Source organism: Streptomyces sp. NPDC032721 (genome assembly GCF_055579625.1).
Window position 1 is genome coordinate 1 of record NZ_JBVIMX010000033.1, and the last position, 56,625, is coordinate 56,625.

At 69.5% G+C, this 56,625-nt stretch carries 52 protein-coding genes, 1 tRNA gene and 2 pseudogenes; 23 read left to right on the top strand and 32 right to left on the bottom strand.

Annotation, left to right across the window (positions count from 1 at the left end):
• Positions 1-291: 291 nt before the first annotated feature.
• From ACZ5PB_RS40430 to ACZ5PB_RS40465, 8 genes and pseudogenes are all read right to left on the bottom strand, one after another.
• Positions 292-684, bottom strand: a complete 393-nt coding sequence (locus ACZ5PB_RS40430) for a hypothetical protein (RefSeq protein WP_468698425.1) — start codon at positions 682-684, stop codon at positions 292-294.
• Positions 685-1,276: 592 nt separating this feature from the next.
• Positions 1,277-1,428: pseudogene (locus ACZ5PB_RS40435) on the bottom strand (phospho-N-acetylmuramoyl-pentapeptide-transferase); the annotation flags it as partial.
• 37 nt (positions 1,429-1,465) lie between these two features.
• Positions 1,466-1,644, bottom strand: a pseudogene (locus ACZ5PB_RS40440) (IS110 family transposase); the annotation flags it as partial.
• A 120-nt stretch (positions 1,645-1,764) separates the two neighbouring features.
• Entirely contained in the window at positions 1,765-2,760 is a 996-nt protein-coding gene (locus tag ACZ5PB_RS40445; RefSeq protein ID WP_468698427.1) for an aldo/keto reductase, read from the bottom strand.
• A gap of 111 nt (positions 2,761-2,871) precedes the next feature.
• Entirely contained in the window at positions 2,872-4,131 is a 1,260-nt protein-coding gene (locus ACZ5PB_RS40450) for an MFS transporter (RefSeq protein ID WP_468698430.1), read from the bottom strand.
• Between the two features lie 169 nt (positions 4,132-4,300).
• The gene (locus ACZ5PB_RS40455; RefSeq protein ID WP_468698432.1) at positions 4,301-4,900 is read right to left on the bottom strand and encodes a 3-oxoacyl-ACP synthase III family protein; all 600 of its coding nucleotides are present in this window, start codon (positions 4,898-4,900) and stop codon (positions 4,301-4,303) included.
• A gap of 3 nt (positions 4,901-4,903) precedes the next feature.
• A complete protein-coding gene (locus tag ACZ5PB_RS40460; RefSeq protein ID WP_468698437.1) occupies positions 4,904-5,377 on the bottom strand; it encodes a hypothetical protein in 474 nt (157 codons plus the stop codon).
• 213 nt (positions 5,378-5,590) lie between these two features.
• Positions 5,591-5,857 carry a hypothetical protein gene (locus ACZ5PB_RS40465; RefSeq protein ID WP_468698438.1) on the bottom strand — a complete coding sequence of 89 codons (267 nt, stop codon included), beginning with the start codon at positions 5,855-5,857 and terminating at the stop codon, positions 5,591-5,593.
• An 897-nt stretch (positions 5,858-6,754) separates the two neighbouring features.
• Here ACZ5PB_RS40465 and ACZ5PB_RS40470 point away from each other — a divergent pair.
• Positions 6,755-8,440, top strand: coding sequence for an acetolactate synthase large subunit (locus ACZ5PB_RS40470; RefSeq protein ID WP_468698440.1), 1,686 nt, complete (start codon positions 6,755-6,757; stop codon positions 8,438-8,440).
• 183 nt (positions 8,441-8,623) lie between these two features.
• Here ACZ5PB_RS40470 and ACZ5PB_RS40475 read toward each other — a convergent pair whose 3' ends face one another.
• Positions 8,624-10,138, bottom strand: a complete 1,515-nt coding sequence (locus ACZ5PB_RS40475) for a glutamate synthase-related protein (RefSeq protein ID WP_468698441.1) — start codon at positions 10,136-10,138, stop codon at positions 8,624-8,626.
• Between the two features lie 63 nt (positions 10,139-10,201).
• Between ACZ5PB_RS40475 and ACZ5PB_RS40480 the strand changes: the two genes are divergently transcribed.
• A complete protein-coding gene (locus tag ACZ5PB_RS40480; protein ID WP_468698444.1) occupies positions 10,202-10,546 on the top strand; it encodes a DUF6000 family protein in 345 nt (114 codons plus the stop codon).
• A 230-nt stretch (positions 10,547-10,776) separates the two neighbouring features.
• On the opposite strand, the gene ACZ5PB_RS40485 is transcribed toward ACZ5PB_RS40480, so the two are convergent.
• From ACZ5PB_RS40485 to ACZ5PB_RS40535, 11 genes are all read right to left on the bottom strand, one after another.
• Positions 10,777-11,163 carry a hypothetical protein gene (locus ACZ5PB_RS40485; protein ID WP_468698446.1) on the bottom strand — a complete coding sequence of 129 codons (387 nt, stop codon included), beginning with the start codon at positions 11,161-11,163 and terminating at the stop codon, positions 10,777-10,779.
• A gap of 179 nt (positions 11,164-11,342) precedes the next feature.
• Complete coding sequence (locus tag ACZ5PB_RS40490; RefSeq protein WP_468698448.1) at positions 11,343-15,317, bottom strand: amino acid adenylation domain-containing protein; 3,975 nt, start codon at positions 15,315-15,317, stop codon at positions 11,343-11,345.
• A 361-nt stretch (positions 15,318-15,678) separates the two neighbouring features.
• A complete protein-coding gene (locus ACZ5PB_RS40495) occupies positions 15,679-15,819 on the bottom strand; it encodes a hypothetical protein (protein WP_468698450.1) in 141 nt (46 codons plus the stop codon).
• An 83-nt stretch (positions 15,820-15,902) separates the two neighbouring features.
• A complete protein-coding gene (locus tag ACZ5PB_RS40500; protein WP_468698451.1) occupies positions 15,903-16,361 on the bottom strand; it encodes a hypothetical protein in 459 nt (152 codons plus the stop codon).
• Between the two features lie 302 nt (positions 16,362-16,663).
• A complete protein-coding gene (locus ACZ5PB_RS40505; protein ID WP_468698452.1) occupies positions 16,664-17,371 on the bottom strand; it encodes a DUF8189 domain-containing protein in 708 nt (235 codons plus the stop codon).
• A gap of 8 nt (positions 17,372-17,379) precedes the next feature.
• The gene (locus tag ACZ5PB_RS40510; RefSeq protein ID WP_468698453.1) at positions 17,380-17,583 is read right to left on the bottom strand and encodes a hypothetical protein; all 204 of its coding nucleotides are present in this window, start codon (positions 17,581-17,583) and stop codon (positions 17,380-17,382) included.
• Positions 17,580-17,849 (bottom strand): hypothetical protein, encoded by a 270-nt coding sequence (locus ACZ5PB_RS40515; RefSeq protein WP_468698454.1) that lies wholly within the window; start codon positions 17,847-17,849, stop codon positions 17,580-17,582. The genes ACZ5PB_RS40510 and ACZ5PB_RS40515 overlap by 4 nt, the downstream gene beginning before the upstream one ends.
• 18 nt (positions 17,850-17,867) lie before the next feature.
• Positions 17,868-18,527 carry a trypsin-like serine protease gene (locus tag ACZ5PB_RS40520; RefSeq protein WP_468698456.1) on the bottom strand — a complete coding sequence of 220 codons (660 nt, stop codon included), beginning with the start codon at positions 18,525-18,527 and terminating at the stop codon, positions 17,868-17,870.
• A 321-nt stretch (positions 18,528-18,848) separates the two neighbouring features.
• Positions 18,849-19,097, bottom strand: coding sequence for a hypothetical protein (locus tag ACZ5PB_RS40525; protein WP_468698458.1), 249 nt, complete (start codon positions 19,095-19,097; stop codon positions 18,849-18,851).
• Positions 19,098-19,171: 74 nt separating this feature from the next.
• Entirely contained in the window at positions 19,172-19,390 is a 219-nt protein-coding gene (locus tag ACZ5PB_RS40530) for a hypothetical protein (protein WP_468698460.1), read from the bottom strand.
• 157 nt (positions 19,391-19,547) lie between these two features.
• On the bottom strand, positions 19,548-20,393 hold the full coding sequence (locus ACZ5PB_RS40535) for a TetR/AcrR family transcriptional regulator (RefSeq protein WP_468698461.1): 846 nt from the start codon (positions 20,391-20,393) through the stop codon (positions 19,548-19,550).
• Positions 20,394-20,443: 50 nt separating this feature from the next.
• On the opposite strand from ACZ5PB_RS40535, the gene ACZ5PB_RS40540 reads away from it, so the two are divergent.
• From ACZ5PB_RS40540 to ACZ5PB_RS40550, 3 genes are all read left to right on the top strand, one after another.
• Positions 20,444-20,833, top strand: a complete 390-nt coding sequence (locus ACZ5PB_RS40540; RefSeq protein WP_468698462.1) for a VOC family protein — start codon at positions 20,444-20,446, stop codon at positions 20,831-20,833.
• A gap of 209 nt (positions 20,834-21,042) precedes the next feature.
• Entirely contained in the window at positions 21,043-21,261 is a 219-nt protein-coding gene (locus ACZ5PB_RS40545; RefSeq protein WP_468698464.1) for a hypothetical protein, read from the top strand.
• A 554-nt stretch (positions 21,262-21,815) separates the two neighbouring features.
• Positions 21,816-22,445, top strand: a complete 630-nt coding sequence (locus ACZ5PB_RS40550; protein ID WP_468698466.1) for a class I SAM-dependent methyltransferase — start codon at positions 21,816-21,818, stop codon at positions 22,443-22,445.
• Positions 22,446-22,636: 191 nt separating this feature from the next.
• Here the strand turns inward: ACZ5PB_RS40550 and ACZ5PB_RS40555 are convergent, their stop codons facing one another.
• Complete coding sequence (locus tag ACZ5PB_RS40555) at positions 22,637-22,930, bottom strand: hypothetical protein (RefSeq protein WP_468698468.1); 294 nt, start codon at positions 22,928-22,930, stop codon at positions 22,637-22,639.
• A gap of 641 nt (positions 22,931-23,571) precedes the next feature.
• On the opposite strand from ACZ5PB_RS40555, the gene ACZ5PB_RS40560 reads away from it, so the two are divergent.
• The 4 genes from ACZ5PB_RS40560 to ACZ5PB_RS40575 all read left to right on the top strand — a co-directional run bounded on the left by ACZ5PB_RS40560 (position 23,572) and on the right by ACZ5PB_RS40575 (position 26,065).
• Entirely contained in the window at positions 23,572-23,844 is a 273-nt protein-coding gene (locus ACZ5PB_RS40560) for an alpha/beta fold hydrolase (RefSeq protein ID WP_468698470.1), read from the top strand.
• Positions 23,845-23,867: 23 nt separating this feature from the next.
• Complete coding sequence (locus ACZ5PB_RS40565; RefSeq protein ID WP_468698472.1) at positions 23,868-24,407, top strand: alpha/beta hydrolase; 540 nt, start codon at positions 23,868-23,870, stop codon at positions 24,405-24,407.
• Between the two features lie 3 nt (positions 24,408-24,410).
• On the top strand, positions 24,411-25,115 hold the full coding sequence (gene def / locus ACZ5PB_RS40570; RefSeq protein WP_468698473.1) for a peptide deformylase: 705 nt from the start codon (positions 24,411-24,413) through the stop codon (positions 25,113-25,115).
• A gap of 194 nt (positions 25,116-25,309) precedes the next feature.
• Positions 25,310-26,065 carry a phosphatase PAP2 family protein gene (locus ACZ5PB_RS40575; RefSeq protein WP_468698475.1) on the top strand — a complete coding sequence of 252 codons (756 nt, stop codon included), beginning with the start codon at positions 25,310-25,312 and terminating at the stop codon, positions 26,063-26,065.
• A gap of 19 nt (positions 26,066-26,084) precedes the next feature.
• On the opposite strand, the gene ACZ5PB_RS40580 is transcribed toward ACZ5PB_RS40575, so the two are convergent.
• Positions 26,085-26,966 carry a catalase gene (locus ACZ5PB_RS40580; RefSeq protein WP_468698477.1) on the bottom strand — a complete coding sequence of 294 codons (882 nt, stop codon included), beginning with the start codon at positions 26,964-26,966 and terminating at the stop codon, positions 26,085-26,087.
• Positions 26,967-27,059: 93 nt separating this feature from the next.
• On the opposite strand from ACZ5PB_RS40580, the gene ACZ5PB_RS40585 reads away from it, so the two are divergent.
• The 5 genes from ACZ5PB_RS40585 (at position 27,060) to ACZ5PB_RS40605 (ending at position 34,700) form a co-directional block, all read left to right on the top strand.
• Positions 27,060-29,792, top strand: coding sequence for a helix-turn-helix transcriptional regulator (locus tag ACZ5PB_RS40585; protein ID WP_468698478.1), 2,733 nt, complete (start codon positions 27,060-27,062; stop codon positions 29,790-29,792).
• Between the two features lie 154 nt (positions 29,793-29,946).
• The gene (locus tag ACZ5PB_RS40590) at positions 29,947-31,473 is read left to right on the top strand and encodes a GMC family oxidoreductase (RefSeq protein ID WP_468698480.1); all 1,527 of its coding nucleotides are present in this window, start codon (positions 29,947-29,949) and stop codon (positions 31,471-31,473) included.
• Between the two features lie 71 nt (positions 31,474-31,544).
• On the top strand, positions 31,545-32,966 hold the full coding sequence (locus ACZ5PB_RS40595; RefSeq protein ID WP_468698482.1) for an aldehyde dehydrogenase family protein: 1,422 nt from the start codon (positions 31,545-31,547) through the stop codon (positions 32,964-32,966).
• Positions 32,959-33,591, top strand: coding sequence for an antibiotic biosynthesis monooxygenase (locus ACZ5PB_RS40600; RefSeq protein ID WP_468698484.1), 633 nt, complete (start codon positions 32,959-32,961; stop codon positions 33,589-33,591). Before ACZ5PB_RS40595 ends, ACZ5PB_RS40600 begins: the two co-directional genes overlap by 8 nt.
• Positions 33,588-34,700, top strand: a complete 1,113-nt coding sequence (locus ACZ5PB_RS40605; protein ID WP_468698486.1) for an NAD(P)-binding domain-containing protein — start codon at positions 33,588-33,590, stop codon at positions 34,698-34,700. The genes ACZ5PB_RS40600 and ACZ5PB_RS40605 overlap by 4 nt, the downstream gene beginning before the upstream one ends.
• 510 nt (positions 34,701-35,210) lie before the next feature.
• On the opposite strand, the gene ACZ5PB_RS40610 is transcribed toward ACZ5PB_RS40605, so the two are convergent.
• The 5 genes from ACZ5PB_RS40610 to ACZ5PB_RS40630 form a co-directional block, all read right to left on the bottom strand.
• Entirely contained in the window at positions 35,211-36,191 is a 981-nt protein-coding gene (locus ACZ5PB_RS40610; RefSeq protein ID WP_468698488.1) for an alpha/beta hydrolase, read from the bottom strand.
• Positions 36,188-37,300, bottom strand: coding sequence for an NAD(P)-dependent alcohol dehydrogenase (locus ACZ5PB_RS40615; RefSeq protein WP_468698489.1), 1,113 nt, complete (start codon positions 37,298-37,300; stop codon positions 36,188-36,190). The genes ACZ5PB_RS40610 and ACZ5PB_RS40615 overlap by 4 nt, the downstream gene beginning before the upstream one ends.
• 242 nt (positions 37,301-37,542) lie before the next feature.
• The gene (locus ACZ5PB_RS40620) at positions 37,543-39,066 is read right to left on the bottom strand and encodes a GMC family oxidoreductase (RefSeq protein WP_468698491.1); all 1,524 of its coding nucleotides are present in this window, start codon (positions 39,064-39,066) and stop codon (positions 37,543-37,545) included.
• A gap of 186 nt (positions 39,067-39,252) precedes the next feature.
• Positions 39,253-40,128, bottom strand: a complete 876-nt coding sequence (locus ACZ5PB_RS40625) for an alpha/beta fold hydrolase (RefSeq protein ID WP_468698493.1) — start codon at positions 40,126-40,128, stop codon at positions 39,253-39,255.
• A gap of 408 nt (positions 40,129-40,536) precedes the next feature.
• Positions 40,537-44,025: a BTAD domain-containing putative transcriptional regulator gene (locus ACZ5PB_RS40630; RefSeq protein ID WP_468698495.1), complete on the bottom strand. Its 3,489-nt coding sequence runs from the start codon at positions 44,023-44,025 to the stop codon at positions 40,537-40,539.
• 538 nt (positions 44,026-44,563) lie between these two features.
• Here ACZ5PB_RS40630 and ACZ5PB_RS40635 point away from each other — a divergent pair.
• Complete coding sequence (locus ACZ5PB_RS40635) at positions 44,564-44,995, top strand: NADPH-dependent FMN reductase (protein WP_468698514.1); 432 nt, start codon at positions 44,564-44,566, stop codon at positions 44,993-44,995.
• 56 nt (positions 44,996-45,051) lie between these two features.
• On the opposite strand, the gene ACZ5PB_RS40640 is transcribed toward ACZ5PB_RS40635, so the two are convergent.
• Positions 45,052-45,669, bottom strand: coding sequence for a TetR/AcrR family transcriptional regulator (locus ACZ5PB_RS40640; RefSeq protein ID WP_468698496.1), 618 nt, complete (start codon positions 45,667-45,669; stop codon positions 45,052-45,054).
• 67 nt (positions 45,670-45,736) lie between these two features.
• Here ACZ5PB_RS40640 and ACZ5PB_RS40645 point away from each other — a divergent pair, with 67 nt between their 5' ends.
• Positions 45,737-47,071, top strand: coding sequence for an alpha/beta fold hydrolase (locus tag ACZ5PB_RS40645; RefSeq protein WP_468698497.1), 1,335 nt, complete (start codon positions 45,737-45,739; stop codon positions 47,069-47,071).
• A gap of 831 nt (positions 47,072-47,902) precedes the next feature.
• Complete coding sequence (locus tag ACZ5PB_RS40650; RefSeq protein WP_468698498.1) at positions 47,903-48,076, top strand: hypothetical protein; 174 nt, start codon at positions 47,903-47,905, stop codon at positions 48,074-48,076.
• Positions 48,077-48,145: 69 nt separating this feature from the next.
• Here the strand turns inward: ACZ5PB_RS40650 and ACZ5PB_RS40655 are convergent, their stop codons facing one another.
• The 3 genes from ACZ5PB_RS40655 to ACZ5PB_RS40665 all read right to left on the bottom strand — a co-directional run bounded on the left by ACZ5PB_RS40655 (position 48,146) and on the right by ACZ5PB_RS40665 (position 51,103).
• Positions 48,146-49,522 (bottom strand): tetratricopeptide repeat protein, encoded by a 1,377-nt coding sequence (locus tag ACZ5PB_RS40655; protein ID WP_468698499.1) that lies wholly within the window; start codon positions 49,520-49,522, stop codon positions 48,146-48,148.
• A gap of 405 nt (positions 49,523-49,927) precedes the next feature.
• Positions 49,928-50,482 carry a hypothetical protein gene (locus tag ACZ5PB_RS40660; RefSeq protein ID WP_468698501.1) on the bottom strand — a complete coding sequence of 185 codons (555 nt, stop codon included), beginning with the start codon at positions 50,480-50,482 and terminating at the stop codon, positions 49,928-49,930.
• A gap of 147 nt (positions 50,483-50,629) precedes the next feature.
• Positions 50,630-51,103, bottom strand: coding sequence for an NUDIX domain-containing protein (locus ACZ5PB_RS40665; protein ID WP_468698502.1), 474 nt, complete (start codon positions 51,101-51,103; stop codon positions 50,630-50,632).
• A 205-nt stretch (positions 51,104-51,308) separates the two neighbouring features.
• Between ACZ5PB_RS40665 and ACZ5PB_RS40670 the strand changes: the two genes are divergently transcribed.
• Positions 51,309-51,392: transfer RNA gene (locus ACZ5PB_RS40670), tRNA-Trp, on the top strand.
• 40 nt (positions 51,393-51,432) lie between these two features.
• On the opposite strand, the gene ACZ5PB_RS40675 is transcribed toward ACZ5PB_RS40670, so the two are convergent.
• The gene (locus ACZ5PB_RS40675; protein WP_468698503.1) at positions 51,433-52,257 is read right to left on the bottom strand and encodes a helicase associated domain-containing protein; all 825 of its coding nucleotides are present in this window, start codon (positions 52,255-52,257) and stop codon (positions 51,433-51,435) included.
• Positions 52,258-52,381: 124 nt separating this feature from the next.
• On the opposite strand from ACZ5PB_RS40675, the gene ACZ5PB_RS40680 reads away from it, so the two are divergent.
• The 5 genes from ACZ5PB_RS40680 (at position 52,382) to ACZ5PB_RS40700 (ending at position 56,392) form a co-directional block, all read left to right on the top strand.
• Positions 52,382-52,852: a hypothetical protein gene (locus tag ACZ5PB_RS40680; RefSeq protein WP_468698505.1), complete on the top strand. Its 471-nt coding sequence runs from the start codon at positions 52,382-52,384 to the stop codon at positions 52,850-52,852.
• Positions 52,853-52,965: 113 nt separating this feature from the next.
• Complete coding sequence (locus ACZ5PB_RS40685) at positions 52,966-54,255, top strand: ThiF family adenylyltransferase (RefSeq protein ID WP_468698516.1); 1,290 nt, start codon at positions 52,966-52,968, stop codon at positions 54,253-54,255.
• A 131-nt stretch (positions 54,256-54,386) separates the two neighbouring features.
• Positions 54,387-54,650 (top strand): acyl carrier protein, encoded by a 264-nt coding sequence (locus ACZ5PB_RS40690; RefSeq protein WP_468698507.1) that lies wholly within the window; start codon positions 54,387-54,389, stop codon positions 54,648-54,650.
• Positions 54,647-55,651: a 3-oxoacyl-ACP synthase III family protein gene (locus ACZ5PB_RS40695; RefSeq protein ID WP_468698510.1), complete on the top strand. Its 1,005-nt coding sequence runs from the start codon at positions 54,647-54,649 to the stop codon at positions 55,649-55,651. Before ACZ5PB_RS40690 ends, ACZ5PB_RS40695 begins: the two co-directional genes overlap by 4 nt.
• Positions 55,652-56,128: 477 nt before the next feature.
• Positions 56,129-56,392 carry a hypothetical protein gene (locus ACZ5PB_RS40700; RefSeq protein ID WP_468698512.1) on the top strand — a complete coding sequence of 88 codons (264 nt, stop codon included), beginning with the start codon at positions 56,129-56,131 and terminating at the stop codon, positions 56,390-56,392.
• Positions 56,393-56,625 lie beyond the last annotated feature (233 nt).

Consider the following 56,625-nt stretch of genomic DNA (forward strand, 5'->3'; position numbering starts at 1 on the left):
TGTTGCAACGACCCCTGGAATTCGCCCACAACACCGGGGGACTTCTGATGGAGGCAGTGCTCGGGGGCACTGTCCCTTTCAACGACCCTCCCGGCGGGCGAGAGACGGTACGTACGGGTATCTCTTCCGTCGTTTCGGCCGCAGGAGTTCAGAGGACTTCGTCGACGCCCCAGGCGGCGCTGACGTCGTTGAGCCATCGGTCGGGCAGGCGCCCGTTCCACTGTTCCGCCTCCGCGTACCGGGATCGCACAGCCACCAGCTGCACCGAGGCGATCAGCGACACTGGGTCCGCTAACTCCCGGACCCGTCCACGTTCCATTCTCGCGGCAGGCCCTCGTCACTGAAGACGCAGACGAAGTCGTGCTCCCGAACGATGTTCAGCTGGCCGCAGGCGGGACAGCGCCGGAACACCACCTCGTGGGTGAAGCCGGAAGGGTGCTCGATCCCGGCTGCGTCCAGAGCCTTCGCGACGGCCGTCCACGAGCTGATGTCTGGGCAGAATCCGGTCGACTGGTTACTCACCTCAGCGACCACCCACTGACCGGACTCCTTGCGGAAGCTCATCTCCCCGGCGCGCAGAACAGGGCCACCGCCGGCACCCACCACGTGCTCGCTCCGGCGCGGCACGAGCCGCAGCACACCCGCCGAGTCGATGATGAACGTGGAAGGCTCGGCCAGCTCCACCGCTGCCAGAGCCGAAGCCCAGTCGTCGAAGTCCGCCGCCGAGTGGATGCTCCGGCCCTCAGCCTCCGGCCGGACGAGGCCAGGGCCTGGGGAATTACGTGAACTTACCCCTGGGGAATAACGCGAACGTTCACAGCCCGATGCGAACGGCCGGCGAATCCGCGGCGGAACGCGCCAGGGCCGTCGGATCCATGCTCCGACCACGGCTCGCGCGGCCACCGGTCAAGCCGGCCTCGGAGCGCGGTGGTGGCTTGGCGCCGGTTCTGGTAGGCCGCCTGGTTGTGGGAGCAGGTCAGTCCCGCGGCGGGTTGTCCGCGGGACTGACCTGTTGTGGCGGTGGCACCTTGCCGGGGTGTACCGCCGTCGCCGTTGGCCGTGCCGTGTCCGGCAGCAAGTCATTGACGTCACCCACACCCGCGCGGCCCTCGCCGCTCACGACCTCGCGCACGGCCGTGTCACCGTCCACCCCACCCCCGGCACCGGTTCCGCCCTCGCGCTCGCCTACGACATCCTCGCCGCCCTCGGCAAACCCATCCCCCTGACCGGCTACCGCACCCTCGACGCCCAGCCGGCCTGGACGCTGTGCGCCGCATGGATCCTCGCTCTGCCCGTCGTGGCCCTGCGGGCCGTCGTCTCGGATGAACTGCCCATACCCCTGGCGCGCCAGCATCTTGATCAGCAGCGGGGTACCAATCAGAGTCAGGAAGAGGCATAAGGCCCCCCGGCAAACAGAATCTGGCGCATTACCCCGGCTCGGACCCTATGCAGAAGCACCATCCTTGATGGCCGCGTCCCTGGCGTCGGTCTTTGTCCTGCCGGGGTGGAGGCCTGGCGACGCGGCGCATGGCCGGGCAGGTGGGCGACGCGGCAACTGGTCCCGCGGGAGATCGTCAGCGGCAGGTCGCCGATGGGGGCGGGCTGGTCCACGATGACCAGGACGGTGCCGAACTTCGAGGTCAGAGCTGTTCGTCGGCCTTCTGCTCGGCGTCCGCAGGATGCGGCTGGCCCGCGAGTGCGAGTTGTGCAGTTCGGCACGCTCGACTCCTTGACGGCCTCGGCGGGCCTGGGAACCGGCTGGGGTCAGGTGTTGAGCAGGCGCATCGCGGGTGCCGCGTAGCGGGCTCCGGAGACCGTGTGCCGGGAGATCGCTTCTGCCAGTTCGCGGAGGTGCGCCGCGGACAGTGACACCTCGGCCGCCTGCGCGTTCTCCGCCAAGTAGGCAATGCGCTTGGTGCCGGGGATGGGCACGATGTCCTTGCCGCGGGACAGCAGCCAGGCGAGTGCCAGTTGGACCGGCGTGCAGCCGATCCGGGTGGCCAGCGTGCGGACCTGCTCGACCAGTGCAAGGTTGCGGGCGAGGTGATCGCCCTGGAAGCGCGGGTCGCTGCGGCGGTAGTCGTCGTCCGCCAGTTGATCGAGGGTGGTGAGCGCACCCGTGAGGAAGCCGCGCCCGACTGGCGCGTACGGGACGATTCCGATGCCGAGCTCCCGGGCCACGGGCAGGATCTCGTCCTCCAACTCGCGCTCCCACACGGAGTATTCGCTCTGGAGGGCGGCGACGGGGTGCACGGCGTGGGCCCGGCGCAGGGTGTCCGGGCCCACCTCGGAGAGCCCGATGTGGCGGACCTTGCCGGCCTGCACCAGCTCTGCCATGGCTCCCACGGTGTCCTCGATGGGAGTGGCGGGGTCACGCCGGTGCAGGTAGTACAGGTCGATGTGGTCCACGCCCAGCCGGGCCAGTGAGGCGTCGCACGCCTGGCGGGCGTACTCCGGGCTGGAGTCGATCACGGCGCCGCCGGCCGTCCCGGCGGGCCCCACGGAGCGGATGCCGAACTTGGTGGCGAGGGTGGCCTCGTGCCGGCGGCCCTTCAGCGCCCGGCCGAGGAGCTCCTCGTTGTGTCCGTTGCCGTAGGCGTCCGCGGTGTCGAGGAAGGTCACACCGGTGTCGAGTGCGTGCCGGACCGTCTCGATGGCGGTGGTTTCGTCGCGCGGTCCGTAGAACGCGGACATGCCCATGCAACCCAGGCCGATCGCAGAGACGGTGAGGCCGGACGAGCCGAGAGTGCGTTGCTGCACGGAGTTCTCCTTGGGGGAAGGCCCCGCTCGGGGCGCGGGACGGTGGGGTACGGAGCCGGGACGGGGTGCGGGGGTTGTCCCGGTCCCGGCTCCGCGTTCAGGGGGCGTGGCTCAGACGGTGTGCTGCTGGGCGCGAGTGGCGCGGCCGGCGAACAGCAGGACGACGAAGGCGCAGCCGATCAGAAGGGCGGCGATGCCGGTGACCGCACGGGGACCGGCATCGGAGTCCACGACCAGTCCGCCGATGAGTGAGCCAATTGCGATGGCGCCGTTGAACGCCGCCACGTACAGCGAGGATGCCGCGTCGCCCTCTTCCTTGGCGAGCTGGAGCACCCAGGTCTGGAGGCCGACAGGCACGGCGGCGTAGGCCAGGCCCCACACCACCAGCAGGGGGATCGCCGCACCCGGGGTGGTGCCCAGCGCCCACAGCAGCGCCAGCACCGCGGCCATCAGGGCGACGGCACCGAGCAGTGCGCCGCGCACGGATCGGCCGACGACCGCACCGCCGATGAAGTTGCCGATGAAGCCGGCCGCGCCGAAGACCAGGAGCAGCAGGCTGATCAGTCCCTCGCTGATGCCGGTGACCTGTTCCAGGTACGGGGCTACGTAGGTGAACGCGAGGAAGTGCCCGATCATGACCAGCGCGGTGACCGCCATCGCACTGCGCAGCGGGCCATTCTTCAGGACCTTGGGCAGCGCCGCCAGACTTACGCTGCCCTGGGCGGGCAGGGCAGGCATGGTCAGCAGGACGACGACCAGGACGACGAATCCGATGGTGGCGACGCCGACAAACGCAGCGTGCCAGCCGGCGTGGTTGCCGAGCATCGTGCCCAGGGGCACCCCGAGCACCGTGGCCAGCGAGATGCCGCCGAGCACGATGGAGGTGGCCCGGACGCCGTACTGCTCGGGCACCAGGCGCACCGCGATGGCCGCCGCGATGGACCAGAACACGCCATGGGCGAGCGCCACGAGGATGCGGGCGCAGAGCAGCAGCGCGTAGGAGGAGGCGACGGCCGCCAGGAGGTTGCCCACCACATAGAGCACCAGCAGCCCGGTCATCAGCCACTTGCGGTCGATGCGGCCGCACAGGACGGTCAGGGGTGCGGAGGTCAGGGCGGCGACGAGGCCGAATCCGGTGACCAGGAATCCGGCCGTGCCCACGGACACGTCCACTCCGGAGCTGATGGACGGCAGCAGACCGACGGGAAGCAGTTCGGTGGTGACGAAGGAGAACGTGCCCAGTGCCAGGGCCACCACGGCCAGCCAGGCGCGCAGCGGCGAGGTCTGACCGCGCGCGTCGGGCGCGGTGCCCCGGTCGCTCGGGCGAAGGTCCGCGGACGCCGGGGCGTCGGGGGTCAGTGTGGTGGTCATCGCTCTTGGTTCTCCCTGTAGTGGGCGCTGAGGTGGGCGGTGTGGTGCAAAGTGGTGCGGCGGGGGACCAGGCCGCAGTCACCCGGGCAGGGCAGTCCGTCCTCGTCGTCCAGTCCCATGGACCAGCAGGCGACCGCGCAGCCGGGCTCCGGGGCGGGAATGCGGGCGGTCAGCAAGGGGCACCGCTGCCGACGAGTGCGGACACCGGCAGGACGGGGCGTGGTTCGGTCACCGGGGCCGCGTCCCAGCGGATCAGTGCCGCGCCGATCGTCATGCCCCCGCCGAAGCCGGCAAGCAGCAGCAGGTCGCCGTGGCGCAGGGCACCGGAGCGGTGCGCATGGTCGAGTGCCAGGGGAATGGAGCCCGCGCCGGTGTTGGCGTGGGTTTCCACCGGGAGGTAGGTGTGGGCGTTGGGCAGTCCGAGGCGGGGGACGACGCTGCCGACCATCACCCCGTTCGCCTGGTGGGGGATGAAGTGCCGTACTTCGCCCCCGTCGATGCTGTGTGCGTCGAGGACGCCCTGGACGGCCAGGGGGAGGCGCTCGTTGACGAAGTCGCGGACCTCGCGGCCCTGCATGCGGAAGAAGTGGTCGCCGGCGGCGAGAGACCGGGCGGAGGCCGGCTGCCGGCTGCCGCCCGCCGCTACCCCGATCAGGGCGTGCAGGCTGCTGTCGGTGTGGGTGCCCGTGCCGACGATGCCGTATCCGCTGCGGGCCGGCCCGAGCACCACGGCCCCGGCGCCGACGTGTCGCCGCGGGTACAGGGGCATGACTCACTCCGATACCCGCAAAAGAGGCGGAAGGGCGACGGTGACGGGCACGGTCGCCTTGTCATCGTTGAACAGCTTGTACTCGACGTCGGCCGACAGCATCCCCTGCGGCTGGGCGGCGACGTGGGGCCACAGGGTGAACTTGATCGTGCAGAGGCCGGAGATCTCCGTGGTCAGCATCTGTCGCCGGTACTTCAGCGAGTAGGCCTGGCAGAACGCGGCCACCGGTGTGGTGCCTGCGGGGAGATGATTGTGGAGAAGTCTGAACTCGGGCTGGTCCATGATCCACAGCTGGTCGCCGGCCGATGCCCCTCCGAAGATGATCGAGTGGTGGTCGTTGCCGGCGAAGGTGCAGTTCTGGCCGCTGTCACCGGCGTTGATGGTCCAGTCCTTGATCGCGGTCATCGCGCCGCTGCGGTTGACGATCTCGATGTACTCGCCGTCCTGAGGACGGCCCTTGACGCCCTTGTGGTGCACGGGGCGGATGGCGATGTCGGGGCCGGTCCGTGCGCACGAGCATGCCGACCACCTCCACCGTGGTGGTCGCCGCCTCGGGGCGCCCACGGTGGACAGGGGCGGGCCGTCGTTGCCGCGGGCGAAGCCGCAGATGACCACGGTGTAGGGGACACCGTCGTTAGTACTGGACGTCCGGCCGTTCGCCCTGAGAAGTGGCGGCCGGGCGCTCCGCGATTACAATCTGCGGTTGCGACTACAGGTTGCTTTGTCGTCCACACGGTAACGCTGTAGCGCACTTCGCAGTTCGTTCTGGTCTTCCAGCTTCGTGCACTGGCCGACGTGTTGGACAAGCCCCTGTTCGTAGAGCTGGGCGATGGGCACGGCCCGCAACCTCTTGCCGACCTTCGCGGTGACCTCCAAGACCATCGGCATCAGCAGACCTCGGGCTTCGCCGCTGCGCTGGAGCTGCTCCCATGCCTGGCGGACGATCTGCCGGGACACGTCGCCCCCGTCACAGACGTCGAGATCCTAAAGCTGGGTACACAACGCCCCCTGCGCGTCAAAGTCCGCTTCGCCGCAGAGGAGGCGGAAGGACGGCAGGAATGGGTGCCGTCAGTTCGGCTGAGAGCTCCCTGGGAAGACAACCCTCGGTCTCACCCCTGACCTGCGGCTTTTCTGTGAAATGCCGTGGCGGGAAGCGTACGTGAGGCGGACCTGCGGGGCGCGAGGCACCGCCGCGCGGCGCCGTGCGGTCGGCCGCGTCGGACGGGTTCGGGGTGGGGAAGGAAGACCGGCCTGGTGAAGAAGGCTGAGGAAGGGGACTGGCGATGACCGCCGAGCCCGACCGCACACCTCGCTCCCGCCCACGGGACTACCGGCTCCAGTCGTGGCGCGAGCTGGACGCCCCCAAGGGCTGGCGGGCCGAGATCGACGAAGAGCGGATCGTCCTGCTGCCCCCGCCGCACGAAGAAGCTCCGGGCCTACGCCCACGCGCCCGTACCCGAGCACGTCCTGATCGACCGCTTCCACGAGCACGGCCCCACCACCACCGTGTTCACCGAACCCCACTGCGGCCTGTCGGTGCGGGATGACTTGTTCGGGGTGTCGGCATGGCTGCACCGGCTCTCGGAAGCCATTGACGTTACCGCAACACCCTGAAGTCGTATCGGTGGGTGGCCAGCCGGTGGCCTGAGCAGCACCGATGCTCTAGAACGGCGTCCAGCACCCACCAGACCCTGGCCGCGGTCTCTGACGACGAGGAACGCCGGGCGGTGATCAGGAATCCGAGGGTCTGGCTCGTAGGACCCGGTCCGCAGGCGTTCGAGCGCTGGGCCGGGGTAGACGACTGACCGGTCCGCCCATCGGCGCGGCCGAAACCCGGGAGAGGACACGATCAGCGTGAGCGACGCCGAGCACCGGAAGCAGACCCCCGACGGAGCAGCCGAACTCCTGGTGCGCTGCCTGGAGAACGAGGGCGTCGAGGTGGTGTTCGGCGTGCCCGGCGAGGAGAACATCCGCTTCACCAACGCCCTCGCCCGTTCGGAGAAGATCCGCTACGTCCTCACCCGGCACGAGCAGGCCGCGTCCTTCATGGCAGAGATGCACGGCCGGCTCACCGGCTCGGCGGGAGTGATGTCCGCGACGCTGGGGCCCGGCGCGATCAACCTGATGCTGGGCGTCGCCGACGCCATGACGAACAGCACGCCCGTCGTCGCGATCACCGCGCAGGTCGGCAAGGAGCGTAACTACAAGGAGTCCCACCAGTTCGTGGACCTGGTGAGCATGTTCGCGCCGGTCACGAAGTGGTCGGCGGGCGTCCCGGCCACACAGGCCATCCCAGAGATGGTCCGGCGCGCGTTCAAGACCGCGGAGACCGAGCGTCCCGGCGCCGTCTACCTCGCCGTGCCCGAGGATGTCGACGCGGCGACGGACGGCTCGGACCTGCGCCCGCTGCGCAGGAACGTCGTGCAGCCCGAGGCGCCGTCCCCGGAGCAGATCAAGCGGGCGGTGGAGCTGCTGCGGGAGGCCCGCCGGCCGGTGATCCTCGCCGGACACGGCGCGGCGCGCGGCGGCGCCGAGGAGTCGCTGGCGGCGTTCGCCACCGCACTCGACGTGTCGACGGCGACCACCTTCCACGGCAAGGGCGTCCTGCCCGACGACCACCCGTGCGCGACCGGCACGTTCGGGTTCATGCGGCGCGACTACACCAACTTCGGGTTCGAGGAGGCCGACGTCGTCATCGCCGTCGGCTACGAGCTGCAGGAGTTCGACCCGTCCCGGATAAACCCGGATGGTGACAAGAAGATCGTCCACATCCACCGCTTCCCGGCGGAGGTTGACGACAGCTACTCGGTCGATGTCGGCATCATCGGCGACATCTCTGCCTCCCTCGACGCCCTCGCCACCGAACTCGACGGCCTGCGCTGGACCGTCGACGACAAGGACACCACGGCCACCCGCGCCCTGCTGGCCAAGGAACTCGAAAAGGGCGCCGCGGACGAGCGCTACCCGCTCGCCCCGCAGCGCGTCATCGCCGACACCCGCGCCGCGCTCGGCCGCGACGACATCGTGCTGGTCGACACCGGCGCGCTGAAGATGTGGATGGCTCGGCTCTACCCGACGTACGCGCCGAACACCTGCCTCATCTCCAACGGCTTGTCCACCATGGGCTTCTCGCTGCCCGGCGCGCTCGCGGTCCAGCTCGCCAGGCCGCGGACGAAGGTGTTGGCGGCGGTCGGCGACGGCTCGTTCCTCATGCACTCCCAGGAGATCGAGACGGCTGTCCGCGAGAACATCCCGCTGACCGTGCTGATCTGGGAGGACAACGGCTACGGGCTCATCAGGTGGAAGATGGACCTGGAGGTCGGGGAGAACTCCAACACCGACTTCGGCAACCCGGACATCGTCCAGTACGCCCGCAGCTTCGGCGCGAAGGGCTACCACATCGAGTCCGCCGGGGATTTGCTGCCGACGCTCCGTGAGGCACTGGCGGACCCGGGCGTGTCGATCATCAACTGCCCGGTGGATTACGCCGAGAACATGAACCTCATCGAGCACCTCGGGCACCTCGACGCGGCACTCTGACCCGCCCGCGCGGCGCGGCCCGAACTCCCGTACGGGCCGCGCTGCCCGGGGTCTCTGTCACACCTCGCGCGGAGCGGGCCGCCCCGAGGGCCACCCCGGGCAGGACTGCGCAAAATGGTGACGTCGTGTGCTGTTCAGGCCTCGGTCGTATCTCCGCATACCCGACGAGGGGCAAGGACGTGCTCAGGCAGTGAGCAGCCCGGTGATCTCATCGGCGAGCTCGGGGCCGAGCGAGCCCCAGCCGTCCTTGTAGCCGTAGACGCTCGCCAGGGTGCGGGCGTCGTAGTCGCCGTTGAGGATGTCGATGTCGGTGGGGGTGATGAGCGAGGGGTGGGCGACGCCGACGGCGCCCGAGACCCTCAACAACTCCCTGCGCAGGGTGCGCAGGTAGCCCGCGGCCCGGATGGCCTTCGAGGGTGCGTCGATGCCGCGCGTCAGCCACGGGTTCTGGGTGGTGATGCCGGTGGGGCATGCGTCGGTGTGGCACTTCTGCGCCTGGATGCAGCCGATGGACAGCATCGCCTCACGGCCGACGTTGACCATGTCGACGCCGAGGGCGAACGCGACGACGGCGTTCTCGGGCAGGCCGAGCTTGCCCGAGCCGATGAAGGTGATGTCGTCGGTCAGCCCGCGCTCGGCGAACACGCTGTAGACGCGGGAGAAGCCCATGCGGAACGGCAGGGACACCGAGTCGGCGAAGATCAGGGGAGCAGCCCCGGTGCCGCCCTCGCCTCCGTCGACGGTCACGAAATCGACCCCTCGACCACCTCGCTCCATCAGGGTGGCGAGTTCCTCCCAGAAGCCCATTTCCCCGATGGCGCTCTTGATCCCGACGGGCAATCCGGTCTCCGTGGCGAGCAGTTCCACGAAGTCGAGCATCGAGTCCACGTCGTGGAACGCGGTGTGCCGCGACGGCGACGCGCAGTCCTTGCCCGCGGGGATGCCGCGGATCCCGGCGATCTCGTCGGTCACCTTCGCACCCGGCAACATGCCGCCGAGCCCCGGCTTCGCACCCTGCGACAGCTTGATCTCGATCGCCTTGACGGGCCCGCTCGCGACCACGGACTTGAGGTTGTCGAGGTTGAACGTCCCGTCCTCGTTGCGGCAGCCGAAGTACGACGTACCGAGCTGGAAGACGAGTTCCCCACCGTTGAGGTGGTAAGGCGACAGGCCGCCCTCGCCGGTGTTGTGCATCGTCCCGGCCAGCGCCGCGCCCTTGTTGAGTGCCGTGACGGCCGCGCCGGACAGCGAGCCGAAGCTCATCGCCGAGATGTTGACGACACTCGCCGGACGGAACGCCTTCGCGCGCCCTCGTGGTCCGCCGAGCACCTTTGCCGAGGGCAACGGCGCCTGCGCGTCGCGTAGATCGGGCAGCCGGCCGGCGAACGTGCGCTGCTTCACGTACGCGTGACCCTGCACATGCTCGACGTCGTTGTCGGTGCCGAACCCGAAGTAGTTGTTCTCCTCCTTCGCCGACGCGTAGATCCAGCTGCGCTGGTCACGGCTGAAGGGCCGTTCCTCGTCGTTGGACGTCACGACGTACTGCCGCAGCTCGGGGCCGATCTTCTCCAACAAGTACCTGGCGTGCCCCAGCACGGGAAAGTTCCTCAGCAGTGCGTGCTTCTTCTGCACGAGGTCGCGGGCGGCCACCAGCGCCAACGCTGTGGCGGCTGACGCGCCTATGTTCCGAGCACGCATGAAAGACGTTCCTCTCCCTGACCGGCCGAACCTCACCACGACCGGCTACCCCACGCCACCGAAATGTCACGGGAGCGCGGCGAAGGTTCTCCTCGCGCGGGTGGGGCCTACTGCGTGGCGCTGGCGAGTTTCGGCACCGCACGGGCCGCCGGCCTGCTCGCTGATTACCTGGATCGTTACCTGTGTCGGCCCGACCTGGCCTACGACCAGCCGACGGTCATGGGTGCCCTGGCGTACACCGACTTCGTCCTGCACGACGACCGGGCCAGCTTCCTCCTCCAGGAGGGCGGCCTGTGGCGGCAGTGGTTTCGGGACGCGCCCCACATGCACGGCGATGACGGCATCTCCACCTACTTAGGCGGCATCCGCCTTGCTTGCGCTGTCACCGACGAATGCGCCGACACCTGACGTCTGGCGTCGGGGCCGTGCTGAAGGGCGATGCTCCGGGGCAAGGGGTGCGGAGGGTGTGGCCGGTACCGGGGTGCGTCCGCCGGGGTGAAGAGGAAGGGGGACGGGATGAAGGGAGCGCTGTTTCTGTTGTTCGCGCCCGTGCTGATGCTTGCGCTGCGGGCGGTCTGCGCGGTGGCTGTCGTACGGCGGCAGAAACTGGTGGCCCCGTTCTCCAGGTACCGCTCCTTTCATGCCTTCGCTGTGGAGGTGACGCTGATCGTCGGGGTGCTGATGGCGAGGGCGTTCCCCAGTAGCCATTGCTGGGCCGCCTGCAAGCTGTCCCATCCGTACCGGCAACCCTGCACCCACCGCCCGAGGTCCTCGCCCTGGACCCGCAGCACCCCGGGCTCGGTGGGCAGGGTGCCACCGTGCTCCAAGTGGTGCTGCGCCAGCCTGAGGCAGCGTTGCCACCCCGCGTCCCAGGCCGGGCACCACCCAGGGTCGACCTCGTCCAGGGCCTCCCGCCGCTTCGAGGACAGCCCACTCGCCACCACTTCGTCATCGTCGGAGACCTCGATGCCCTGCTCTTCGAGCTCCTGGGGGCGGGCGTTGGTGAGCCGGGCGGCCGTCCGCAAATTCTTCGCCCAGGTCCCGGTGACGTACGCACGGGACCACCGCGGTCTCCTGCGGTGAACTGTGGGCCGGGACGGTCACCAGGTGTTCCTCGATCGCCTTGCCCGCCCCACATCGCCGCCAGGGAGGTGCACCCGGCGTCCAGCGCCCCCGCCAGGTGCACGGAACGTTCCTGCCCGGCTCATTGAGAGCCGCCCCCGACGGCGAGCCGTTGCGCGATCAGACGGCAGATCTGGGCGAGCGGTTCGGGCTCTGTCATGGAGCCGTGCGGGACCGCCACAGTGTGTGAGTCCACGGTGCCAGTGACCCACGGGTGCCATTGACTGCTGGCCGGCGACACACGGCCCGGCGCCGGAGCTGCGTCGAAGAACAGCAGGTCGCCCTCGAAGACGGACGGGGTGAACGTGTCCCTCACCTCGGCATAGTTGGCCAGTACCGACCTCAGCGCGGCGACGTTCCGCTCTGTCACGAAGGCCTCCGCGCAGGGCTCGTCCGGCATCCCCGCCATGACGCGCACGCCGTGGCCTGGCTCCTCGGGTGCGCCCGGCCCGCCTGGCCGACCGGCAGCTTCGAGCAGCAGGCTGTGGGCGTCGAGTACGACGTCGGAAGGGATCGGTGCGGACAGGGGCGTGGAGTCGAGCATGGCCAGCAGGCCTACGCGCGCGCCCTGTTCCTGGAGTCGCACCGCGACCGCGTGGGCCAGCGCACCGCCCAGGGACCACCCCATCAGGTGGTACGGGCCGTCCGGCTGGACAGAGCGGAGCTGCCCGACATATCCGTCGACCATCTCGATGAAGGTGGCGGGCAGCGAGTCGGACGGGGACAGACCGCGGGCCTGGAGGGCGTAGACAGGGCGGTCGGGGCCCAGTCGGCGGGGTACGCCTGCGTAGCACCAGCCCAGGCCGCCCCCCGGATGGAGGCAGAACAGCGGCGGCTTTCCGCCCTCGGTGCGCAGCGGCAACAGCGCGCCGAAGAGGTCGCGCTCGGGGGAGCTCCGCCTGGTCAGGTGCCGGGACAGTTCGGCCACCGTCGGCGCCGCGAAGATCGTACTGAGGGAGATGTCCCCGCCCAGTGCGGCGCGTGCGTGCCGGGCCAGCCTGGCCGCGGACAGGGAGTTGCCGCCGAGCGCGAAGAAGTCGTCGTCCGCCTTGACGCCGGGAAGGTCGAGGACCTCGGCGAAGAGAGCGGCGAGCTTGCTTTCGGTAACGCCTTCCACGGGGCGGCTGCTGCGCGGGGAGGGGACGTGGGCGTGCTGGGGCAGGGCAGACCGGTCGAGCTTTCCGTGCCGGGTGAGCGGGAGGGCGTCGAGCGCGACGAAGCGCGCGGGCCTCAGGTAGTCGGGCAGCCGCTGGGCCGCCCAGGCGCGCAGATCGTCGGGAAGCGGTGCCGTGTGCGGCACGAGAAAAGCAGTCAGGACCGGCTCACCGGCGTCGGGGCGGACCACCGTCACGGCGGCCTGCGCCACCGCCGGGTGGCGGGTGAGTTCGGCCTCGATTTCTTCGGGCTCGATCCGGCAGCCGCGCAACGTCATCTGGTGGTCGGTGCGGCCGAGGAACTTCAGCACGCCACCCTCTGTCCATCGCACCAGGTCACCGGTGCGGTACATGCGCTCCCCGGCCACGTCGAAGGGATCGGGCAGAAACCGCTCGGCGCTCAGGTCGGGCCGCCCCAGATAGCCCCGCGCGACCTGGGGGCCTGCCAGGTACAACTCACCCGGCGCACCGGGTGGCAGCAGGCGCTGCGCCTCGTCCAGGACGTAGGCCCGCACATGGTGTCCCGGCCGGCCGATCACCGGCTCCTCGCCCTGCTCGTCCAGGCGGCAGTAGACGGCGTCGACCGTGCACTCGGTGGGCCCGTAGTAGTTGTACGAGACAGTGCCGGGCTGTGCCCGCAGCGTCCGCCACAGCTTCGCGTCCAGTGGCTCGCCGCCCACCATCAGCAGGGCGGGCCGCCGACGCCCGTCGTCGAGGAGCCCGCAGGCGATGAGCTGGTGCAGAAAGGAGGGGGTGACATCGAGGAAATCGATGCCGTGCGCGTCCGCATAGGCGCACAGAGCGTCGGGGTCCTTGCGCACCTGGTCGTCGATGACATGCACCTCCTGGCCGGCGGCGAGGAACAGCGGGCCCTCCCAGGACGTGTCGAAGGTGAACGCGGCCGTCAGCGCGGCGCGCAGCCGACGTCCGGCCCGGCCGACCGCGGGCGCGATGAGTTCGCGTTCGTGGTCGAAAAACAGGTGGGTGAGGCTGCGATGTTCGACCACCACACCCTTGGGCATCCCGCTGGAGCCCGACGTGTAGCTCACATACGCCGGATGGTGAGGCAGCAGCGGTGCAACGCGCTCGTCGTCGCCGACATCGTTGGCGGCCAGTTCCTCCAGCGCGCCGACGGTGTCCGCCGCGTCGGTCCGCACCACCGGACAGCTGACGAGAGCTGCCCCCGTGGCGCCTGCCGTGAGCACACACACCGGACGGGTCTCCCGCAGGATGTGGTCGATGCGGTCGGCGGGATGGCCGGGATCAAGCGGCACACAACAGGCTCCCGCTTTCAGCACGGCGAGCACCGCGACGGGGTAGCCGCCGGTGCGCGGCAGCGCCAGTGCGACATGGCTTCCAGGCCCCGCACCGCGCGCGACGAGCAACCGTGCCAACCGGTTGGCACGTGCGTTCAGTTCGTCGTACGTCAGTGCTCCGGTGCTGTCGACCACGGCGAGAGAGCCGGGGATGCGCCGGGCCTGCCGCTCGATCAGTTCCGGCAGCGGCGTCGCGGGAACGTCGGGGACGGCGCCCCGCGAGAGGGCCGCCAACCGGGTGTGCTCGTCCTGGGTCAGCAGGCCGAGCGAGGCGACCGACGTCTCGGGGTCGGCGGCCGCCAGGCTCTCCAGCAACGCCATGAACCGCCGGTGGTGGGCACGTACCTCAGCGGGGCGGTAGTCCTCCCGGTCGGCGTTGAAATCGACGCGCAGCGACTTGTCACCGGCCCGCTCGTAGACGTTGACGGCCATTCCCTCACAAGGGCCGTTGGACAGGTTGTGCAGCCGCGCGGAACACCGGCCGAAGGCCAGCACCGGCTCGTCGTACCCCATGATGTTGATACCCCAGTCGCTCAGGTAGCCCCCCGGTTTCCGGGCGCCGAGGTCCCGCACGAGGTGACCGGCAGGGAACCGCTGGTGCCGCAGCAGCCCGCGGGCCTGGCGCGCGGTCTCCCTGATCAGCTCACGCAGGTTGAGACCGGTCCCGCAGCGCACGGTCAGCGGCAGCACGTTGGCCAGCATGGCCGGCACCGCGCGGGCCACCGCGCCGGAGCGACCGGTGACGGTCAGATCGAGAGTGACCTGCTCACGGCCCGCCAACCGGTGCACGTACAGCACCAGTGCGGCCATGGCGACAGAGGGCAGACCGGTCCTGGCCTGGCGCGCCAGGAGCCGCAGGCCTTCGGCCGCCGCCGAGTCAAGGTGCCCCGTCTCACGCAGCGGCAAGTTGGTCAGGGGCTTGAGCCGGGCCGCCGGCCCCGGCGCGGGGCTCCGCTCACGCAGCTGCTCCGCCCAGTACGCGCGGTCCTCCTCCCAGCGGGGCGAGGCACGGTACTTCTCCTCGTCGGCGAGCAGATCCGCCAGGGCAGGCCAGGACGCGGGCGGCGCGGCGCGGCCTGCCTCCAGGCAGGTGTAGATCTCCGCGAGGCGCCGGACGAAGAGGGAGAACCCGTAGCCGTCCAGGGCGATGTGGTGGACGCTGATGTACAGCAGGTGGCACTCGTCGTCGGTGCGCAGCAGGGCACAGGAAATCGGCGCCTGCTGCGTCACGTCGAGCGGCCGAGTCAGTTCGGCGTTCATCCACGCGTGGGCCTCGGCCGGCGGGTCGGGCGCATCGCGGAGATCGATCGTGGTGAGTGGGCAGGTCAGGCCCTCGGTCAGCAACTGCCACGGCTGGCCCTGATCGTCCGCCTTGAAGCAGACCTGCAGCGCGTCGGTGTCGCGGACCGCACGGCTCAGCGCGTCCTTGAGCGCCCCTTCATCGAGCTGTCCATCGAGCACCACGCACTCCGCCGCCCACCCGCTGGGACTCGCCGCGTCCAGCTGCTGGTACAGCCACATCCCAACCTGGGACGCCGTGAGAGGCAGCCTGCGGTTCTCACTCCCACTACCGATCCTGCTGTTCATGGTCACTTACTCCTGCCGAAAGCACCTCGTGCATGGGACGTAAAGTCCAACGAGCGCTCCCTGAACGGCGTACCGGCTGTGAGCGGACCATTGAGTGGGCGTTCTGTGGCGATTCGTGTTGAGCAGGTATGGGACTGCGTCGGTGCTCAGCCCGCCCCGGTTCCGGGCGAGTACAGTGTCGGGCCGGATGGGGTGAACAGGCCGGGTTCGGGCTCGGTGAGGATGTCGCGGTCGACCAAGCGCTTCAGCGAGGCGCGGACGCTCTCGGTGTGCCGCGGCTCGGTGCCGGTGCCCAGGATTTCGCAGATTTCCTTGGCGCGGAGTCCGTGCCCGGCCTGTGCGAAGGCGGCAAGACCTCACGCTAGCCGGGCGGCAGTGGTTCGGGCGGCTCGATGCCGTCCTCGGCGGCCAGTTCCAGCATCGTGGTGCGGGTGATGTCCAGGCATTCCAGGGTGCGTTCGGCGGCGGCGAGTTGCTCGGGTGAGGAGCGTGATCTGCTCACGCAGCTGTTCAGCCGTTTCGCGCGCCTGGGTCGGTTCTCGTCCGGTGATTCGGGGGGCCTGTCAGACCAGAGAGGGCTGCCGGTCACAGCAGTTCGCTGATGCCCCAGGGGCCGCAGATGTCGTTGAGCCACCGGTCCGGCAACTCCCCGTCCCACCGCGTTGCCAGCGCATAGCGGGCCGCAGACAACCGCTCCAACGCGATCAGCGACACCGGGTGCGCGAGCAGTTCGTGCCACCCGTGCTGGCCGTGCCGCGCGATCGCCGACTGCGGCCCGTAGTCCGCATACAACCGCACCAGCCGATCCCGGTACCGGTGCACGAACTCCTCCAACTGGCCCGGGTACACCTCCCGCTGCCCTGGCGGGATCACCGACCACAGGACGGGCAGGACCTCCTCGCTCATGCCGTCGTCGAGGCGCGCGTGGACCGCGAACCGTGCGTACGACCGCACCGCGACCGCCAGCACCGCATCGGCATCGCCCTCCCGCACGTCCTCCGCCGCCCGATCCACCAGCCCGCTGCTGTACCCGTCCCTGCTCACTCCGCGCTCCTCCTGGCCGTGCCCGCCTTCCACCGCATCCCCAACGCGTCCAGTTCGGCCCGGCGTTCGCCGGTGAGTTTGTCGGCACGCTTCCGAAGGCTGTCCAAGACCATCCTCAACTTCACCTCCTCCACCTCAAGATCGTCAGTGCCTCGATGAGCGCACGTGGGACTGCCCCACGGAAGGGCTCTTCCGTGGGGCAGTCCCGTTGTGGCGGCGGCACATTGCCGAGGGGCGCCGCCGTTGCCGTTGGCCGTACCGTGTCCGGTTGCGTGGGCCTGCACTTGGACACGGTGTGGGGGTCAGCGGGCGACGGTGCCGGGTCCGTTGAACGTGGTCCAGGGGTACCAGGAGCCGTTGGGTGCGCTCTGCCTGCGTTCGCTGACGGTTCCGTCGGTCTGGGTGGCGAAGACGCTCAGGATGCCGTTGGTGTGTGCGGCCACCGACAGGTGCGCGGTGTCCTTGGTGGTGGAGAAGGACGCGGGCGTGTTCCAGGCGCCGTTGGCGGCGGTCTGCGTGCGCTGGGTGATGTTGCCGTCGGTGCCCAGGAGGAAGACGTCCAGGCGGCCGTTGGCCTGCCGGGCCAGGGCGAGGGAGTCGGTGGTCCCGGCTTCGGCGGTGCGGGTCCAGCCGGCCCAGGCCGAGTTGGTCTTCTGCTCACTGCGCTGCATGACACCGCCGTTGGACTGACGCATCATCACCACCAGGCGGCCGTCCTGCTCGTTGGCCGTGGCAAGCCCGCTCGTGTGGCGCTTCGGCGTGCCGGTGGACATGGACTTGGCATCGGCGAAACTCACCCAGTCCTTCCACGCCGACCCCGGGGCGCTCTCGGTCTTCTCCATGACGCCGCCGTTGGTCTGCTGCATGAAGACGCTCAGACGGCCATCGGCGTGCGCGCCGATCTGGATGTCGTTGGCCCAGCCCGGCTCGGCGAAGCGTTCCCACTTGCTCCATGCGCCGGCGGGCTTGGTCTCGTAGCGGCGCATGATGCCGCCGTTGGTCTGCAGCATGAACACGTTCAGGCGGCCGAGCTGGTCACGGGCGACCTTTGCACTGCGGGTGAGCCCGCGTCGGCGAAGCGCTCCCAGTCGCTCCAGGTGCCGCCGGTGTAGCGGCGCATGACCCCGTCGTTGGTCTGCACCATGAAGATGTTCGGGCGGCCGGTGCCGTCGACGGTGGCGATGACCTCGTTCGCGGAGTTCGGGCCCAGGACGTTCTTCACCCCGCTCCACGGCCCGTTGGTGCCTTCCTCGTAGCGGGCGCGGTGACCGAGCCGTCCGGGCCGACGGTGTAGGTCTCCATGGTGCCGTTGGCGTGCAGCACCGAGGCCGGGTTGCCGATACCGCCGCGGAAGGTGGTGGCCTTGCCGGTGGCCGGGCCCGGGTTCACCGCCAGGTAGCGGTCACGGTCCCGCACTACCTCGATCCACTGGACGATGTCATCCGTCCGGCTCTGCAGGGCGTTGTTGCGGGTCTCCGCAGCGTCCACGCCCAGGCAACCACTCTGCTAGGAACGGCTGTTGACGGCGAGCAGCTCGTGCCCGGCCCCCTTCGGCCGCAGCAGCGGACCACCGGTGTCACCCTTGCAGACCGCATCAGAGGCGGTCTTCCCGGTGGAGTTCAGCGAGGCACCCTCGACCGAGTTCACGGTGAACGCGGAGGTGTGCAGCTTGTTGGGCACCCACTCCGTCTTGGTACGCCCGTACCCGGCGACCGTGACCGACTCACCCGATACGGGGGCAGCCGTTGCGAGAGCGACGGGCGTGATCCCGGTGACGGGCTTGGCCAGCCGCGCCATGACGACGTCGCGGCCCTTGTACGGGACCAGCTCGACGACTTCCTGGACCTGCCCACCGGTGGTGCTGAAGTCGGCCCGGCCGATGGTGGTCATCGTTTTCAGTTTGGGCTTGCCCGCCGTGACTGTAGCGGGCTGGTCGGGATTATCGGCGAAGCAGCTGGCGGCGGTGGTCACCCACTGGTCGCCCACCAAGGCGCCAGTGCCGCTGCGGCTAGTGTCGCCGATGACGAGCTTCGCCGCGAAGGCGAAACCGGCGCCGACTTCATCGCCGGTGGTGGCGCCCGCAGGGCCAGCCGTGATCAGGCCCGCAGCGAGCGCGGTGGTGCAAAGTCCTGTGGTCCACGCGGTACGCGAACTCTTTCCAGACATGAGGTGACGACCCTTCAGGGGTGGGCCGAAGTGCGGATGGAGGCCAGAGGGCTCGATCGTGAAGTGCAGTAGCACAGGAGAATGCCCGTGATCGGCTGTGATTCGACCGGACAGGGCTATCTGGCAGTCATACGGCCGAGGCGCAAGAGCTGCTTGCGCTCTATCGGATTTGCTGTGTTGCCCGCAGTGGTGGCAGGAGGATCCCGAGTCATTCGAACCCCGTGCCAATTCCGGCGGCGCAGCCGCCGCATGACGGCGGAACTTCAACGGATTGCATGCGGATTCCTGCTCCTCGGAAGCGCCGGAATCCGACCGGAAGCCCTACTTGCCAGCGATGATCTCTACCAGAGTGTGATCGCGCCCGGCCGGATCGGTGGTTTCACCCACCCCCTGCCACTTGTTCTTGGCGATCTCGTACGACTTCGTTTCGTCGCCGGCGGTCATCTCCAGATGCGCGGTGTGATCCTTCGTCCGCACACCGGCCACACCAGTGACTTCCAAGCTCAAATAGCCCTTGGTGCCGGTGACGCGGAAACAGAAGTCGTCGCGGTCACGGCCGAGGAAGGTCAACAGGTCCGGCGAACTGCCGCATTCGGCGAGGGTGATGTGGCCGTCACCGCGCTTCAGTATCAGTCCCTCCTCCTTCAGGATCTTTTCAGCGTCAGGTAGGAGAAGTCCTCGACCGCGTACGGCATTTGCCCGGTGGCCTTTGCCGCGGGGGCGGCTGACGGGGTGCTCGAACCGGCTGCGTGGGCGACCCCCGCGAGCAGCAGTGTGCCCCCGGCCAAGGTGCGGGCCAGAGGCGCGAGCTCGGGGAAGCGCACGGTCACATCGACGGGGCGAGGCGGAGTAGTACGGACCATGCTCGCGAGGCTATATCCCGGCGACCTTGGTCACTGTGGGAGCGAGCGAGACCGCACACCCCGTCGAGGTCAAAACCCAAGCTGAGATTACGGGCTCTTGGTGGGCGATCGCCCTATGCCCTTGTGCGGGCCGTCCTGGCCCCCGGGCGCCAGAGGCTCACGGGGACGGTTCGGGGGCGCCGGTGTCGGGTGAAGTCGTTGTCTCGTGTCGGTCGATCAGGGCGGCGAAGGCGTCGAGGACGCGTTGCAGGCCGAAGGAGTAGGCGTGGGCGGGGTCGTAGGCGCTGTTGTGCGCGGCGCCGGCGGCTGCTCCGACGCGGACGGCGGTGGGGTAGGCGTTCTCGTCGAGGACCCGGGTGAGGAGGGGGGCGTTCAGCTCCCACCACTGCTGGTCGTTCAGGGCGCTGTCGTGCTGTGCGGCGCGGGCGTCGGCGTCGGCGCGGGCGCATGCCTGCACGAAGGTGAGCAGGTAGGTCAGGCAGTTGTCCATCTCGACGTCGCTGAGACCGAGGCCGTCGAGTCCGGACAGTTCGTGCTCGTACTTCGACATCTGTCCCGGCCCCAGCGGAGGCCTGACGGTGGAGACGGCTGCGGCCCATGGGTGGCGGTCGAAGAGGGCCTTGTTCTCCTCGGCGATGGCGGTGACGCGTTGGCGCCAGGGCTGTCCGGTGGTGTCGGTGCGGGGCATGCGGGCGTAGGCGGCGTCGAGCATGAGGTCGAGGAGCTCGGCTTTGCCGGGGACGTAGGTGTACAGGGTCATCGGTACGACGCCGAGTTCCTTGGCCATCCGGCGCATGGTCAGCGCTTCCAGGCCTTCGGCGTCTGCGACGGCGGTGGCGGTCTCGACCACCGCGTCGATGCTCAGCCCCCGTCGCGGCCCTCGGCGGCGGTCGGAGGAGGAGTCACGCCACAGCAGTTGCAGGGTGTGGGCCGGGTCGCCCGAGCTGGTTCGTTCCGTTGGCACGGGTTGTCCTCTCGCATTCTTACTCTGTACGGTGTACATTGTACTGCGTACAGAGAACTTGCTCGCTGCGGTCTCCCGGAGGATTCTTCATGAAGGTCACCTCTAGTGCTGTGTCGCTCAACGTCAACGATGTCCGTGCATCCAGCACCTTCCTTATTGACCACTTCGGGTTCAGCGAGGAGATGGCGGCCGACGGCTTCGCGTCCCTGACACGCGACGACATCGGCATGAACGTCATCTTTCTGCGACGGGGGCTGGGCAGCCTCCCGGCCGATCAGCGTGACGAGCACGCCACAGGCCTCATCCTCGCCTTCGTTGTCGAGGACCTCGAAGGCGAGCTGGCCCGCCTTCGCTCCGAAGGCGTCGCGATCACCATGCCGTTGACCGACGAGGAGTGGGGCGAGCGCGCCTTCCAGGTCCGGGACCCCAACGGCGTCATCGTCCAACTGGTTGACTGGAACGCACCCACCAGTCACTGAGACAAACCGCCGGCGCCGTCCGGGCCGGCGGTGCGGTCGCCTCGTACGCGCGAAGCGACCGCACCGTCGCCGGCCCCAGGCGGCCCTGGGCACACAGTGAGAGGGCCGGTGCGGACGGAGTTCGTGAACGACCGGGCTCCGTCCGCGCGACCCGCTGCCTGCCGAGCCGGTGACGCAAGGCCGTCCCTGGTTCCGGCTGGGGCCCCCGCGTGCGGCGAGCCGGCCCGCTGGGCGTCACCGGGCTGCCCTTCCGCTGGGACTTTCGCTTCACCGCCGGGGAACTGCCCGACCCAGCCTGGCAACAAGCCTGGCCGTCCTGCCCGGACAGGACGCCCGCACAGTTCGTAATCGCCCCCGCCTACCTGGTCGACAACCGCGTCTACGCCCATCAGTACCTGTACACGGGGAGGTTCTCGACCACACCCTGACCGCAGTACGGCAGGGCGCAGGCTCTCACGCAGGCGACGGCGTGTCCGATGCCGTGCGCGGGGCCGGCACTGCGGCAGCCGGCCCCGCGGCCGTGAGCGCTTGGTCGACGAACTCCCGCACCAGCACCGCAGCTTCCCTCACGGTGACGGTGGTTGACCACTGTTCCTGGTGCCAGGAGCAGGACAGGGCGAACCGGTACGCGCCGTGGCTGAGCTCGACATCCTCGACCCACGGTTCACGCCTGCATCGGCGAGAACCGATGACGTGGCGCTCAGATGCTTCCAGATGCATCCGGGCGAGTCCGGCGTGGTACCGGGCGGGCAGGGTGCGCCGCTCCCGGCAGCCGCGGCACTCCAGCAGGTGCAGCCCGGCTCCCTCCTTGTTCCGCAGGAAGGAGTGGGCGGTGCTCTTGTCTTCGTAGGTGTTGCAGCTGGTGCACAGCGGGCCTTCTCCGAACTACCGGGGCGTCCCGTGATCTGGCGACGGGACGATCAGGCCCGAGAGGAAGGGCCGGAGAACGGCTGTGAACGGCGCGGGTGTTAGTTTCCTGCCTGTGTTAAAACACCAGGATGAGACCAGGGCGGCCTACGACGGGGTCGTCGAGCTCTATGCGTCGATGTTCACTAGTCGGTTGGAGACGCAGCCGTTCGCGCGGAACATGATCGGCACCTTCGCCGAACTGGTGCGCGCTTCGGGGAACCTGCGGGTAGCCGACGTCGGGTGCGGACCCGGTCATCTGACAGCCATGCTGCACGACTTGGGGCTGGACGCCTTCGGGCTCGATCTCTCCCCGGCCATGGTCGACCACGCTCGGCGGGCCGAGCCGGCGCTGCGGTTCGACGAAGCGCGCATGGAGGCCTTGCCGGTCGAGGACGGCGCGCTCGGCGGGGTGCTGGCCCACTACTCGATGATCCATACCCCACCTGGAGAATTGCCCGCACTGCTCGCTGAGCAGGTGCGTGTCCTGGCACCAGGGGGTCTGCTCCTGGTGTCCTTCTTCGGGACGGAGGGGCCGGAACCGGTCCGCTTCGACCACAAGGTGGCGCCCGCTTATAGCTGGCCGGCGGAGCAGTTTGCCGAGTTGCTGGCCGGTGCCGGCCTTGTCACGGTGGCTCGGTTGCTCCACGACCCAGCGTCCGAGCGTGGCTTCCTCGACATCCACTTTCTGGCCCGCCGCCCGTAGAGCGTGCCCGTGGCCTGGGTCGGGGTGGTGTAGATCATCCGGGTGGAAGAAGCTCGTCCGCGCCGCCGCGTTCTGTGCCGACGTCCGGGTGATGGCCTGCTGGGCCCGCCCGTTCAGGGCGTGCGCCTGCTCGGTCAGTTCCCCTTCGAGTTCCACTTCCACCACGGTGCCACGACGTCGAGGGGCGGGAGCTACCTCACGTGCACCTGTCCCAAGGAGCGCTGCGGCGGCAGGGGTCCGAGCGGAACGGCCTTCTTGTTCGTGGTGTCCTTGGGATAGACGTGCGCGATCACACCCAAGCTGACGTAGCCCTGCTTCTTGAACTGGTCGTGCTCGTCCACGCTGGTCGTGTAGATGTAGTCGACCCCCTGGGCCTTGAAGAGCCCATAGAGCGGGACAGTCGACGCGGCTGGCGCGTCGGCCGACACCGGGGCGGTGCCGGACAGCAGGGACAGAGCCGCCGCGACACCCAGGGCGAGGGGCACCCCTCCTGGTGTGCCGCGAGGCGGACCGCGAACGTATACGCGTCGTTGATGGGACGTCAGAGTGCATGCCAGTTCCACAAGCAGATGCCCGACGGGCGCTTCCTCTGTGCCGCGGGGGACACAGCGTGCCGCCGCGACCAGAGGATGTACGGACAGGCGTGGCCCGTCCCGGCATGGGGTTCGGATGATCGGCGCTCGCCGGTACCCCCCCAGCCTCGCGGAATCTGGTCACGCAGCGATATCCGTATGTGCTGAGCAGATTTTTGTCTGCCCTCACGTATTCATCAGCCTCGGTCGCCCGGCAGATCTCGGCTCCTTGTCGAGCCTGGCTCCTCATGCCCTGAGCCGCAGCGGACTCAAGTTCGGACTTGCAAGGTGACATGGATGCCTTGGGGTCCGGAGGGGCAGCGGCCGGGCCCGGGAGTCCACGTATACCGCCCGTTGCACGTTCGTTGAACGAGCCGACCAAGGTGGCTATTACCGCAACGCCGGCCGGGTCCGCCGTTCGTGCTCGTCGTTCGGTGACGAGGCCGGTGGGCGCTGTTCACGGTTTGTGATGTGCGGGTCGCCAAGCGCGCGTCTCGGCACGTCCAAGTTCTTGACTCTCGATCTTCCGATCCCTGATCTCTGCGGAGTTGTCCATGATGCCCTCTTACCATTCCCGCACCGAGGCGCAGTCGGGTGCCAGGCCGACTGTCGTGCTCGTCCACGGCGCTTTCGCCGACGCATCGAGCTGGCACGCCACCGTCACGCGACTGCGTGGTGCCGGATACTCCGTGCTGGCTCCCGCCAACCCGCTGCGCGGCCTCACCTACGACACGGCCTACCTGCACGGCCTGCTCCGGTCCGTCGAAGGGCCGAAGATCGTGGTGGGCCACTCCTACGGTGGTGCCGTCATCACCAGCGCCTCGTAGATGCCCCCGACGTCCGGGCCCTGGTGTACATCGCCGCGTTCATCCCGCAGGAGGGGGAGACCCTGGGCGCGTTGATGCAGCAGCACCCGGATCCTTCGATTCCGCCGCTGCCGCAGCAGACCTTCACGTATACCCGGCCCGACGGAACCACCGGGACCGACGTCTTCCTCGACCCGGCACGGTTCCGTGTGTCCTTCGCCGCGGACGTGTCAGTGGAGGAGGCCGCGGCGATGGCTGTTCTCCAGCGGTCCGTGTCCGTCGATGCGTTCGCGGTGCCCACGCAACGGGCAGCGTGGCGTGACGTGCCCTCCTGGGCCCTTGTCGCCACCGAGGACCAGGCCATCGGGGCGCCCCTGGAGCGCTTCATGGCCGAGAGGGCCGGTACCCGGATCACCGAGGTGGCCGCGTCGCACGCCGTCATGGTCAGCAATCCGGACGCGGTGAGCGACATCGTCGGGCAGGCGGACCTGGCCACCCGAGGATGCCGGGGGCGGGACGACGCATCACTCGGCCCACCATCACACGGATTTCCCACATCCTTCGCACCCTCACGAAAGGCATGAGTCATGTCCCGGACAACACCTCTTCGTTCCGACCGTGCCGTCGGCCCCTCCAAGCGCGCCGCCGAACGTTCTCTTCCTGTGGAGGCGGCAGGCGGGGTCTACCGCGGGATTACGGAGATCGGCGACCCGGTACTCCACCGGCGCTGCGCGGACGTTACGGAGTTCGGCACGCCGGAGTTGGCGCAGCTGCTGCGGGACATGTTCTTCACGATGCATGTGGCACCCGGCGTCGGTCTGGCCGCCAATCAGGTGGGTGTCGACCTGCGGTTGTTCGTCTACGACTGTCCCGGCGAGCGGGGCGAGCGCCATATCGGCCACGTCCTCAATCCAGAACTCCGCGTCATTGAGGGCCAGGAGCGGATCAACCGTGCGGAAGGGTGCCTCTCGGTTCCCGGTGCGGGCCACGAGCTGACCCGGCCCGCCGAGGTCATCGTGTGCGGCCAGGACTGGCAGGGCAGCCCCATCACGGTGTCGGGCACCGGCTTCTTCGCCTGCTGCCTCCAGCACGAGACCGATCACACCGACGGAACTCTGTACGTCGACCGGCTCACGCCCGAGGAACGGCACAGGGCCCTGGCACAGAGGGACGGAAAGCGCACTGCGGTGCTCGCCGAGCGAGCCGAGCGGGCTCGCTTTCTCGCATCCCCGGGCGCGCGTGCCGGAAGTCCGGACGGCCGTGCGCACCCGCCGCACCAGTCTTTGACGTGACGCCGTGCGTGCCTGCCCGCCGACCACCAGCCACGCCCCCACCCGGCAACGCCGGACGAAACGGAAACCGCACCACCATGCCGCAAGATCCCATCCAACCCCCAAGAACGTACGCAGGCACGGAAGGCCTCACCCCCGGGCCACTCACTCCGCGGCAAGCACGTAGCCACTGGCCACGTGCCACCTCTCCCACCGTGCTCCTGCTCACCTGCGTAATCCTCCACGGCCTTGCCGTATGGACATCCCTCGGCCAGGGGGCGGAGAACGCGCTGGTGCGCGGATACGCCGACGGCGCGTGGATTGCCGTGCCGTCCCAGACCTGGGGCCCACCACCCTTCACGCACGCCGAGGCCACACTCGTGGTGGGCGCGACCTTGATCATCCTGGTGGCAGGGCTGCGCCGACGCGTGAGGGAAGGCTGCGCGGCCCTCGCAACGGTGGCGTGCACCCTCGGTGTCACTGAACTCCTCAGCAGGTACGTCCTCGTCCGCCCCGACCTGGTCGACGCGCCGCAACCGTTGATCGCACCGAGCTTCCCCAGCGGACACGTCGCCATCGGCGCAGGGCTGACCCTGGGCTGGTCCCTCGTCGCCGCCCCCCGCCTGCGCCCCTACGTCATCACTGCCGGAGCGCTGTGGACGGCGGTCATCGCCGGCGGAGTGCAGTCGCTCTACTGGCACCGGCCCAGTGACGTCCTCGGCGCCACCCTTGTCGCCTGTGCCTGCTACGGCCTAGCCGTGCGCTTCCTGCAGGTTTCCCCCGAGCCCACAGCCACTCGGGCGTGCGCTCCGTTCCTGCCGGCCGTCGCTGCCGTCGGGGCCGTACTGGCGAGCGCGCGCGACGACGGGCCGGCGCGCCCGCTGGTGTTCGCCGCGGCGGCCTTCGGCTGCGCGGTGATCCTCCAGCTGACCGCCTCCCGCCGGCCCCTCGCTCCTGCGAGGCCACGGTGAAAGTGCCGCAGGGCAGGACCTAAGCGCCGCGCAGCTCGCGCGCCGCGGTGTAGGCCGCGCTGCGGTCCTTCGACAACTGGTCCTGCGGCGCCGCCATCCCCTGGGGCAGCCGCAACGGGTCGAACGAAGGTTCCTCGGACGGGACGTGCGGCGCGGTGAGGGTGAGGACGCCCAGCGCAATCCGTTCCGTGCCCGTCCACAGCCGGGTCGGATCGTGCAGGCCGTGCACCTCGTCCTCGGGGCCCGGTAGCTGCGCCGTCAGCTCAAATGCGACGGGCAGCCGTTCGGCGAGGTCCCCGGTGAGGTAATCGGACGGCAGGGCTCGTGTCTCGGCCGGGTCCAGGAACGGCAGCGGCCGCTCGGGCCGCAGACTCAGACGTACCCACCGTGTGGTGCCCGTGGTGTCCACCAGACCGAAGGCGTGCACCGCGTGGTACGTCACCCCCGTGAAGCTCGGTACGGGCTTGGCCTGCGCGGCGAAGCCCAGTGCGGCAGCGGCCTCGGGGTGGTCACGGAGGAACGCGGGCATGGCCTGCGGGTCGTCGGACCGGCCGGCCCGGAGGAAGGCGACCAAGTCCGGCCCGGTCCGGACGAAGAACACCGGCAGCGTGAAGGCGACGAGGTCCAGATCCCCGATGCGTACCGCCAGGCCCTGGTCGCCGGGATCGCCGTCGTGTCCGCCGGAGCCGCCCAACGTGGTGGAGAAGCGGGCCGTCACCGGTGTACGGGGCGAAGCGAAGACCGGCGCCGTACTGAATTCACAGGCCCGGGAGTACGGGGCGAATTCGCCCCGTGCCCAGGTGCCGCGGGCGTGCAGCAGCCGCTGTCCGGGGGCCGCACCGGTGGCGGCGGCCAATTGGTTTACGAAGGGAGTACCTGTGTCCTGCGTTTCGTCGCTCATGGCGAGAACCGTAGGAACAGGGCTTTGTCCGGCGCATCGGTCACCGTACCGGTCGCGTCCCAGCACACAACGATGTTGTACGGATGGCGAGAAATGATCCTCTTTGGTCGTGGCAAGGAAAAGACGGAGCTGGAGGGCGTCCTGCACGGAGCGCGCAAGGGTGCGGGCGCGGCGCTGATGCTCTGGGGAGGCCCCGGCATCGGCAAGACCGCATTGCTGGAGCACACGGTCGCCGTCGCGGCCGACTTCACCGTACTAAGCTGCCGAGGCACCCGTATGGAGTCCGGACTGGCCTTCGCCGCGCTGCACGAGCTGCTCTGGCCCGCCGCCGACCGGATCGACGCCCTGCCCGCGCCGCAGGCCGCCGCGCTGCACGCGGCCCTCGGGCACAGCGGTGCGGTCGCGGACCGGTTCCTCATCGGGGTGGCCACCCTCACGCTGCTGTCCGAACTCGCCGGAGAGAAACCCGTGTTGATCACCGTGGACGACGCGGAGCTCCTCGACGAGCCGACCGCCGAGTGCCTGGCTTTCGTCGTACGCCGACTGCGCACCGAGCCCGTCGCCCTGGTCCTCGCGGGGCACGGCGATCCGGCGGCCGACGGACGCTGGGAGCTGCTGACCGGCCTGGAGGTCACCGCTCTGTCCGACGCCGAAGCCGGCGAACTCATACGCCACGAAAGGCCCGGGGCGAGCGAGCAGGACGTGCACCGCACGGTGCGGCTGGCGGCCGGAAACCCCCTGGCACTCCGCGAGTTGCCGTTCGCGGCGGAGGGAATCGGAGAGCCGCGCGACGCGATGGAACCCGTACCCGTCGGGCCCCGACTGCGGCGCGCCTTCGGCGCCCGTACTGCACTGCTGTCGGCCTGTACGCAGACGGTGCTGCTGGTCGCGGCGGCCGAGGACAGGGGCAACCACCGCACGGTGCGCGAAGCCGCGGCCCTGCTCGGGGCCGGCCCGGCCGCCTGGGACGAGGCCCTGCGTTCCGGCCTCCTGCACGTCTTTGACGGGCACGTACGGTTCCGTACGCCGCTGCTGGCCGCCGTCGTCTACGAGGAGGCGCCATTCACGCGGCGGCAGCCTGTCCACCGCGCGCTGGCGCAGGTCCTCCAGGGTGCGGACGGCACCGACTTGCGGGCCTGGCACCTGGCCGCGGCGGCCGACACCGCCGACGAGGAAGTGGCCGCGCTCCTGGAGCGCTGCGCGCGCAACGGCTGGACCCGGGGCGGTTACGCGTCGGCGGCACGGGCACTGTGCCGCGCGGCCGAGCTGTCGCCCGTACCGGCGGACGCGGCCCGGCGGTACGCGCTGGGGGCGCTGGCCACTTGGGGGGACGGGCAGGTCGGTGCGGCCCGTGCCCTGCTCGACCTCGCCGACCGGCTCTCTGACACCGAAACGGTGGTCCGGGAGAGCGAGGGGCTGCGCGGGATCATCGAGTTCGCGCACGGCGACCAGGAACAGGCGCACCGGCTCCTGCTGAACGCCACTCACCTGGTCCAGGACCCGCAGAAGGCAGTGCAGTTGGCGTGCCTGGCGGTACGGGCAGGCTGGTCCGGCGGCTTTGCCGACCGCCAGGCCGAGGCACTGCACCGGCTGGACGAACTGGCCTACGACACGGAGCTCGCCGACGCCCGAATCCTCCCCCTGATCAGGGCGTGGTGGGGCCAAGGCGAGGACATCGGCAAACCGAATCGTGCCGACGAGGCCCTCGCGCGGCTCGCCCGGGTGTCCTGGCAGCTGATCCCGCCCGCCCCGCTGGCGGTGGCGTGGGGTGTCGAACAACCCCTGGCCCGCTTGTACGCGGGCGAGTTGGAGGTACTGCGCCGGGCCGGGGAGACCAGCCCCCTGGTGCTGACCGTCCCCCAGACGTCGACGATCGACATCGTGCGGGGGCGGTGGGCCGAGGCCGAGGCCAACGCCGCGGACACGCTGCGGACGGCCGAGGAGATCGGCGCCGACCACGCGGCCTCCCAGTGCCGCAACACCCTCGCCTGGCTGGCCGCTATGCGCGGCGACGAGCCTACGGTTGCCGAACTCTCCGCCAAGACGCTGGAGTTGTCGGTACCGCGCGGAGTGCACGCACTGACGGCCGCCGCCTATTGGAACCGGGGCATGGTCGCCCTGTTCGCAGGACGCGCCCAGGAGGCACTGGCGACCCTGCTGCGGCTGGCCGAACCGGGGCACCGGGCGGCACACACCACGTTCGGGCTCCTCGCCGCCGCCGACACGATCGAGGCCGCCGTCGGCGCCGGCCGACCGGAACACGGCACGGACAGTCTGCGGCGCCTCCAGGACTGGGCGCAGCGTACCGGGGCGCCCTGGGCCGCGGCGGCGGCCTACCGGGGGGAGGCACTCCTGGCGGGCGGGGCCGCGGAGGAACTGTTCCTGCGGGCCCTGTCGGTTCCGGGCGGGGCGGACCACCCTTTCGCCCACGCGCGAACCCGCCTGCTCTACGGCGAGTGGCTACGGAGGGCCCGCCGGCGTACCGACGCTCGGGTGCAACTGGCCGAGGCGGCGGAGGTATTCCACCGGCTGGGCGCCGTTCCCCTGTTTGAACGCAGCCTGCGTGAGCAGGAGTTGACGGGGCAGCGGCTACGCTGCACAACACCGGACCGCGACGGCCGGGAGCCCGTGCTGACCCCGCAGGAACTGCGCGTCGCCAAGCTCGCCGCCGACGGCCTCACCAACCGGGAGATCGCCGCACACCTTTTGATCAGCCCACGGACCGTGGGCCACCACCTGTCCAACGTCTTCCCGAAGCTGGGCATTGTGGCGCGCGCGGAGCTGGCCCGGGTGGACTTCGACAACGGGCTGCGGCTGCTGAGCTGACCCGTACGCCGGTCCGGCCGGGTGCGGGAGACGTCCGGTGGCCGCCCACCGGCTCCGGAGGGCCGGCAGTGGCCCTTGACCGGGCCCGGGCTTCCGGCGGTGACCGATACGGTGACCGATTCCGCACCGGCCGGATATTCCTAGCGTGTTTCCCATGGACAACCACCCGCAGCAGCACGGCACCCGGCCCCCGCACACCCTCGTGGTAGGAGGCGGTTCGGCAGGAGCCGTGCTCGCCGCCCGCCTCAGTGAGGACCCCGACCGCCAGGTCCTCCTCCTGGAAGCGGGCCCCGCATACGCACCGGATGCCTATCCCGACGAGGTTGCGGACAGCCGCCTGCTCGGCGGCTCCACCGGCCACGACTGGGGCTACCTCTCAGAGCCGGGCCACATCGGCCATCCCGTCGCCGCCTACCGGGGCAAGGTCCTGGGCGGCAGCTCGGCGGTCAACGGCTCCGTCGCCGTGCGAGCACTGCCCTCCGACTTCGCCCGCTGGTCACGGCGCGGCCTCAAGGGCTGGTCGTACGAAGATCTCCTGACTTCGTACAAGGCGCTGGAGAGCACCGACGCCGGCCACGACGACCTGCACGGCCGCACCGGCCCGCTCCCCGTCCGCCAGCTCACCCGCGAGGACCTCAGCCCCATGGAACGCGCCTTCGTGGACGCGGCCCTGGCCGACGGAATCCGCCCGGTGGACGACTTCAACGGCACCGACCCCGAGGGCGTGGGCCCCTACCCGATGAACGTCCGCGAGGGCGTCCGGGTCAACACCGGCATGGCCTACCTGACCAAGGAGGTCCGGGCCCGGCCCAACCTGACCCTGCACGCCGACGTCCTCGTCGACCGTGTGACCTTCGACGACGGGCGAGCCACCGGTGTGATCCTCGCAGACGGCACCCGTGTGCCCGCCGGGGAGGTGATCCTCAGCGCGGGCACCTACGGCAGCGCAGCGATCCTGCTGCGCTCCGGCATCGGCCCTGCCGAGGACCTCGGCACCCTCGGCATCCCCCTCGTCGCGGACCTGCCCGTCGGCCTGCGCCTCCAGGACCACCCCTTCTACTACAACGCGTACGCCGCCCACCCCGCCCGCATCGGCGACCAGACCCCGGTGATCGGCGCCAAGGTGTGGACCGCCAGCTCCGAGGCCGCAGAGGGTGAACTGGACCTCCACCTCACCGCCACCCACCTCTTCGACCACAGCACCAGCCCCACCGGTGTCGGCTTCGTCATCGCGGTCGCACTGGTGGACCCCGCATCGCAGGGCACCCTGACCCTTGCCAGCCGGGACCCGCAGGACCCCCCGCGCATCGACCTCAACTTCCTCGCCGAGCCCGGCGACCGCCGACGGCTGACCGAGGGCATCAAGCTCGCCCGCCGCCTCGGCGCCACCCAGCCGCTGGCCGCTCTCGTCGAACGGGAGCTCAACCCGGGACCGCAGGCGACAAGCGACGCCGAACTGGAAGCCTCGATGCTCGCGACCCTGGACACCTACCACCACCCCACGTCGACAGCCCCGATGGGACCGGACGACGACCCGACGGCTGTCACCGACCGGCTCGGCGCAGTGCGCGGGGTGCCCGGGCTGCGTGTGGTCGACGCCTCGATCTTCCCGGACGTCCCGTCGGCCGCCACCAACCTGACCGTCATCGCGGCGGCCGAGCACATCGCCCGCCAGATCTGACCCGCTCAGCCCGCGGCTGGTGCAACCCAGTTCAACCCGTTTCGCCCAGTTCCAGTGAAGGAAGATCCGTAATGCAGCACGCCCGCAACTTCATCGACGGCCGGTGGACCGACTCCGCCAGGAAGACCCAGTCGCTGAACCCGTCCACAGGCAACGTTCTCGGCACCTTCGCCGACGCCGGAGCCACGGAGGCCGCCGCCGCCATCGCCGCCGCCCGCCGGGCCTTCGACACCACCGACTGGGCGCGCGACCGCAACCTGCGCGCCAGGGCCCTGTTCGAGATGGCCGACCGCCTAGAGGCGCGGCGCGAGGAATTCGTCACCCTGCTCGCCCGGGAGAACGGCAAGATCCTCAGCGAGGCCGCCTTCGAGATCGACCTCACCGTGCCCAAGCTGCGCTACTACGCCGCACTCGCCCTGAGCGACCACGGCAGTTCGGGGGAGGTCCGACCGGGCCTCTACTCCATGACGCTCCGTGAGGGCGCCGGCGTCGCCGCCGTCATCGCGCCGTGGAACTCTCCGGTTGTGCTCGCGGTACGCTCCTTCGCCCCCGCCCTGGCCGCCGGATGCACCGTAGTCATGAAGCTCCCCGGTCAGACCGGACTGGTCAACGGCCTGCTCAGCGAGGTGATCGCGCAGACCGAGAGCCTCCCGGCCGGAGTGATGAACGTCTTCACCGAGTCGGGCAACGACGGCGCGCCCCTGCTCATCACCTCCCCCGAGGTCGACGTCATCAGCTACACCGGCTCCACCGCGGTCGGCCGCCTCATCGCGGCGAACGCCGCCCCCACCCTCAAGGCACTCTCCCTGGAACTCGGCGGCAAGAGCCCCATGATCGTCTTCGACGACGCGGACCTCGACCTCGCCGTACCGGTCCTCACGAAGGCCATCACCACCTTCACCGGCCAGTTCTGCATGACCGGCAGCCGCATCCTGGTCCAGAGCGGCATCGCCGACGAGTTCCGCCGCCGGATGAGCGCCTCGCTGGCCTCCGTCAAGGTCGGCCCCGGCGACGATCCCACCAGCGAGATGGGCCCGCTGATCGACGAGCGCAACGCCCGACGCGTCGAGGACGTCGTCGCCGACGCCGCCTCCTACGCGAAACTCCTCGTACGAGGCAGGCGCGATGGCGCGTTCCTGCACCCGTCGCTGATCGAGGTCGAGGACCTTGCAGCGCCGATCGTGCAGCAGGAAGTCTTCGGCCCCGTCGCCACCTTCGAGGTCTTCGACACCGAGGCCGAGGCCGTCGTACGCGCCAACGCCACCGAGTTCGGCCTGGCCGCGTCCCTGTGGACCCGTGACGTCGACCGCCCGCTGCGCGTCGGACGCGAGATCCAGGCGGGCACGGTGTGGACCAACACCTGGGCCATCGTCCACGACATGTTCGAGGAGGGCGGCTTCAAACAGTCCGGCATGGGCCGGCTCAACGGCATGCGTGGGCTGGAGGAGTTCCAGGAGACCAAGCACTACGTCCACGCCGCCCCGCGTGCCTGACCGCTCCGCACCCGGATCCGGCGGATTCGGCGGATTCGGCGGGACGGTCCTTGCGGGCCGCGCAGACGTGACACTGGTGGCCGCGCGTACGGTCGAACCAGGCCACGAGCAAGCTTTTCAGGAGTGGGCGCGGGGAGTTCTGGCTGCGGCCTCCACCTCACCCGGCAACCTGGGCGGCGGCCTCTTCCACCCGGCCGAGGACTGCGCTCCCTGGATCTTCGTACACCGCTTCCGCGACCACGAGGCACTCCAGAAATGGACCGAGTCCCCGCAGCGCGCCGCCTGTTTCACCGCGTACGAGGGACACCGCCACGCCGAGGTCGCACGGACCGAACTGGACGGCCTGGAGGGGTGGTTCAGCAACCCGGGCAGACCGGCCGTCGTACCGCCCCGCTGGAAGACGGCGGTCGCCTCCGCCCTCGGGATCTTCCCGATCTCGCTGCTCGGCAGCGTGTTCCTCACACCTCACCTGACGGCGCTGCCCGAAGTCGCCCGCACGGCCGTGTTCGTCGCGCTGTTCAGCGTGCTGATGACGTACGTGGCGATGCCCGCCGTCACCCGAATCCTGCGCCGGTGGCTCAGCCCCGGCGCCCCCTCACCTCGCATCGGAAAGAGAATCACATGACCACGGCAATCATCGGAACCGGAAAGATCGGCGGTCGGCTCGCGGCCAACCTGGTCGCGGGCGGCGAACAGGTGCTCCTGGCCAACCGCGACCTCGCGGGCGCGCGGCATCTCGCCGACTCGCTGGGCGAGAGGGCGACCGCGGTCACGGTCGACCAGGCCATCCAGCAGGCGGATGTGATCGTCCTGTCTGTCTGGCTGGATGCGGCGAAGGAACTTCTCGCCCAGTACGGCGACAGGCTGGCGGGCAAGATCCTCGTCGACCCCTCCAACCCGATCTCCCCGGACGGCAACGGCGGCTTCGTCAAGACGATTGGTGCCGAGGAGTCGTCCGGCCAGCTTCTGGCCGGCCTCCTCCCGGCGGGCGCCACGCTCGTCAAGGCTTTCGGCACGCTCTCCGCAGAGACTCTTGCCTCCGCCTCCCGCCGCTCTCCCGAACCCGCGGTCGGTTTCTACGCCGCAGACGACGCGGCGGCAAGCGTGACGGTCGCCCGGCTGATCACCGCGGCAGGCTTCGACCCCGTCCGTGTCGGTGGCCTCGAACAGTCGATCCGTATCGAGGTCTTCGGAGACCTCCACGAGTTCGGCGCCCTGGGCAAGGCGGTGTCCCGAACGGAGGCGTTCGCCGCACTGCCGCCGCTCTCCGCTGCGGACAGGTTCGAAATCTTCGAGCAGCTCACCCTCCACCAGCGCCGCATCGACAACGACGCGAGCCGCGCGTCGGTCGACAGTTACGTGGACCTGTACTGGCCGGAAGCCACCTTCACCGTCCACGACCTGCGGACCCAGACCTTCACCGGCCCCGAAGGACTGAAGAACCTCTACGACTACGCGCACAGCGTATTCCCGCTCGACAAGTGGTTCCACGACGTCGGCTGGTTCGAGATCGACGGGGGTGGCGACACGGCCGCCGTGACGTGGCGCTGGCGTGTCAACTGGAAGGAGAGCAGCGAGGGAGTGGTGTCCACCGGTACCTACCAGGACCGCTTCGAGCGGCGTGGCGGCGTGTGGAAGGTGATCGAGCGCATCTCGGACATCGACCCCAACTGGCCCGCCGCCCTGTTCCAGCCGTACCTGGACCGGCAGGACGAACTGTTCGTTTCCTCCTGACCCCGCCGCATCGGCGCACAGACCGGGCCGCTCCCTCCATTGGCGAGGGAGCGGCCCCGTTTTGTTCTCCCGTCCCCACACCGATGCGGCGCCGATGCGAGGGAGCGACCAAGCTCGCTGGCGTGCAGGGGTGGGCGGCTCCCTCATACGGGGTGAGCCGACCCGCGCCAGCTCGGCGCCAGCTTCCTCCGCGGGTGCGGACCACGGGGCGGTCGTACGGCCGCCAGGCTCTGGCACGAGCAGGGCCGACTGCGGAACCTGCGGGTCAGCTCGGCGTGCGCGCCGAGGGCCTCGCTCCGGAAGCTCGCGGGCCGGCCCGCGTTCGCGTACCGCAGGAGGGAGAAGACGACTGCCTCCGGAGGCTTGATACCTCGCGTTCTGCCGGGGAGTGCCCCAAAAGGGTGAGGCCCTCGCCGAAGTCGGGGAGGGCCTCACAGGCAATTCAGTTGATCATGCGTACAGCGGTCGTAGGGCAGGGCCGCGGGCCCTCGTGTCACCGAGGAAGTGCCGTCACAGGCGCAGGCGGCGAGCGATGACGTCCGCCGCCGCCCCGATCACTTCGCCGCCGACCGCCCCGGCCAGGTTGAAGAGGTGCATGGCGCCTTCCAACCGATGGTGGTGCGTGTCCACGCCGGCTGCCCGCAGCCGTGCGGCGTACGCCGTCCCTTCGTCCCGGAGCGGATCCAGCTCCGCGGTCACGACCGTTGCCGGTGCGAGGCCGGTCAGGTCGGCGGCGAGCCCGGGATTCAGGAGCGGGTCGCCGTACTGGGCGGGTGTCGCATAGTGCTCCAGGAACCAGGAGAGCAAGGCGTCGGTGAGGAGGTAACCGGTGGCGAGCTCGGTGCGGCTGGGCTCGGGAGCGACAGGGGTCAACCAGGGCACCACGAGGATCTGGTGATCCAGGCGGAGGTTCGTGCGGGCCGCGTGCTGGGCGATTCCCGCGGCGAGGTTGGCCCCGGCGCTGTCGCCCGCCACAGCCAGATGACCGGGGTCGATCCCGAAGTCCCCGGCGTGGGCGGCGAGGTGGAGGGTGGCGGCGCGTGCGTCCTCGGCGGCTGCGGGAAAGGGGTGCTCGGGGGCCAGCCGGTAGTCGACGGCGACGACGATACGGTCGGTCGCCTCGGCCAGGGCCGCCACCCAGCCGTGATGGCTGTCGAGCCCGCCCACCACGAATCCGCCGCCGTGGAAGTACACGATCCCCGGCAACGGCGGACCGGACTCTCCGGCACCGGAAGGACGGTAGACACGGGCGGGCCGCGGGCGCCCCGGGGTGTCCAGGACGTGTTCGGTGATGGTTCCGGTTTCGGGCGCGGCCCCGGCCAAGGCCGCGACGCCCGGGTTCGTGCGGGCCGCTTCGACGCTCGCGGGAACGACGTCGCTGCCGCCGTGAGCGGCGTACAGGGCCAGGGCGTGGCGAGTGGAGGAGGACCAGTCCGCAGGTCCGGCCGGTTCGTGGGGGCGTCGCCCGTGGCGTCCGGGTGCGGTGGTCATGCGTGGTGCGTGAGGACGGCTTTGACGGTGGCGCCCGTTGCGACGTCGGCCCTTGCCCGGTCGATGTCCGTCAACGGGTACGTGGTGACGAGGTGTTCCAGGGGGAAGCGGCCCTGCTGGTGGAGGTCCAGGAGCCGAGGGATGAGGACCCCGGGCGCCTGGTGGCCCATGACGGACCCGGTGACGGTACGTCCCTTGAGGAGCTCGAAGGCATTGGCCTGGAGTGTGGCGTCCAGAGCCGCGACTCCGAGGACGGCCGCGGAGCCGAGGGGGGCGAGGACCGCGACGGCACTGTTCATCACGGGAATGGCACCGGTCGACTCCACGCTGTGGTCCACGCCGCGCCCGCCGGTCAGATCCATGATGGCTTCCGCGGCGTCGGCGGTGGTGGCGTCGATGACATCGGTGGCGCCCAGCTCCGTTGCCAGAAAGAGCCGTTCGGGATTCCGGTCGACGGCGATGATGCGGGTCGCGCCGGAAACGACGGCAGCCATCAGTGCCGCGAGGCCCACAGCTCCGAGGCCGAAGACGGCGACCGTGGAACCGGCCTGCACCCGGAGTGAGTTGAGGACCGCGCCTGCGCCGGTGATCAGGCCGCAGCCCAGCGGGGCGAGCATGCTCAACGGCAGGCCGTCGGGGACCTTGACCAGGCCACGGGGATGGGTGAGACCGTGCGAGGCGAAGGACGACTGTCCGAAGAAGTGGTCGTGCACGGCGCGGCCCGAAGCGTCCCGCAAACCCACCGAGCCGTCCGCGCGCCGGGAGTGGAAGTTGAGCGGGATGTGGTGGTCGCAGTAGGCGGGCTGCCCGGACAGGCAGTTGCGGCAGGTGCCGCAGGAGTCGAGGCTGAGCACGACACTGTCGCCGGGCGCGAAGCCGGTCACCGCCGTACCGACGGCCTCGACGGTGCCGGCGCCTTCGTGGCCCAGGACCACCGGGTGCGGGGTGGGGAGGCGGCCGGCTGCGGCTTCCAGATCGGTGTGGCACAGCCCGGCGGCCGTGTAGCGGACCAGGACTTCGTCCGGGCGCGGGTCTTCGAGCAGCAGTTCCTCGATCAGGAACTCCTGACCGGCGCCCCGAGAAACGGCGGCGGTAACAGAGGTGGGCATGGCGATCGTTCGCTTTCTGCAAGGGGTGGGGCCTGGCGGGAGGTGGGCCAGGCGCAATGGGCAGTGCACCTCGGAGGCCGGCGCCGACCGTGTCGGATCGCTGCTGCGCCGCCCTCCGGACGTGCGTCCTGCGGGTGGCCGGGAGATAGGAGCCACGAAAGAGGTACGAGGCGCGGTGATCGGCGAAGGGCAGGCCTGCGGCCGACGTACCTGGACGTGCCGGTCACGCTGTCGGCCGGCGACTACCGGGCGGTGCGGCCCAGAAGCAGGTCTGCGGCCTTTTCGCCGATCATGATGCTCGGGGCGTTGGTGTTGCCGGTTGTCTCGTGCGGCATGACGGACGCGTCGGCGACCCGCAGGTTCTCGATCCCGTGCACCCGCAGTTCCGGATCGACGACGGACATCGCGTCCAGGCCCATCCGGGCAGTGCCGATCTGGTGGTGCCCGGAGACGACGGTGGCGCGCACGTGGTCGCGCAGCTGCGCCCGGGTCGCTGTGCCCGGTCCGGGCAGCATCTCACCGTCGTTCCATTCCTTGAGCGCATCTTGCTCCGCGATGTCGCGGAGCATCTCCAGGTTGTCGACGAGGGTTTCGACGTCGCGCGGGTCGGAGAACACCCGCGGGTCGAGGACCGGCGGTGCGGCCGGATCGGCGGACCGCAGTCGCAGCTCACCGCGGCTGTGCGGGTGCAGCAGCTGGCCGACCGCCGAGAAGCCGTGTTCGGGAAGGTTTGCGCCCGGCACCGGATAGGGGAACGACAGGAACAGCGGCTGGAGGTCGGGGACTGTGAGACCCGGGCGGGACGAGGCGAAGTAGTGGGCTTCGAGGCCCTGTGCCGCCCAGGCGGGCAGTGGTTGCTTCGACTTCCAGATCAGCGGTGCCGACCAGTGGTCCTGGAGGTTCTGTCCGACGCCCGGCAGGTCGGCACGGACCCGAAGCCCGAGGGACCGCAGGTGGTTGGCCGGGCCGATGCCGGACAGCATCAGGAGCTGCGGAGTACCGAACACGCCACCGGAGAGCACCACTTCGTGCTCGGCGTGGGCGGTGTGCTCCTGTCCGTCGACGGTGTAGGCGATTCCCGTGGCGCGGTCGCCGTCGAGGACGATGCGGGTGACCAGTGCGTCGGTGACCACGGTCAGCAGCGGGTTGTCCTGTACGGCGCGCCCGTATGCGACCCAGGTCGACTGGCGGCGCCGGCCCTTGATGGTGTGCTGGGTGTAGCTCACCCCGTGCTGGTCGCCGCTGTTGTAGTCGTCGTTGTAGGGCAGGCCGTACTGTTGGGCCGCCTCCACCCAGGACCTCACCAGGGCGTCGGGTCCGGGATTGCGCTGCACATGCAGGGGCCCGCCGGTGCCGCGCCCGCCTGCGGGGCCGCCGTCGAAGTCCTCCATGCGGCGGAAGTACGGTTCCACGTCCTGCCAGGGCCAGCCGGCCGCGCCCTGGTAGGCCCAGGAGTCGAAGTCGGCTGCCGCACCCCGTACGTAGATCATGCCGTTGAACGCGCTGGAGCCGCCCAGGGTCTTGCCGCGCGGCCAGGGCAGTCGGCGTCCGTCCGCGTGGGTCTGCGGCTCGGTCTGGTAGGCCCAGTCCCACGCGCTGTTCCACAACTGGACCGATCCCGTCGGGTCGTGGATCGCCTCGGTGTCGTCCACCGGCCCGGCTTCGATGAGGAGGACCTTGCGGCCCGCGTCGACGAGTCGTCGTGCGACGACTGCTCCGGACGACCCGGCGCCCACCACGATGTTGTCGAAGTCCCTGCTGGTCATTGCTTTTCCTTGTCTGTGTTGCTGAAGTGCTGTGCGCAGGGCGTCACCTGCCACCTGTGGGAGGTGACGCCCTGCGCGTTCATCACTCTGCTCGGGCCCTTGAGCGGCCGCATCGGCCACCGGATCCGTCACTCCGGAGGGGGCCTTATGGCCGGCGTAGCGGGCGCGTCGGGACGGGGCAGTGGGTCAGCGGGTGGCGCGGTCGGCCTGCTGGATGATGCGGGTCACGGCGTCGGGCCGGCTCACCATGACGGCGTGGGAGCCGGCGACCTCGGTGATGTGGGCGCCTGCGCGGCGGGCCATGAACCGCTCCAGGCGGGTGCCGATGGCCTGGTCCTGCTGGGCGACCAGCGCCCAGGAGGGCAGGGTCTTCCAGGCGGCTTCCCTGGCCGGCTGGCCGAACGCCTCGACGCTGATGGGGCGCTGCGAGGCGGCCATGAGTGCCGCCTCGGATGCCGGGACGTCCGCGGCGAAGGAGGCGCGGAAACGGGTCGGGTCGATGAACACGTCGGTACCTGCGGACGCGTCCGGCCGGGTGTAGACGATGTTCTTCAACGGCAGTGGTTTGACGGCGGGATCCGTGTGCTTCTCGATGAGGCCGCCAAGCGACTCGCCCTTGTCCGGCACCCACGCCGCGATGTACACGAGTGCCTTGACGCCGGGCACGGAAGCCGCAGCGTTGCCGATGACTGCTCCGCCGTACGAGTGCCCGACCAGGATCTTGGGGCCCGTGATGTTCTTGAGGATGCCGGAGAGGTACGAGGTGTCATAGTCGAGCCCGCGCAGCGGGTTGGCGACGGCCTGCACGGGATAGCCGTCCCGGCGCAGCCGGTCCACGGTGGCACCCCATCCCGAGGCATCGGCGAATGCGCCGTGCACCAGGACGACGGTCGGCTTGGCCCGGTGAGCCGTGGTGACGTTCTCCTGGGCCTGGCTCTGCTCCGGTACCGCCGACGCGGTGGTGGCGAGTAGGCCCGCTGCCACCACGGTGGCAGCGGCAGTGGCCCCGAGGGCGTAGCGGGTGCGGGAAGAGCTGGAACGGGAGTGACGTGACGTGTTCATGCGTGATTCCAGGTGAGTGTGAGGGCGCACCGGCTCCCGGGGCAAAGCCCGGTGACCGGTGGTCAAGGAGTGGGCCGCACAAAGTTCCGGCGGGCACGGCCTGTTGGCCGTCCGAACGGTGGCCAGATCCGCGCGACAAGCGGGTGTCGGTCCGTCGAAGTCACCGACGGCAGCCGGTCGGACGAGCATGCTCACGATGCGGCGCAAGGCGCTGAAGACGGCCGGTGTCCGCGAACGTGTGATTCATGGCCGGCCCGCCACCTCTGTTCACAAGAGGCGACGGACGGTCCGTGCGGTGATGACTCTGCCCCGAACCGGCACGTGCCGCATCGGTCACCGGATCGGTCATGACGGGCCGGGACCCGTAGGCGGGCACTCCAGGCGGCTGGTCGCGACCACCTGCGCCCCTCAGGAAATGACGGCCCCGGGGGCCACGGAAGCAAGCAAGGACTCGGGGTCGAGGGTGCCCGGGTTCTCCACGGCAGTGATCCGCTGAAGGAGAAGGACGGCGTGCAACTCCTCCGCCATCTCGCGTGCCCGGCGCAACAGGGGCCGGGCACGCTCGGGTGCGCCCGCCCCGGCCCACGCCTCCGCCAGATCGGTCACGGCCATGGCCACGTCGATCGCAGACTCCGACTGCTCCAGAAACCCAACAGCCTTCTGCAGCAGCGTGATGCGCTCGTGCGCGGGGGAGGCGGCGGCCAATGCCTGCCAGGCCAGACCGATGAAGCGCGGAGCGCCCCAGCGAACAGAAACGTCGAGGGCTTCCTCGGCCAGGTCGCGCGCCTCCTTGTGACGGCCCAGCCGTGCGAGTTCCACGGCTGCCGAACATTGCCATGTCTGATGTCCCGGGCTGGTCACCCCCCAGAGGGCGATCCGGCGGCCGCTCTCCAGGAAGTACGCCGCCGCGCGCTCCGGGTCCCCCTGGGCGGAGCTGAGCATGCCGCTGACATAGAGGACGACGGTCCAGGACCACGACTCCCGGTCGGCGTAGTGCGAGACGCTGTCCAGCCACCACTGCGCCTCATCGATCCGGCCGAGCCCGAGGAGGCCCCTGGCATACATGGCCACCAGCTCGATGGGACGGCGTACGACCTGGTCGAGCGGTACGCCGGCGACCAGACGGCACTCGGCCAGCGCCCGTCGGTGGTCACCGCGCCGCAGCGCCATCTCCGTACGCAGCATCACCCGGTACAGGTCGACGGCCGCGAAGTCCTGATCGCTCGGTTGCTCGCACAGCTCCTCGACCAGGGATATCCGGTCACACCACATCGCCATCGTTGCCAGCAGGCTGTTGAGCGCCCGGGGCAGTTGCGCACCGTCGACTGTGCGGGCGGTGGGGAAGCGGTCCAGCGTCTCCTGCGCGGTGATGCGAAGCCTCGTCGCGTCGTCGCAGACAAGCAAGGCCGTCGCCACCGGGTCGTGGGCGACGCGCTGTGTAGGAGAGGCCCGGATTCTGCGCACTAGCTCGTGCCAGGGGCCTGGAGTGAGGCAGGCGATCAGCCATCCGGCCCCGCGCAGCGCCAAGGCAGCACGCGGGTCTTTCGCGTCGGCCTCGGCCGTCACAGCGTCCATCAGCCTGACTGCGGCGTCCGCCTGTCCCTGCGAGACCATCACCCAGGCCAGTGGCACCACGGCCATGGGAGTCTCCGCGCGGTCGCGCTGGATCTGGAGTGCTTCCTGCAGGTGGAGGCGAGCCGCGTTGGGATTGGTCTGCAGTTCGGCCTGTCCCAGCCGCAGGAGAACGGCGGCCCGCTCGCTGGGCGCGGTGATCCGCGCAGCCGCCTCCAGATAACGAATGGCCTGTGCGCCGGCGCCGTCACGCAGGCAGTCGTTCGCCGCCTCGACGAGCGTGGCCCCCCACTCCGCCCACTGCGTCCCGGACAGGCCGGTGAGAAGGGCCGCCGTCTCCCGCGCGGGTCGTTGCGTCAGCCGGCCGTGCCGTGCAGCGGCCACATTGATCCGGTCCTGGTCGGCAGGTGTGCAGGAGCGCAGAAGCGCGGCGCCGACGAGCGGGTGGCGCAGCCGCGGTGGTTCTGCCGATGCGAGGATGCCGTGGCGGACCATGGCGGTGCAGACCTGGTAGGTGGCGCTGGGAACCTGCTCACACACCGCCGCCAATGTCTCCAGGTCCGGTTGGTGCGCGGTGAGGATGGCCAGTGCCTTGAGCAGGAGCAGTTCGGCGGGGTCTTGCCGGTGCAGCAGGTGGCAGAGCGCCCGGGTGAACCGGTCCGGTACGAAGTCCGGTGTGATGCCCTCGCGGTGACGGACCGGATCGAGGTCGGCGAGCAGTGTGACGACCAGGGCGGGCAGGCCGCCGGTGATCTCACGCACCGTCCTCGCCAGGGGAGTGAGGGCGGTCAGGGCGGTGGAACTGGGTGCAGGCGTGGCCGTCGTGGAGGATTCCGGGTGTGGTGTGTAAAGCCGTCGGTGAGCGAGTTCGGCAATGGCCGGTACGTCGAGCGGTCCGAGGGTGACGACGAGGCGGGCGTGGGTTTCCAGTGCTGCGTACCAGGCGGCGCTCGGGTCGTCCAGCGGCACGGCGGACGCGGCCAGGACCAGCAGGACCGGGCGGCGCGACAGTCCCCTGGCCACGAGTGCCAGAGCGTCCTGGGAGACGGGGTCGGCCTCCTCCACGTCGTCGGCGAACAGAAGCACCGGACCTCGGGTTGCGTCCAGCGTCCGAAGGGCCCACTCGGACAGCCGGCGGGCGTCGACGCCCGCCGGAGGGGAGACGGCGTCCTGCGGGGACAGCCCCAGCGCGCCACGCAGACCACTGACGAGAGCCGGTTCGCCATCTGCACCGGACAGGGACATCCAGCGTGCGGTGGGGAGTCGGCGGACTGTTTCGCACAGCAACAGCGACTTGCCTGAACCAGCCCTGCCGGAGGCGACCACCAGCCCGCCGCTGCCGGAAGAGACCCGGTCGGCGAGCGCGCTGATTCTGGTGATCTCGGCCTCCCTGCCCACGCACGGAGGCCCGTCGTCCGACCCACGTATGGCTGCGGAGGGAACGACCGCAGTTGCGGAGGGCCCGGAGGCATTGGCCTTGGGGGCGGGCACAGCTGCGGTGGCCGGCGGCACCGGCACAACCGTTGGCTGCGAGTGCGGAGGGTGCAGTTCCTCGCCTGCCAGGATGCGGGTGTGCAGGGTCCGCATCTCTTTGCTCGGCTCGACCCCCAGCTGGTCCGACAGTCTTTGCCTGGTGTGACGGTAGACGTCAAGGGCTTCGGACTGCCTTCCCCCGGCGTAGAGGGCCTGCATCAGCAGCCCGTGCAGACGTTCCCGCAGGGGATGCTCGCAGGTTGCGAGACGGAGCCGGTCGACTACCTGCTCCGCCCGCCCGCCGGCGATCGCGTTCTCCAGGCTGTCCTCAAGGACCACGAGCCGGCGTTCGGTGAGGGAATCACGCTGACGTTCTGCGTACGGGCCGGGCACTCCCGCCAGTGGTTCACCGCTGAACAGGTCGAGTGCCCGGGCGTACTGATCATCGGCCTCCTGCCAGTGCTGCTGTGCGCGGGCTCGTTCGGCCTCGGCGACGAGACGTTCGAAGCAGCCCAGGTCGAGCTGCTCGTCCGACACACGTAGCTGGTAACCGCCGTGTCCGTACAGCAGGACGGCGGGCGGCGTCCCGGCGGGCCGCGGCGGCTCCAGCACCTTGCGCAGCGCCGAGACGTGCGTCTGGATCACCTTGTTCGCGCGGAGCGGGGTGTCCTCCTCGTACAGGGCGTCCAACAGGCTGTGCATGGAGACCCACTGACGCCGACGCATGGCCAGAACGCTCAGAAGCGCTCGCCGTTGCGGGGGCCCCAGCGGCACGGCAGCCCCGTCGCGCTCGGCCGTCACCCCGTTGAGCAGGTTGAAACCCAGCTTGCCGACCACCTCGCCAGCCGTCATCTGCTTTTCCCCGTTCCGACCCGATCAAGGGCCGTAAGTTTGCACTTAACATCATATGACCTGCGCGCTTGCCGCCTTTTTCACGGACGTTGACCGCGCCGTCGAGACTTGCGGCCAGAGGGAGCAGGCGCTCCTGCCAGGACTGGGGGACGATGTTCTCGTCGTACGGGGCACATACATGGATTGCCGCCGGTGGGACCCGTTCGCGTACGACCGAGGTCCGGCACCACAGAGCCGGCACTGCCCCGCAAGGGCTGGACGCCGTGGGCGCCGTCCGCGGCCCCAGTCCGACCGGCCTCCTGTCTTGCCGCGGGAGTGCGCAGCACGCTCCGGACGCCGCGCACTCTCCCACCTCCCCACCTGGGCACCAGCAGCCCCGACAGCGCGCTCACCGCTGTTAAAAGCACCTCAAGTGCCCGTCGCCACACCGTCAACGGCACTCGCAGAACACCCAAGAAGGACCGCACATGCCCAGCCTGAAGTTCCTTGCCCTCTCCGGAAGTCTGCGTCGCGCATCCCATAACACCGGGCTGCTGCGATCCCTTCCCGCGCTAGCCCGAACGGTGTAGCCATCCACCTGTACGAAGGTCTGGGAAGCCTCCCGCTCTTCAACGAGGGCCTGGAGGCGCTTTCCGCACCCCCAGCGATCACCGAACTGCGCGACCTCGTGGCAGCCGCCGACGGCGTGCTGATCGCGACTCCCGAATACAACGCGTCGATACCGGGTTCCCCGATGAACGCCCTCGACTGGCTCTCCCGGCCCGTGGGCGCTTCCGCCCTGCGGGGCAAGCAGGTCGCGGTGTTGGGTGCTTCGCCCTCCCAGTTCGGCACGACCCGGGCTCAACTCGTCCTTCGTCAGGTGCTTCACCGAATCCAGGCACAGGTCCTTGACCATCCCGAGGTGACCGTTTTCCGGTTATGGAGGGATTGTCAAACGAGTGGTGTAACTGGGGTAGTTGGGGACCGGTAGAGCCAGTCGTCACCTACTGGCCCTGGCCGGGTTGCCGGCCAGGCGGAGCAACCGCGTCACGGTGCCGGGTCCGGGCGTCGAAGGCCAGGAAGGGCGGCGGGGGTTGCCCAGCCGCGCAGTACGGCAGCAATCGTTGACTGGAACGCGGTCTCGGCTGCGGTGCCGTCGAGGCCGCCGGCCAGTTCGAGGGTCACGAGCCCGTGCAGGGCGACCCACAGCGATACGGCGATCAGTGTGGTGTCGCCCGCGAGGATCCGGTCCGCCACGGCACGGTCGATCGCCGTGACAAGCGGTCGCACCGGGTCTCGGTCGCCGACCCAGGTCGACGGTACGAAGGACTGTGCGCCACCGAACAACACCGCGTACAGGTGGCGGTGTTCGCGCCCCCAACGGCGATACGCCACGGCCAGCGCGTACAGGTCCTCCAGGGCGTCCTCCGATCCGGGAACGGCCGTCAGGTCCTGGAACAGGCCGGCGACCGCCTGGTCGCGCACCTCGCGGATCAGCCCGTCCTTGCCTTCGAACAAGGTGTACACCGCCGCCGTCGACGTTCCGGCGGCGGCGGCCAGCGCGCGGACTGTGACCGACTCCAGGGGGCGGGTGGCGAACATCTCGGTCGCGCATGCGACAAGCCGTTCTCTGACGGCTGCGTCGTTCGTTCTCGGCCTTCCCATGGGAAGCAGTCTACCCATGCTGCTAACATCGTTTCAAAACAGCGTTACAAAACTCTGGGAGCTCACCATGCCACCGTCCGCCATACGCCCTTCGCGCCTTGTCGGCCGCCTGCTGGCAGCCACCACCGCGGTGGTGGGGCTCGTCGCCTTCTTCCTGGCGCTGATCGTCGCCACCGACGGCGCGGGCTCGGGACTCGTCGCCTGGTCCGCGACTGTCGGCATCGCGGCCTTCGCAGCGCTGTGGCGGGGACGCCGCCGCGCTTGGCGGGGACGGCTGGGGCCATTCCTGCCGGTACTCATCACAGCGGCCCTGACGCTGTCGGTGTGCGTCCCCACCGTCCCCACCACGCGCCACTACCCGAGCGCCCTGCCGTTCGTGACCGCCGAGCACTGGCGCCTGTCCACCGGCAGCCGGGTCGCGGTCTACCACTACCCGCCCACCGGCAACAACCCCCGGCAGCGCGTCCCGCTCCTCTACCTCAACGGCGGCCCGGTGCGCGGCATCTCCGTGCTCGACCACCGCTTCCTGCAACGGCTCGCGGGACAGGGCTACGACGTGTACGCCTACGAACAGGCCGGTGGTGGACGCAGTGACCTGCTGCCCATGGGCCAGTACTCGATCACCCGGTCCGTCCATGACCTCGGCGCCTTCGTCAGCAAACTCGGCAAGGGCCGCGCCAACGTACTGGGATTCTCCTCAGGCGCCGTCGTGCTCACCCGCGCGATGACCGACCCGGCCATCGCCGGCCACCTGCGCCGGGCGGTCATCGCCGAGCCGGGCCCGATGGACGGCCCCACCGCCCGGATGGCCGAGCAGAAGGGTCGGCCGTCGGCCCGCGAACTCGCGCCGGCCATGACCGGACCGCGCTCCACACGTGTCCCGCGGTACGCGGTCGCGTTCGGCCTCATGCGGCTCGGACTGATCAGCCCGGACAACGGACTGGTAGGGCAGGCGGAGGGCGACAACGCCTTCACCGCTGCCGATCTCGGCAGCGACACCGCGTCCGCCTACTGTGCGCGGGACGCGCACCGCATCCCGGTCGAGGACACTGCGGAGAACTTCTCCTTCAGTGCCGCCGCCAGCCTCCGCATCCAGCAAACGATCAAAGACCCCCCCTCCATCGCCCCGCAGCTCAGGCGCTCCCGGACACCCGCGATGCTGATGATCGCCGAGTGCTCCTCCCAGGTCCGGCAGTGGCAAACAACCATCCTCGCGGACAACCCCGCCATCCAGCGCACCCAATACATGCCCGGAGTCGGTCACCACATGTGGAACGGCCTGGGTGACAACGACCAACGAGCAGCCGCCGCCATCACCACGTTCCTCCAGGACAAGCCCGCACCGCTGCCCGACTACCCGACCCGAGCCGACATCCCAGCCTTCCTCCGGGGCCACAAGTAAGCGAGCAGACCCATGGCACCGCCTCCAAGGTGCCTTCAGGAGTTGGCAAATGGTCGTTGGCCCCCTCCAAGGGAACATCGAGAAGCGCCGGTCCGAGTTCTAGAGCCGCCCTCTCGTCTCCTGCCCCCCAAACCGATCACGACAGGCGCCAGGGTGCCCCACGAGGCGGTGCCACAAGAAGAGCGCGGCCACCGTCGTACGGTCGCCGCGCCCCGCACCCGTTTGGACGCCGTACACGGCGTCCAAACGGCCTGTGACCCGCTTACCGGCCTCCCCTGGTGCCGACGGGGACGCTCCAGTCCCTCTGAGCACTGTGGGGCATTCTCGGCTGGGTACCGGGAAGTGAGGGGCTGTCAGACCCAAAAGGGCGGCCGGTCACAGGAGTTCGTCGACACCCCACGGGCCGCAGATGTCATTGAGCCACCGGTCCGGCAACTCCCCGTCCCACCCCGGGTGGACCTCGCCTGCTGGTCGAGCGAGGAGATCGGCCCCTTGTGGTGCCCCATCGAGGAATTGCCGCTGCACAACATGGGGGCCGACGTCGCCTACTGGGCTCCCGCAGGTCCTGCACGGCATCCGCGTCAAAACCGCCATCACCTACACCTCCAGCGACCGCCTGGTAGTCACCGACGCCCACCTCGCGCCGCTCACCGACCTCGACGAACCGCTCTCGCTCGGCACCCCAATCACGGCGACGGCCTAATGTCGCGCTGTTCGGCAAGGAGTGCTGCGCATCGCAGCTGCGCTTCCCGGACGCATGACCCCTGCACGCACGCCGGCCCCGGGCAGAAACTGCGCGGGGCCGACGTGCGTCCCGTGCGGGAGGCCGCGGTGCCTTCTGCTCTGCGATGGGCGAATCCGGCGTACGGCGCCGCGCTGTTCCTCATCGTGCGCGGGCAGAGCCGGGCCCGGGGACATCCACTGTCCGCTGGCGGCTGTTCGCGCTTCTTCTTCCTGACCCAGTCGTGCATGCTGCCCGTCGACTGGCTCCGCTTTGACGGCTGACGTCACAAGATCAGCGACAGAGTTTGCCCATGTGTACGCCGACAAGGGGTGCCCGCAGAGGCCGCTTGGCTAGAAGGGCGGGTCGTTGGGGCCACGGCCTGCGTAGATGACCGCGTCACGCCGCCGGCTGGCCGCGTGCTGTTCCGTGAGGGAGGGCATCCCCGCGATCGCTTCGGCGGCGCGGCCTTGGTGGACGAGAAGTTCGGCCACTTCGGACGGCCTCAGGTCGTGGTCTGCTCGCAGCAGCGTGAGCGCTTCCTCATGGCGGCCCATATCCTCCAGGGCCCACGCCTTGCTGACGGTCAGGCCGTGCATGTCCGGCGGCAGCGTCTCGGCGTATGCGAGGGCCTCCTGGTGACGACCGGCCTCGCCCAGCAGCCAGATCCGGTTCGAGCTGACCCAGGACGGGTGCTCCTCGATGAACTCGGCACTGCGCTCGTCGAGGAGTGCCAGGGCGTCGTCCAGCCGTCCGGCTTCGTGCAGCAGGTGAATGACGCCCTCGAAGAGACAGGCATCGTGGTGGTCGAAGGTCGGGCGGCCCACCTCGACGGCTTCCTCGATCCGGCCCTGGCGGCCCAGCAGTTCTATCAGAGGCCAGCGGAACCGGTCCGCATGCTCGGTATCCGCGATGAAACGCCGCAACACGGCCTCGGCCTCATCCGCCTGCCCGTCATCCTCAAGCACCCCCGCGTAGTACGCGAGCGTCTCACCCGCACGCCCACCGGTGCCCAGCACCCGCAATTCTTTCAGACATCGGTGGCGTCGCAGGAGCTCCGCATAGGCGATCAGCGTGTTCTGGACCAGGAAGTGCCCGGCCGCAATGTCTGCACCAAGAATCCGTACGGCCTCGTCGACCCGGCCCATGCGTTCCAGGACCTGAGCCTGTAGGTCCTGGGCGTTGCTGGGGTGGAAGTTCCAGCATTCCTCGCCGCGAGCGCTTCGGGCCCGCTCAGCACGCGGTGCGATCAGCTCCAGGACCTGCCCATCACGGCGCTGACCTTCTGTCAGCTCGACGAGGGTGGACAGGATCCACTCCCTGTCCAGATGAGGTGTGAGCACGGCGATCGCCTCGTCCACCCTTCCCGCCTCGGCCAGCAGTTCCGCGAAGTCGTGGCACACCCACTCCGAAGCAAGATCTTCCTCGTCCGGGCGGACGGACTCCAGCGCCTGCTGCACCGCACCCGCCTCGACCAGGACCTTGGCTCTCTCCCAGCGCGCCGGATCCCACCCAGCCTCGATGAACGGCTCCAGCACGCCCAACGCCCGTTTGACCTCGCCCGCCCGGGACAGCTCGCGAACCGCCGCCTGCGCGCAGAACCATTCACCCCGCTCCGACGCTGCTTGAACCAGCAGCTCCACCTGTCTGCGCTCCACCAGCATGGCTACCAGGCGAGGAGATATCCCGCCGAGTGTCCGCACCTGCCATTCAAGATCATCAACACTCACGGGTCTCACCGTACGGGCGACCACTGACAGGCCTCATCGACTGGCTGACTGAACCCACTCGCTCTACGCCGGAAATATAGGACGGCGGACGGGCTACCCGTCAGGCTCCTCTGGGGCGAGGACGAGCAAGCTCCGCCTCTTCGAGCTCGACAACTGCAGCATGTCCCAGGCCCGCCTCGCGAAGGAGGCCGGGGACTGGCGGGCGCCGGAGGCCTGCTCGACCGGCTCGACTCGCTCCTTCTGGCCCTGGCCGTCCTACTCCTCCTGCGCTGACCCAATGGCTCAGGCACTTCGATGGGTCCGGATCCTCTCAAGCGACCCCGGACCACACTCCAGAGGATCCACACTCAACGGACTTCGTGTCCTACCGGCGGCCGCGCTCGCGTACGTCAACAAACTTGCCGATCACAGCAGTTCGCCGACGTCCCAGGTGGTGCTGATGTCGTTCAGCCACCGGTCCGGCAGCTCCCCGTTCCACCGCGCCGCCAGCGCGTACCGCGAGCGCACCTCCACCAGCCGCTCCAGCACGATCAGCGAAACCGGGTGCGCGAGCAGCTCGCGCCGCCCGTGCTTCGCGGCCGCGGACCGGGGCTTGTACTCCGCGTACAGCCGCACCAGCCGCTCCCGGTACCCGTGCACGCACTCCTCCAGCCGCACCGGGTACGCCGCCCGTTCCGCCTCGGGGATCACCGACCACAGGACGGGCAGGACCTCCTCGGTCAAGCCGTCCTCGAAGCGCGCGTGGACCGCGAACCGTGCGTATGAGCGCACCGCGACCGGGACGTCTTGTGTGCCCGGGTCGGCGTCGGCGATCGGTCGGTACACGGCGGTGGCAGCCGTCGCGCACGCGCCGATCAGGTCGACGGCCTGAAGGATCAGGCGGGCATGACGGCGCCGGCGGGCCGGGGCTTCAGCCGGTACCTGCCCGGCCGCTGACCGCAGGGTTCTGCGGGTCGCCATCCTCCTGCACGACGTCGCCAAGGCCCACAACCACACCATCATCGGCGTGCACGGCGCCGTCGGCGCGAAGCGGCAGTCCGTGGCCTCCGGTGGGTCCTGTAGCCGTGGCGCCCTCATGGCCACCGTTGCCCGGGTGGCGGTAGAGGGTCACGAGGAAGTCCCGCGGCAGTCGAAGCTCAGGAAAGCGGGCGAAGTGCGGTCGCGGAGAGTCGGTAGCAATGCGGCCAGATAGTCGGGTACCAGCCGCACGGATCCGAGATCGTGCAGGTCGATCCAGCGGAACTGAAGTTGGGCCTCCCTGCTCACGATCTCGGGGAGGCCCTCGTGGCCTGCAAGCCGCGGTTGTACATGGAAGTAGAAGCAGATGTCGTGGTGGATATCGCCCCGGTCATCCCGGAAGAAGCTGTCTGCCACCACGGCGAGCGGGCCGCAACACACCGGTACGCCGATTTCCTCCATGTACTCCCGTTCGCAGGCAGTGACCAGTGACTCACCGGGGAGCAGACCGCCTCCGGGCACCCCCCACACCTCGATGTCGGCCAGGCTTTCCATGAGCACGGCGTGCTCGTGGTACCAGATGCCCGCAGCACGGACCCGGGTGGGGATGTTCTGTTCCGTCACTGCGCTGTTCCTTCGGTAGTTGGAGCGGACGAAAGCACGGCCGCTGGGTCACCGCGAGACCGAAGCCGAGCGGATGCAGCGTTCCCGGCCGGTTGCAGATGCACTTTTCACACAGGGTGCCAGCGAGATCGTCTTCTATCGGATGATCAGGATGCCGTCGGTGACACCCCACCCACCAGCCGCTCTCTGCCTATGCTGACGTCCCGGGTGGGGTGTAGCGCAGAGGTAGACGCGCGTGGTCTCCAAAACCACGAGGACGCCGGTTCGAATCCAGCCGCTCCGCCCGCCAACACGACAGGGTCCATAGGGCCGCTGATGTACGACCGTAGTCATCGCACCGTTGCCCATCGCATGCCCAACGTGTCCAGTTCGGCCCGTCGTTCGTCGGTGAGTTTGTCGGCACGCTTCCGAAGGTTGTCCAAGACCATCCCCAGCTTCACCTCCACCACCTCACGACCGCCACCGCCGCTCTGAGCGCCTCCCGGACCCCTACGCGACTCTAGGTGCTCAATGTGCTTCCGGGGCACCACAAGGTGCCCCTCACGCGCGTGGAACTGCTGTGCCGCCGCGAGGTTGGTGGCCCACTTGTCGTTCTGCGTCCGCTTCACCGGCCGCTCGCTGTCGTTAGCCGGTTCGAGCCCGAGGGCGTTCGCCAACAACCACTGCTGCGCCGCCTGCAAGCTCTCCCATCCGTACCGGCAGCCCTGGACCCACCGGCCGAGGTCTTCGCCCTGGACGAGCAACACACCAGGCTCGGTGGGGAGGGTGCCGCCGTGCTCCAAGTGGTGCTGCGCCAGCCGGAGGCAGCGTTGCCAGCCGGCGTCCCAAGCCGGGCACCACCCGGGGTCGATCTCGTCCAGGGCTTCTCGCCGCTTCCAGGACAGCCCGCCCGCCACCACGTCGACCTCGTCAAAGACCTCGATGCCCTGCTCTTCGAGCTCCTGGAGGCGGGCGTCCGCGAGCCGGGCAGCCGTCCGGAGTTTCTTTGCCCACCGCCCCACGGGGTAACCGCCGATCCCCACGGCGGTGGCGGGCGGGAGGAAGTGCCCGTGCTCGGCTGCCCAGTGCCGGGCCGCGGCGAGGCCTTCTTCGAGGGCCCGGTGCTGGTGCGACCACACCACTCCCAGCTGTTCCAGCTCCCGTACCCGTTCCACCGTCAGAACGGACTACCGGTAGAGGCTGCTGTGCGCAGATGCGCAACTCTTTGATGGAAGGTTCGTTGTGATCGTCGATGCGCTGGGTGCGCATGATCGCGAAGGCTGAAGAGAGTTGCCGGGCATGAACGATTTTCCAGTGGCTGCTGACGTGCCGTGGCACGTATCCGCGTTCCGTCTCCCAGGGGCGGAGCTGAGCGATAGCGAGGCGGTCGGGCGCATCAGGGAGCTGCGGGCGAGGATTCTCTTCGACCACGGTCGCCGGCCCGATTTCCGCACGACGGACGGCGGGTACGCCGATGACCAGGACCTGGACTTCGGGGCCTGGCACTTCGTCGGAAGGCGCGGGCCGGCCGGGCCCCCGCTGGGCTATGTGCGGCTTTCGACCCCCGAGACGGGTGACCTGTTCCAGACGCGGGCGTACCTGGGCCCGGAGCAGTATGAAGAACTGCTCCGGGAGTGCGGTTTTGGTGCTGCGGAAACGTTCGAGCACAGCCGCCTGGTGGTCGAGCCCCAGGCCCGCAAGCTGGGCCTGGGGTGTACCTCAATGCATTCGCGATCGCCGCCGCCCGCTGCCTGGGCGCCAAGGCCATGATCGGGACCTAGGGCACCGCGGACGGCCAGGACCGGTTCCACGAGCGCTTCGGCTTCCGCCCGATTCCCGGTACCCGCCGCTACGTCGAGCGGTACACCGAGGACGTGGTGATCATGCTGTACAAGTCCGCTTTCCCGGCCGGTGAGCACGCCGGGCTCGTCGAGCAGCTGGAAAGCGTCTTTCCTGCCGTGACGGTCTCCGCTCACGAGGCCGGGCTCGACGGCGATTGCCTCGCCGAGGCTGAACGCGGGCAGCGCAACGGAGCGCGCGCGTGCCGAGAGCGGCTCGCCGACCTGAGCCTGCGGAACGACGGTGCCAAGCCGTGCTGGCAGCCTGTGCACTTCGACCTCGGACGGGAAGAGGACCGGGCGGGTCTGCTGGGACTTCTCGATTCAGGTGCGGTCCGCGAGGTGTCGGACACCATCGAGGACCAGCTGAGGGAACTGGTCACCAGCCGCGATCCCCGGCTGTGTTCCTCGCCCGAGGCAGTGGAACGGGCTGTGACCGAGCAGCTGGCCGGGGCCGCCGTGCAGGAGTACGGGATCTGGGTCTGGTATCCGTGGTTGGGGCAGCTGGTGTACCTGCTGCCGCGTGAGGAGTTTCGCCTGGTGCGCACCGACCGCAACCGCGGTCGGATCGACCGTGCACAGCAACGCCGGCTGCTGGGGCGCCGCGTGGGGATCGTGGGCCTCTCCGTCGGCAGCAGCGCCGCGCTGACCTTCGCCATGGAGGGGATCGGCGGATCGTTCAAGCTGGCCGACTTCGATGTGCTCAGCGTCTCGAACCTGAACCGACTGCGGGCAGGGGTGTATCAACTGGGCCTCAACAAATGTGTGTTGGCTGCCCGCCAGATGCTGGAGATCGACCCCTGGCTCGACATCGAGATCTACCCGGGCGGCCTCACCGACGACACGATGGAGGAGTTCTTCAGCGGCGGCGTGGGGCCCATCGATCTCCTCGTCGAGGAGTGCGACACCCCGTACGTCAAGATCGCCGCCCGCGAACACGCCCGGGCGCTGCGCATCCCTGTCGTGATGGACGCCAACGACCGTGGCCTGCTCGACGTGGAGCGCTTCGACCTCGAACCCCACCGGCCCCTGCTGCACGGCCTGCTAGGCGAGACCACCTCCCGGGATCTGCGGGAGCTCACGTATGAGCAGGCGGTCGACGTCATCCTCACGATGGTCGACCGGGACCGCATCAGCCCCGAGCTCACCGCTTCCATCGCCCAGATGGGGACCACCCTCAGCAGCTGGCCCCAACTCGCCTCGGGCGTAGCTCTCGGCGGCGCACTCACCGCCGAGGCCGCACGGCACATCCTGCTGGGCCGGCCCCGCCCCTCGGGGCGCTTCTACACCGACCTGGAACTCCTCACCTCCGGCGACCGGAACACTCTCTCCTAACGCCCTCACCTACGAGGAAACCTTTCACTGCCGCTTCCCGAGGCTGCGACCACCACGTCGCCGCAGGACACTCACAGCAGGCCGGCGCCAGCCCCCTTCTCATCGAAATCCCACCGCCAACAGGAGTCCCCATGACCCATGCCATTGACACCCTCCGCCAGGTAACGGCGATCGTCGCTGCCATCGCCGACCGTCCGGTGGGAGAGATCACCCCGCAGACGCGACTTGTCGAGGACCTCGACCTGGACTCACTGCAGGTGGTGGAGATCGCGGTGCGGGCCGAGGAAGAACTCGGCATGCCCGTCGACGACACCCTGCTGGCGGAGCCGGAGACGACCATCGAGCAGTGCGCCCAGGTGGTGTCCGAGTCAGCGGCCCACAAGGCTCGTGCATGAGCCGCCAGTTGCTGCACACCGCATGGGGCATCCACGGACTGGGCATCCACCTCCCCGACCTTCGTGTGAGCAACGAGGACATCGCCGGCCAGTACGGTGTGGAACCCGCCTGGATCGAGCGCATGACCGGCGTCACCCACCGACGCTACGCAGACCCCGCCCAGTCCACGTCAGACCTGGCTCTCGCGGCTGCCGAACAAGCTCTGACCGACGCCCGTCTCTCTCCACGGGACATCGACGTCATCCTCCTGGCAACAAGCACACCCGACCAGCTCGCCGTGGCCACGGCCTGCCGAGTGCAGCACCGCCTCGGTGCGGACCGGGCCTGGGCCACCGACGTCGGCGGCGCCTGCGCAGGATTTCTCAACGCTCTGAAACTGGCCCGCGACGTCCTGACCGCCTCGCACCCCGAAGGACGGGCACTGGTCATCGGAGCGGAGACCTTCTCCAAGTTCCAAAACCCCCGCGACCGCTCCACCGGAGTGCTGTTCGCCGACGGAGCCGGCGCAGTCGTACTGGGGCCCACGACCGCCGGACAAGGCTTCCTGTGCAACGTGCAGGGAACAGATGGCGCCCTCGCCGACATCGTCGGGATCCGAGCCGGGGGCAGCGCACAACCAGCCAGTGCACGCACCGTCTCCGAAGGAGGCCACTACCTCCACATGAACGGAAAGGCGGTCGCCGCCTACTTCCACGACGTCTTCCCACGCATCGTCCAGAGCCTCACCCAGCTGTCGGACCTGCCCCTGGATCAGATTGACCTCGTCATCCCCCACCAGGACAATCCGCGTATGCTCCGCACCCTGGGCACTGCCCTCGGTATCTCGGCGCAACAGCTCGTCATCACCGCGGACACCTTCGGCAACACAGGTGCGGCGTCGATCCCCATGGCCCTGCACACAGCACGGGCCCAAGAGCGGCTCACGTCGCAGAAGACCGTTCTGCATGCCGCGGTCGGTGCGGGAATGAGCTGGGCCGGAACGGTGCAGCGCTGGCTGTGAACGGGCCTTCGCTCTCAGCCACGGCCGCCGCCGTGGCTGAGAGCACCACCCACTGTCCGCCGACCCGGCGCACTGCGCGAACGAGCGGTACGCAGGACCGCGGACTGAGGACCAGGCTGAGCGGGAACCGATCTGCTTGCCGCCGCATGCAGGGTGGGGACGAAACTCTCTTGACGACGAACGGAGTCAGGAGTGGTCGTTGCCGCACCGAGGCGCGGAGCAGTCCGCAGCGATCTCATGCCGTGCCCAGGGGAGCATGTCACCGGCATTGCCTGCCTCGGCGTCCCTCGTGTCCACGCCTCCGCAGGACTTTGCTGGCGGTCACCGTGAAGGGCACTGTAAATTCAAGATACGTTCGATGCGTCAGATCCCGAGCACGATGCCGACGGAGGCGAGTACGCCCCCTGGTGGCTCATACTGAGGCCCGCGGCCGACGACGACCAGGACGACGTCCCGCCCCCGGCCACGGCACCCACCGTGACCGTCTCGGTCGCTGCCGACGCCACCCGCATCGAGGTCATCCGCCCGGCCGGCACCGAGGCGTACCTGTCTGACGGCTGCGCAGCAGACGTCATCGTCGAGGGAAGCCTGTACGCGGTGCAGCTTCCCGCCAGAAGCGTCCGGATCCTCACCCGCCTGATGATGGACCTCTGGCATCACGAGCAGCAGTCGAGGATCGCACGCGGACAGTGCCAGATGTGCGGCAAGGGCCGCGCGCTGTCGCTCTGGCGGCCCCGGTGAGAGCTTGCTGGCCCATGTCGTGCTGCACGTCGCCCGCACACCGCACGACGGCCGCGGCCCTCTGACACACACCGCGTGCCTCGAACCTCCTCCGGCATGAAGGGGCAGCCCTGCGGGTGCCGGGACAACCGCTCGATCCCAAAAGTCCCCCGGGGTGCACCTTGAGTTCTAGTGGTCGTCGCAACACCCCAGCTCAGGGGATGCGATGGACTTCAAGATCCGTGAGAGCCGCA

Excerpts from the sequence above, each read along its gene's own strand:
- ACZ5PB_RS40450 (WP_468698430.1), bottom strand. The coding sequence starts at position 4,131 with ATGACCACCACACTGACCCCCGACGCCCCGGCGTCCGCGGACCTTCGC.
- ACZ5PB_RS40455 (WP_468698432.1), bottom strand. The coding sequence starts at position 4,900 with ATGCCCCTGTACCCGCGGCGACACGTCGGCGCCGGGGCCGTGGTGCTC.
- ACZ5PB_RS40475 (WP_468698441.1), bottom strand. The coding sequence starts at position 10,138 with ATGCGTGCTCGGAACATAGGCGCGTCAGCCGCCACAGCGTTGGCGCTG.
- ACZ5PB_RS40480 (WP_468698444.1), top strand. The coding sequence starts at position 10,202 with ATGTCACGGGAGCGCGGCGAAGGTTCTCCTCGCGCGGGTGGGGCCTAC.
- ACZ5PB_RS40490 (WP_468698448.1), bottom strand. The coding sequence starts at position 15,317 with ATGAACAGCAGGATCGGTAGTGGGAGTGAGAACCGCAGGCTGCCTCTC.
- ACZ5PB_RS40505 (WP_468698452.1), bottom strand. The coding sequence starts at position 17,371 with ATGCTGCAGACCAACGGCGGCATCATGCGCCGCTACGAGACCAAGCCC.
- ACZ5PB_RS40520 (WP_468698456.1), bottom strand. The coding sequence starts at position 18,527 with ATGTCTGGAAAGAGTTCGCGTACCGCGTGGACCACAGGACTTTGCACC.
- ACZ5PB_RS40530 (WP_468698460.1), bottom strand. The coding sequence starts at position 19,390 with ATGGTCCGTACTACTCCGCCTCGCCCCGTCGATGTGACCGTGCGCTTC.
- ACZ5PB_RS40535 (WP_468698461.1), bottom strand. The coding sequence starts at position 20,393 with ATGTACACCGTACAGAGTAAGAATGCGAGAGGACAACCCGTGCCAACG.
- ACZ5PB_RS40540 (WP_468698462.1), top strand. The coding sequence starts at position 20,444 with ATGAAGGTCACCTCTAGTGCTGTGTCGCTCAACGTCAACGATGTCCGT.
- ACZ5PB_RS40560 (WP_468698470.1), top strand. The coding sequence starts at position 23,572 with ATGATGCCCTCTTACCATTCCCGCACCGAGGCGCAGTCGGGTGCCAGG.
- def (WP_468698473.1), top strand. The coding sequence starts at position 24,411 with ATGTCCCGGACAACACCTCTTCGTTCCGACCGTGCCGTCGGCCCCTCC.
- ACZ5PB_RS40580 (WP_468698477.1), bottom strand. The coding sequence starts at position 26,966 with ATGAGCGACGAAACGCAGGACACAGGTACTCCCTTCGTAAACCAATTG.
- ACZ5PB_RS40585 (WP_468698478.1), top strand. The coding sequence starts at position 27,060 with ATGATCCTCTTTGGTCGTGGCAAGGAAAAGACGGAGCTGGAGGGCGTC.
- ACZ5PB_RS40590 (WP_468698480.1), top strand. The coding sequence starts at position 29,947 with ATGGACAACCACCCGCAGCAGCACGGCACCCGGCCCCCGCACACCCTC.
- ACZ5PB_RS40595 (WP_468698482.1), top strand. The coding sequence starts at position 31,545 with ATGCAGCACGCCCGCAACTTCATCGACGGCCGGTGGACCGACTCCGCC.
- ACZ5PB_RS40605 (WP_468698486.1), top strand. The coding sequence starts at position 33,588 with ATGACCACGGCAATCATCGGAACCGGAAAGATCGGCGGTCGGCTCGCG.
- ACZ5PB_RS40610 (WP_468698488.1), bottom strand. The coding sequence starts at position 36,191 with ATGACCACCGCACCCGGACGCCACGGGCGACGCCCCCACGAACCGGCC.
- ACZ5PB_RS40615 (WP_468698489.1), bottom strand. The coding sequence starts at position 37,300 with ATGCCCACCTCTGTTACCGCCGCCGTTTCTCGGGGCGCCGGTCAGGAG.
- ACZ5PB_RS40620 (WP_468698491.1), bottom strand. The coding sequence starts at position 39,066 with ATGACCAGCAGGGACTTCGACAACATCGTGGTGGGCGCCGGGTCGTCC.
- ACZ5PB_RS40625 (WP_468698493.1), bottom strand. The coding sequence starts at position 40,128 with ATGAACACGTCACGTCACTCCCGTTCCAGCTCTTCCCGCACCCGCTAC.
- ACZ5PB_RS40630 (WP_468698495.1), bottom strand. The coding sequence starts at position 44,025 with ATGACGGCTGGCGAGGTGGTCGGCAAGCTGGGTTTCAACCTGCTCAAC.
- ACZ5PB_RS40640 (WP_468698496.1), bottom strand. The coding sequence starts at position 45,669 with ATGGGAAGGCCGAGAACGAACGACGCAGCCGTCAGAGAACGGCTTGTC.
- ACZ5PB_RS40645 (WP_468698497.1), top strand. The coding sequence starts at position 45,737 with ATGCCACCGTCCGCCATACGCCCTTCGCGCCTTGTCGGCCGCCTGCTG.
- ACZ5PB_RS40660 (WP_468698501.1), bottom strand. The coding sequence starts at position 50,482 with ATGGCGACCCGCAGAACCCTGCGGTCAGCGGCCGGGCAGGTACCGGCT.
- ACZ5PB_RS40680 (WP_468698505.1), top strand. The coding sequence starts at position 52,382 with ATGAACGATTTTCCAGTGGCTGCTGACGTGCCGTGGCACGTATCCGCG.
- ACZ5PB_RS40685 (WP_468698516.1), top strand. The coding sequence starts at position 52,966 with ATGCTGTACAAGTCCGCTTTCCCGGCCGGTGAGCACGCCGGGCTCGTC.
- ACZ5PB_RS40690 (WP_468698507.1), top strand. The coding sequence starts at position 54,387 with ATGACCCATGCCATTGACACCCTCCGCCAGGTAACGGCGATCGTCGCT.
- ACZ5PB_RS40695 (WP_468698510.1), top strand. The coding sequence starts at position 54,647 with ATGAGCCGCCAGTTGCTGCACACCGCATGGGGCATCCACGGACTGGGC.